Origin of the sequence: Pseudomonas sp. NFACC43, assembly GCF_900119645.1 — a bacterium.
Taxonomy (GTDB): Bacteria; Pseudomonadota; Gammaproteobacteria; order Pseudomonadales; family Pseudomonadaceae; genus Aquipseudomonas.
In genome coordinates, this window is record NZ_FPKK01000008.1 from 56,678 (window position 1) to 114,348 (window position 57,671).

At 63.5% G+C, this 57,671-nt stretch carries 41 protein-coding genes (2 of these 41 running past the window's edge); 25 read left to right on the forward strand and 16 right to left on the reverse strand.

Features of this window, described 5'->3' with window-relative positions; translation table 11 throughout:
* On the reverse strand, positions 1-30 hold the 5' end (the start) of the coding sequence (locus tag BT179_RS15420) for a GlxA family transcriptional regulator (RefSeq protein WP_092181767.1). Its footprint begins 975 nt before the window's first position; 30 of the gene's 1,005 nt are visible here — the first part of the coding sequence; the start codon lies at positions 28-30; the stop codon falls past the left edge of the window.
* Between the two features lie 259 nt (positions 31-289).
* Between BT179_RS15420 and BT179_RS15425 the strand changes: the two genes are divergently transcribed.
* Positions 290-2,758 carry a UvrD-helicase domain-containing protein gene (locus tag BT179_RS15425; protein ID WP_072431175.1) on the forward strand — a complete coding sequence of 823 codons (2,469 nt, stop codon included), beginning with the start codon at positions 290-292 and terminating at the stop codon, positions 2,756-2,758.
* A 61-nt stretch (positions 2,759-2,819) separates the two neighbouring features.
* Here the strand turns inward: BT179_RS15425 and BT179_RS15430 are convergent, their stop codons facing one another.
* Positions 2,820-3,098, reverse strand: coding sequence for a DUF1652 domain-containing protein (locus BT179_RS15430; RefSeq protein WP_072398453.1), 279 nt, complete (start codon positions 3,096-3,098; stop codon positions 2,820-2,822).
* A gap of 193 nt (positions 3,099-3,291) precedes the next feature.
* Entirely contained in the window at positions 3,292-4,755 is a 1,464-nt protein-coding gene (locus BT179_RS15435; protein WP_072398454.1) for an MFS transporter, read from the reverse strand.
* A gap of 134 nt (positions 4,756-4,889) precedes the next feature.
* On the opposite strand from BT179_RS15435, the gene BT179_RS15440 reads away from it, so the two are divergent.
* The 9 genes from BT179_RS15440 to BT179_RS15480 all read left to right on the forward strand — a co-directional run bounded on the left by BT179_RS15440 (position 4,890) and on the right by BT179_RS15480 (position 18,443).
* Positions 4,890-5,804, forward strand: a complete 915-nt coding sequence (locus BT179_RS15440) for a LysR family transcriptional regulator (protein WP_072398455.1) — start codon at positions 4,890-4,892, stop codon at positions 5,802-5,804.
* Between the two features lie 403 nt (positions 5,805-6,207).
* The gene (locus BT179_RS15445; RefSeq protein ID WP_072398456.1) at positions 6,208-7,665 is read left to right on the forward strand and encodes a serralysin family metalloprotease; all 1,458 of its coding nucleotides are present in this window, start codon (positions 6,208-6,210) and stop codon (positions 7,663-7,665) included.
* Between the two features lie 100 nt (positions 7,666-7,765).
* On the forward strand, positions 7,766-8,188 hold the full coding sequence (locus BT179_RS15450; RefSeq protein ID WP_083568891.1) for an AprI/Inh family metalloprotease inhibitor: 423 nt from the start codon (positions 7,766-7,768) through the stop codon (positions 8,186-8,188).
* Positions 8,189-8,382: 194 nt separating this feature from the next.
* Positions 8,383-10,158, forward strand: coding sequence for a type I secretion system permease/ATPase (locus tag BT179_RS15455; RefSeq protein ID WP_072431177.1), 1,776 nt, complete (start codon positions 8,383-8,385; stop codon positions 10,156-10,158).
* Positions 10,155-11,501 carry an HlyD family type I secretion periplasmic adaptor subunit gene (locus tag BT179_RS15460; protein WP_072431178.1) on the forward strand — a complete coding sequence of 449 codons (1,347 nt, stop codon included), beginning with the start codon at positions 10,155-10,157 and terminating at the stop codon, positions 11,499-11,501. The genes BT179_RS15455 and BT179_RS15460 overlap by 4 nt, the downstream gene beginning before the upstream one ends.
* Before the next feature lie 14 nt (positions 11,502-11,515).
* Positions 11,516-12,859, forward strand: a complete 1,344-nt coding sequence (locus BT179_RS15465; protein ID WP_072398460.1) for a TolC family outer membrane protein — start codon at positions 11,516-11,518, stop codon at positions 12,857-12,859.
* A gap of 121 nt (positions 12,860-12,980) precedes the next feature.
* Positions 12,981-16,001, forward strand: coding sequence for an autotransporter serine protease (locus BT179_RS15470; RefSeq protein WP_256343848.1), 3,021 nt, complete (start codon positions 12,981-12,983; stop codon positions 15,999-16,001).
* An 82-nt stretch (positions 16,002-16,083) separates the two neighbouring features.
* Positions 16,084-17,937 (forward strand): polyurethane esterase, encoded by a 1,854-nt coding sequence (locus BT179_RS15475; RefSeq protein ID WP_072431180.1) that lies wholly within the window; start codon positions 16,084-16,086, stop codon positions 17,935-17,937.
* 119 nt (positions 17,938-18,056) lie between these two features.
* The gene (locus BT179_RS15480) at positions 18,057-18,443 is read left to right on the forward strand and encodes a hypothetical protein (RefSeq protein ID WP_072431181.1); all 387 of its coding nucleotides are present in this window, start codon (positions 18,057-18,059) and stop codon (positions 18,441-18,443) included.
* A gap of 39 nt (positions 18,444-18,482) precedes the next feature.
* On the opposite strand, the gene BT179_RS15485 is transcribed toward BT179_RS15480, so the two are convergent.
* Positions 18,483-18,707 carry a YgdI/YgdR family lipoprotein gene (locus BT179_RS15485; RefSeq protein ID WP_053151286.1) on the reverse strand — a complete coding sequence of 75 codons (225 nt, stop codon included), beginning with the start codon at positions 18,705-18,707 and terminating at the stop codon, positions 18,483-18,485.
* A 213-nt stretch (positions 18,708-18,920) separates the two neighbouring features.
* On the opposite strand from BT179_RS15485, the gene BT179_RS15490 reads away from it, so the two are divergent.
* Genes BT179_RS15490 through BT179_RS15500 form a run of 3 tightly spaced genes read left to right on the forward strand, consistent with a single transcriptional unit; the run spans position 18,921 to position 24,496 of the window.
* The gene (locus tag BT179_RS15490) at positions 18,921-20,573 is read left to right on the forward strand and encodes a VRR-NUC domain-containing protein (RefSeq protein WP_072398464.1); all 1,653 of its coding nucleotides are present in this window, start codon (positions 18,921-18,923) and stop codon (positions 20,571-20,573) included.
* On the forward strand, positions 20,570-22,897 hold the full coding sequence (locus tag BT179_RS15495; protein WP_072431182.1) for an ATP-dependent DNA helicase: 2,328 nt from the start codon (positions 20,570-20,572) through the stop codon (positions 22,895-22,897). Before BT179_RS15490 ends, BT179_RS15495 begins: the two co-directional genes overlap by 4 nt.
* Before the next feature lie 54 nt (positions 22,898-22,951).
* Positions 22,952-24,496, forward strand: a complete 1,545-nt coding sequence (locus BT179_RS15500) for a response regulator (RefSeq protein WP_072398466.1) — start codon at positions 22,952-22,954, stop codon at positions 24,494-24,496.
* Between the two features lie 24 nt (positions 24,497-24,520).
* Here the strand turns inward: BT179_RS15500 and BT179_RS15505 are convergent, their stop codons facing one another.
* On the reverse strand, positions 24,521-24,751 hold the full coding sequence (locus BT179_RS15505; protein WP_072398467.1) for a hypothetical protein: 231 nt from the start codon (positions 24,749-24,751) through the stop codon (positions 24,521-24,523).
* A 144-nt stretch (positions 24,752-24,895) separates the two neighbouring features.
* Here BT179_RS15505 and BT179_RS15510 point away from each other — a divergent pair, with 144 nt between their 5' ends.
* The gene (locus BT179_RS15510) at positions 24,896-25,432 is read left to right on the forward strand and encodes a hypothetical protein (protein WP_072398468.1); all 537 of its coding nucleotides are present in this window, start codon (positions 24,896-24,898) and stop codon (positions 25,430-25,432) included.
* On the opposite strand, the gene BT179_RS15515 is transcribed toward BT179_RS15510, so the two are convergent.
* Positions 25,404-26,774: a cation:proton antiporter gene (locus BT179_RS15515; RefSeq protein WP_072398469.1), complete on the reverse strand. Its 1,371-nt coding sequence runs from the start codon at positions 26,772-26,774 to the stop codon at positions 25,404-25,406. The genes BT179_RS15510 and BT179_RS15515 overlap by 29 nt on opposite strands.
* A 249-nt stretch (positions 26,775-27,023) precedes the next feature.
* On the opposite strand from BT179_RS15515, the gene BT179_RS15520 reads away from it, so the two are divergent.
* From BT179_RS15520 to ligD, 4 genes are read left to right on the forward strand one after another with little or no spacing between them, the layout of a single operon-like run.
* Positions 27,024-28,421: an iron-containing redox enzyme family protein gene (locus BT179_RS15520; RefSeq protein WP_072431183.1), complete on the forward strand. Its 1,398-nt coding sequence runs from the start codon at positions 27,024-27,026 to the stop codon at positions 28,419-28,421.
* A 9-nt stretch (positions 28,422-28,430) separates the two neighbouring features.
* Complete coding sequence (locus BT179_RS15525) at positions 28,431-29,432, forward strand: methyltransferase (protein ID WP_072398471.1); 1,002 nt, start codon at positions 28,431-28,433, stop codon at positions 29,430-29,432.
* Positions 29,404-30,564, forward strand: a complete 1,161-nt coding sequence (locus BT179_RS15530) for a carboxylate-amine ligase (protein ID WP_072431184.1) — start codon at positions 29,404-29,406, stop codon at positions 30,562-30,564. Before BT179_RS15525 ends, BT179_RS15530 begins: the two co-directional genes overlap by 29 nt.
* Entirely contained in the window at positions 30,564-33,203 is a 2,640-nt protein-coding gene (ligD, locus tag BT179_RS15535; RefSeq protein WP_072431280.1) for a DNA ligase D, read from the forward strand. The genes BT179_RS15530 and ligD overlap by 1 nt, the downstream gene beginning before the upstream one ends.
* A gap of 3 nt (positions 33,204-33,206) precedes the next feature.
* On the opposite strand, the gene BT179_RS15540 is transcribed toward ligD, so the two are convergent.
* Positions 33,207-33,818, reverse strand: coding sequence for a Yip1 family protein (locus tag BT179_RS15540; RefSeq protein WP_072398474.1), 612 nt, complete (start codon positions 33,816-33,818; stop codon positions 33,207-33,209).
* Positions 33,819-33,986: 168 nt separating this feature from the next.
* Here BT179_RS15540 and BT179_RS15545 point away from each other — a divergent pair, with 168 nt between their 5' ends.
* Genes BT179_RS15545 through BT179_RS15555 form a run of 3 tightly spaced genes read left to right on the forward strand, consistent with a single transcriptional unit; the run spans position 33,987 to position 35,479 of the window.
* Entirely contained in the window at positions 33,987-34,487 is a 501-nt protein-coding gene (locus BT179_RS15545; protein ID WP_072398475.1) for a CinA family protein, read from the forward strand.
* A 16-nt stretch (positions 34,488-34,503) separates the two neighbouring features.
* Complete coding sequence (locus tag BT179_RS15550; protein WP_072431185.1) at positions 34,504-35,022, forward strand: hypothetical protein; 519 nt, start codon at positions 34,504-34,506, stop codon at positions 35,020-35,022.
* Between the two features lie 7 nt (positions 35,023-35,029).
* On the forward strand, positions 35,030-35,479 hold the full coding sequence (locus BT179_RS15555; RefSeq protein ID WP_053151126.1) for a DUF421 domain-containing protein: 450 nt from the start codon (positions 35,030-35,032) through the stop codon (positions 35,477-35,479).
* Between the two features lie 40 nt (positions 35,480-35,519).
* Here the strand turns inward: BT179_RS15555 and BT179_RS15560 are convergent, their stop codons facing one another.
* Positions 35,520-36,377 carry an SDR family oxidoreductase gene (locus tag BT179_RS15560; RefSeq protein ID WP_072431186.1) on the reverse strand — a complete coding sequence of 286 codons (858 nt, stop codon included), beginning with the start codon at positions 36,375-36,377 and terminating at the stop codon, positions 35,520-35,522.
* Between the two features lie 190 nt (positions 36,378-36,567).
* On the opposite strand from BT179_RS15560, the gene BT179_RS15565 reads away from it, so the two are divergent.
* On the forward strand, positions 36,568-36,972 hold the full coding sequence (locus tag BT179_RS15565) for a VOC family protein (RefSeq protein WP_083526383.1): 405 nt from the start codon (positions 36,568-36,570) through the stop codon (positions 36,970-36,972).
* A 91-nt stretch (positions 36,973-37,063) separates the two neighbouring features.
* Here the strand turns inward: BT179_RS15565 and BT179_RS15570 are convergent, their stop codons facing one another.
* Positions 37,064-38,212 (reverse strand): MalY/PatB family protein, encoded by a 1,149-nt coding sequence (locus BT179_RS15570; protein WP_072398480.1) that lies wholly within the window; start codon positions 38,210-38,212, stop codon positions 37,064-37,066.
* Between the two features lie 88 nt (positions 38,213-38,300).
* The gene (locus BT179_RS15575; RefSeq protein WP_072398481.1) at positions 38,301-39,947 is read right to left on the reverse strand and encodes a diguanylate cyclase domain-containing protein; all 1,647 of its coding nucleotides are present in this window, start codon (positions 39,945-39,947) and stop codon (positions 38,301-38,303) included.
* Positions 39,948-40,249: 302 nt separating this feature from the next.
* On the opposite strand from BT179_RS15575, the gene BT179_RS15580 reads away from it, so the two are divergent.
* Positions 40,250-41,410: a hypothetical protein gene (locus BT179_RS15580; RefSeq protein WP_072431187.1), complete on the forward strand. Its 1,161-nt coding sequence runs from the start codon at positions 40,250-40,252 to the stop codon at positions 41,408-41,410.
* A 40-nt stretch (positions 41,411-41,450) separates the two neighbouring features.
* On the opposite strand, the gene BT179_RS15585 is transcribed toward BT179_RS15580, so the two are convergent.
* Both BT179_RS15585 and BT179_RS15590 read right to left on the reverse strand, forming a co-directional pair.
* Positions 41,451-42,404 carry a sensor domain-containing diguanylate cyclase gene (locus tag BT179_RS15585; RefSeq protein ID WP_072431188.1) on the reverse strand — a complete coding sequence of 318 codons (954 nt, stop codon included), beginning with the start codon at positions 42,402-42,404 and terminating at the stop codon, positions 41,451-41,453.
* A 3-nt stretch (positions 42,405-42,407) separates the two neighbouring features.
* Positions 42,408-43,421, reverse strand: a complete 1,014-nt coding sequence (locus BT179_RS15590) for a response regulator (RefSeq protein WP_072398484.1) — start codon at positions 43,419-43,421, stop codon at positions 42,408-42,410.
* Positions 43,422-43,671: 250 nt separating this feature from the next.
* On the opposite strand from BT179_RS15590, the gene BT179_RS15595 reads away from it, so the two are divergent.
* Positions 43,672-44,454, forward strand: a complete 783-nt coding sequence (locus BT179_RS15595; protein ID WP_072398485.1) for a DeoR/GlpR family DNA-binding transcription regulator — start codon at positions 43,672-43,674, stop codon at positions 44,452-44,454.
* A 40-nt stretch (positions 44,455-44,494) separates the two neighbouring features.
* Here BT179_RS15595 and BT179_RS15600 read toward each other — a convergent pair whose 3' ends face one another.
* Positions 44,495-46,198, reverse strand: coding sequence for an ABC transporter ATP-binding protein/permease (locus BT179_RS15600; RefSeq protein ID WP_072431189.1), 1,704 nt, complete (start codon positions 46,196-46,198; stop codon positions 44,495-44,497).
* A gap of 200 nt (positions 46,199-46,398) precedes the next feature.
* Between BT179_RS15600 and fhuF the strand changes: the two genes are divergently transcribed.
* Entirely contained in the window at positions 46,399-47,088 is a 690-nt protein-coding gene (gene fhuF / locus BT179_RS15605) for a siderophore-iron reductase FhuF (RefSeq protein WP_083532851.1), read from the forward strand.
* A gap of 24 nt (positions 47,089-47,112) precedes the next feature.
* On the opposite strand, the gene BT179_RS15610 is transcribed toward fhuF, so the two are convergent.
* The 3 genes in view from BT179_RS15610 to BT179_RS15620 are tightly spaced (at most 1 nt apart) and all read right to left on the reverse strand, a layout consistent with a single transcriptional unit that may run on beyond the window.
* Positions 47,113-48,765 carry a cyclic peptide export ABC transporter gene (locus tag BT179_RS15610; RefSeq protein WP_072431190.1) on the reverse strand — a complete coding sequence of 551 codons (1,653 nt, stop codon included), beginning with the start codon at positions 48,763-48,765 and terminating at the stop codon, positions 47,113-47,115.
* A gap of 1 nt (position 48,766) precedes the next feature.
* Entirely contained in the window at positions 48,767-52,618 is a 3,852-nt protein-coding gene (locus tag BT179_RS15615; RefSeq protein WP_072431191.1) for a non-ribosomal peptide synthetase, read from the reverse strand.
* Positions 52,615-57,671, reverse strand: the 3' portion of a protein-coding gene (locus tag BT179_RS15620; protein ID WP_072431192.1) for a non-ribosomal peptide synthetase. Its footprint extends 5,149 nt past the window's final position; 5,057 of the gene's 10,206 nt are visible here — the last part of the coding sequence; the start codon falls outside the window, past its right edge — the gene reads right to left on this strand; it ends in the stop codon at positions 52,615-52,617. The genes BT179_RS15615 and BT179_RS15620 overlap by 4 nt, the downstream gene beginning before the upstream one ends.

A 57,671-nucleotide genomic window follows, 5' to 3' on the forward strand; every position in this document is an offset into this window, starting at 1 on the left:
CGAATCGCTGGCGACGACGTCATGGTTCATCTGGTTCATGCTGGCTTCGCAGTCCGTGATTGCCCAAGGGAAGGACAAGGTATCGAACGGCACGATACCGGATCGCCCCAATGCTCGTCGATTGCCCGTATCCGGCAGCCTTGCTTGAGGGACAGGCCCGCGGTGCTGGCGTTATCAAGGCACTTTCAGTTCATCGCCTAACCCTCTGACCTGCAAGCTTTTGAGTGGCACACAACGGCAAATCAAGACACCATAGCGCCCATGGTTCTGTACACCGGAGTTTTTCAGCGTGGCGCAACACTCTCCCGATCTTCCTTCCGAACTTCTACCCGTGGCCCAGATGCCGCTGCTCAAGCGCCTGGCCGCGCGCTTGTTCGGCCACGGCCTGACGCGGCTGCGAGCCCAGCACCGGGCATCGTGGTTGCACGGTCAGGCGGATGGTTTTCGTAGTGGTCATACCGCCGGTTTCGATTACGGATATCAGGAAGGCCGGGCCGAGGGGCTGGAAGAGGGGCGCCAGGTCCTGTTGATCCGTGACGCTCGCAGCACCGAGCACCCGGCGCCGAGAGTCGATGATCTGTTGTTCGATGACTGGCGCCTGCCCTTGACCGCTGAACTGAAGAAACGCATCAAGGCGGATGTGGCCCGATTACTGCCCGCCCACGCGCAGCCCAGTGCCGCGCAATGGAAGATGATTTTCAGCGACACACCGTCCACCTCGGTGGTGGCGGGGGCCGGTGCGGGCAAGTCCACGACCCTGGTACTGCGTATCGTGCTGCTGTCCCAATACCTGGGGTTCGAACTGGATTCGATGACCGTGGTGACCTTCACCCGCGAGTCACGCAAGGATTTCATCCAGAAACTGATCGAGGTTTTCGCCTTGTGGGGGCGTACGGTCAGTCTCAAGGAAGCGCGAGACCTGGTGCGGACCTTCCATTCGAGAATTCTGCCCATGGTGCGCAGCCTGCCGGGATTCGAACGGCTCCAGGCTTTCGAGACCCTGAGCCATCGCGCGGTGGCGGGCGATGACGATGAGGGCAATCCCTTTGACTTGCGCATCAATGATGCTCAACGCCAGCAGCTAAACGCCTGCTATCACCACCTTTACCAGCGCGATGAACGACTCCGTGAGCTGATCGGCTCGCTGTCCCGGCACGCCCTGCAACTCAAGGCCTTGGAGCGCGACCACCCCGATGTACAGAAACGCGTCGCCGTCACCGAACTTGCCGCCCAGCGTGACGAAGAGTTGTGCGATGCCATCGAGGACCTGTGGTTCCGCGCCGGGGCGTGGCCCATCAAGGGCATCGAGCCCAGGCGCCAGGCCTTCCAGATCAACGGCTCGACATTCCACTGCCATGGCTACATTGCCTCGCTGGATGCCTGGGTAATGCTGGGCTTCGACCCGCAGGAGGATGCCCGGCTCAGCCGACCGGGGGCACGCCTGGGCATCCGGGCGGAATGGGCTGTAAAGCGCACCCTGTTTCAAGCTTTCTGTCGTAAGCCATTGATATGGATAGAAAGTTATGAGTCTTCAAGGCGTGTTTTGAGTGCATTGGCTGGGGATGCCAGTGCCGGCCCTGGGTTCGACTATAAGGTCAAGGGCGAACTGGGGGCGGCACCGCTGCTGGATTGTTTCGTGGCCGCCGCCAGTTTCATCGAGAACCTTGGCATGGACGTTCCGGATGCGGTAGGACAGATGTGCTTCGCACAGGACGACCCCGACCGATACTTTTTCGAGGCACTGAGTCGTTTCTGGCGAGCCTTCGAAGACCATCTGCTCGACCAGTCGCCACCTGTGATGACCTACAACCGGATGTTCGCGCTGTTCAGCGAGCATTCACCGGAAAACTTCAGATTGCTGGGCGATGAGCACCTACGGCCCTTGTCGCACCTGATGATCGACGAGTTCCAGGACGTCTCGCCGCAGATCGTCTCCTGGCTTCGCGCCTGTCTTCGAGAAGTGCGCAGTCGTGGAGCGGCCATGCACGTGGGGCGCGCCGCGCAACGTTCGTCATTGCTGTGCGTGGGGGACGACTGGCAATCCATCTACGGCTGGCGCGGCAGCTCACCCAGTTACTTCATGGCGTTCACCAAGCAGTTTCCGTCGCCGGCGAACACCCGGGTCATGCTCACGGACAACTACCGCAGCCATCAATACATCATCGATGCGGCCGAGCACATCGTGCGGGCCGCCGCCGCCATCCCCGGCAAGAAAGCCAAGGCCAGCGGCAAGCCTTCGGTACCCAGCCCGGTTGCGGTGCTCGATCGCGACGACGAGGGCATGGCCCGCAAGCTGGAAGAACATTATCGCAAGGGCGATTCAATCTTGATGTTGTATCGAAAAACAAGCGATAAGCTTTTGATAGAAAAGCATATTCAGCCAATAGTTAATGTGGATTCTAGCTTGCCGCATCCGGCTCGCCGCTTGCGCCAGATGACCTATCACAGTGCTAAAGGGCTACAGGCGGATGCGGTATTCCTGCTTGGTGACTGCCAGCACCTGAGCAGCTCGCCCTACAAGAATCAGGTCTACCGAATGGCCGGGCTGGGACAGGACGGGGATGCCGAACCGTACGATACGGCGCAGAAAGACGAGATCCTGCGCCTGGCCTACGTGGGGATCACACGAGCAGTGCAGCACTGCTACTGGTACGTCGACGGGCAGGAAGGCCAGGCCGCCAACGCGCCCAGGGCCTCGGATCGCATCGGAACGGGCAAGGCCTTCTTTGCCGACCAGCGTCGCGCCCGGGGTGGGTGACGGTTCGCCAGGGTGTGAAACCGTCGCCCACAAAAAAGCCCACTGGCGTGGGCTTTTTTCGTCAGGATGCAAATCGCCTCAAGCCAACGGGAGGCACAAAGGCTTCCAGCTCCGCTTCCACCGCCTCGATGATTCGCTCCACATCGGGAGCGTTCATCACGGTCGCGCAGGGAATGCCCGCAATCGCGATCATGGTTTCGCCGCTGGCGCGGTCGAACAGACGGGCCACCATGCTGCCCGGGGCGTCCATACTGGCCTCGAAACCCATGGGATGGAAATGCCAACGCATCAACTGGCAGGCGTTGGGAAACGTAACCTTGCCGGACGATCCTCTATTCATCTGTTGCCCGCCCTCTTCATCAAGCGCTTCCTTTTGCTCATGTCAGGAAGGAAGAACCATCATGGCTCTACCAGTGAGACCTAAAAATAGCACCTGAAAATGAATGTCATGTGGCTTTTTTCAGTCCATTTTGCGATTGGTTCACTTTTTTTTGATCTGCATCATGACTTGGGCATTGGAAATCATATTGCCATCATTGGCGGGGTGGGGACGCTTCAACCTCCCGAAACGGCTCTGGGACGCGGCTTCGCAAGGCAATGCCCAAAGCCAGGACCAGCAATAATGAAGCGACGGCGAAGGTGAAATTCAGGCCGTTGGTGACCGCTTGGGCAGTGGCCGCGCCGATACCGTTCGTCGGCAGCGCGGCGGCGAAGACCGCGCCGAGCACCGAAGCGCCGGTGAAGAACCCCAGATTGCGCGACAGGTTGAGCAGCGCGGAGATGACGCCACGCCTGCTGGCGGGGATTTCGGCCATCACCGCTGTGTTGTTGGCGGTCTGACACAGTGCGTAGCCCACGGTGGTCACCATGATCGTCGCGATGTAGCCGGTCGTTCCCAAAGACGCTGACAACAGCGTCAGCCCGACGCAGCCGAGCAGCATGATCGCCAGCCCGATCAACCGTATCGTGCCCGCGCCGAACCGGTCCACCAGGCGCCCGGCAGGCACCCCGCTCAACGCGGTTGTGACGGGTCCGACGGCCAGGGCCAGCCCCACCTGGGTCGCCGGTAGGCCAAGGGCGATGGCCAGGTAGAACGGCCCCACCAGCAGGGTCGCCATCATCACCGTCGCCACCAGGGCGTTGGTGGCCAGGCCACCGACCATGGGGCGATCACGCAACAGCCCCAGGGGAATCAATGGCGATATGGCTTGCTTCTGGACCCGGATGAACAACCCCACGCACAGGGCGGCCAGCGCCAGCAAGGCGGCATGAGTCCCGTCGAAATGCCCGCGACCCTGGGTCATGGCCAGCGCGTAGGCGCCCAGGGCCATCGCCAGCAACACCGTGCCGGGGATATCGAAGCGGATGCTGTCGGTGCTGGTCGCGCTGGCGCGTGCAGGCAGGAAGCGCCAGGCGAGCAGCAGCGTCAGCAGCCCCAAGGGGACGTTCAGCAGGAAGATCGCCTGCCAGCCGAACCCCTCGATCAGCGTGCCCCCCAGGGAAGGGCCAAGGGCCGTACCCACCGCCGACAGGGTGCCCAGCAGCCCCATGGCGCTGCCGGTCCGGTCCTTGTCGACCAATTCGCCCACCAGGGCCAGGGTCAACGTCATCATGATGGCCGCCCCCAGGCCTTGAAAGGCTCGTCCCGCGACCAGCCACCCCAGGGACGGTGCGAGGCCGCACACGGCTGAGGCCAGGGTAAACAGCAGGATCCCGGCCAGCAGCAGTCTGCGTCGCCCCAGCAAGTCCCCCAGGCGCCCGACGCTGACGATCAAGGTGGTGATCGCCAGCAGATAAGCCAGCACCACCCATTGCACCGCCTGAAACGATGCATTCAGCCCGTGGGCCAGCGCCGGCAAGGCCACTGCAGCGACACTGGCGCCGAGAGAAGCCAGGAGCGTCGCCAGCGCAAGGCTGGACAGCGCCCAGCGTGGCCAGGCCGTGGTCCGAGGAGATGTGTCGAGTGGCGGGCACTGTTGCGTATTGACTGGCTTCATCGCGGTTCCTCTGTCTGCGGCTTTCCTGAAATGGAGCTGTCAGAACGGTACGCCCAGGCTTAACATGGCGGAAGACGCAGCATTTGCACTTTATAGCTGCATACGACGCCATCTCTTAGTACAGGGCCGTGCGAATGTCCGTTCCAGACCTCAACCTGCTGATCACCCTCGATGCATTGCTGTCGGAGGGCAGTGTGGCCCGTGCCGCCAAGCGGCTGCGGCTCAGCCCGTCGGCGATGAGCCGGGCACTGGCACGGTTGCGGGACACCTTGGCAGACCCGCTGCTGGTGCGGGCCGGGCGAGGGTTGGTCCCCACGCCACGGGCGCTGGCGTTGCGCGAGCAGGTCGCACAGTTGGTACAGGATGCCCAGGCTGTGCTGCGCCCCGTGCAGATTCCGGACCTGCGACGGTTGAGCCGGACCTTCACCTTGCGCACCCGTGAAGGGTTCGTGGAAAACTTCGCGGCGGACCTCATCGCCCGCATCGCCGAGCAGGCGCCTGGCGTGCGGTTGCGCTTCGTGGACAAGGCCAACAAGGACAGCACGGCCCTGCGCGAGGGCAGCGTGGACCTGGAAACCGCTGTCGTGGACCAGGACACCGGCCCCGAATTGAGAACCCAGGCGTTGTTCACAGACCGTTTCGTCGGGGTGGTGCGCGTGGGGCATCCGCTGAGCCTGGCCCAGGTCAGCGTCGCCGACTACGTGGCGGGCGGGCATATCGGGGTTTCCCTGCGCGACCTCGATCACGGCCCCATCGACCGCGCGCTGGCAGCGTCGAACCTGTCGCGAGACATCGCTATCACGGTCCCCGGGTTTTCCACGGCCCTGGGGCTTGCCGGTGCCAGCGACCTGATCGCCACCGTGCCCGAACGCTACACGGAGCGGCTTCGCGTCGGCTTGCACAGTTTTGCGCTGCCGTTTGCGGTGCCGTCCTTCACGATAGCCATGCTCTGGCACCCACGGATGGAGGCCGACCCCGGGCATCGTTGGCTTCGAGGTTGCCTGCGAGAAGTCTGCGCGGCGAAAGTCGGTGAACACGAAAAGCCTTGATGCTCCTTACATGCGTTGAAAACCGCCTCGCCTGACCTTCGTCCCAAGAGTTTTCGTAGAGTGCTTGGTAGATATTGATTAATAGCGTTTCGCTGGCACTTAGTTGTTGAAACTGCGACGGGTTTCGCCAAGTCGTGTTTATCGATATTTAATATTTAAATAGGATTTTGTCCGACAATCCTAAACGAAATTCGATAAGCGCCCGTATTAACGGGGACAGCGCCGCGTACCCGGCTTAGTTGCTTGAACGGGTGCTTTGCGGATTCGAAAAAAATTCGCTAGACGTTTGATTTCGAATTGTGTCAGTTTTCTTGCGTCCTCAATTGGGCGAGTGATTGGACGATCTCGCCAGAGATTGTCTGTCTGACAAAAACTGTTCCATTGCAAACAAGGAAGTGTGTTTATGTCGAAAATCAAAACCAGCGCCATTGATTCTGCCGATCAACTCCTGTGGGCTCCGCAGCCCTTGGCCGCCCCCAGTACCGCATTCAACCAGATCAATAATTTCAGCCATCAATATGACCGGGGTGGGGACCTGACCATCAACGGCAAGCCTTCGTATTCCGTGGATGAAGCCGCCACCCAGTTGCTGCGTGATGGCGCGGCCTACCAGGATCGGGACGGCAGCGGCAAGATCGAGCTGACCTATACCTTTCTGACCTCTGCCTCCTCGAGCACCATGAACAAGCACGGGATCAGCGGTTTCAGCCAGTTCAGCGCCCAGCAGAAAGGCCAGGCGGTCCTGGCCATGCAGTCCTGGGCGGATGTTGCCAACGTCACGTTTACCGAAAGGGCCAGCGGCGGCGACGGCCACATGACCTTCGGCAACTACAGCAGCGGCCAGGACGGTGCGGCGGCCTTCGCCTACCTCCCTGGTACCGGCGCGGGGTATGACGGGACGTCCTGGTACCTGATCAACAGCAGCTACACCCAGAACAAGAACCCGGACCTCAACAACTACGGTCGCCAGACCCTGACCCACGAGATCGGCCACACCCTTGGCCTGGCCCACCCCGGCGACTACAACGCCGGTGAAGGCAGCCCGTCCTACGATGATGCCACGTATGCCGAGGACACCCGCGGCTACAGCCTCATGAGCTACTGGAGTGAAAGCAATACCGACCAGAACTTCAGCAAGGGCGGGGTCGAGGCCTATGCTTCCGGACCGTTGATGGACGACATCGCCGCCATCCAGAAACTCTACGGGGCCAACACCAGCACCCGTACCGGCGATACGACCTACGGCTTCAATTCCAATACCGGTCGCGATTTCCTCAGCGCTTCGTCATCGTCGGACAAGGTGGTGTTTTCGGTATGGGACGCGGGCGGACGCGATACGCTGGACTTCTCCGGCTTCACCCAGAACCAGAAGATCAATCTCAACGATGCCTCGTTCTCTGACGTTGGCGGCATGGTCGGCAACGTGTCCATCGCCCAGGGCGCAACCATCGAAAACGCCATTGGCGGCTCGGGCAGCGACCTGCTGATCGGCAATGAAGTGGCCAACGAGCTCAAGGGTGGTGCCGGCAGCGACATCCTGTGGGGCGCGGGCGGCGCGGACAAGCTGTGGGGCGGTTCGGGCTCGGACACCTTCGTGTTCGCGGCCAGTTCCGACTCGCGTCCGGGCGCCACGGACCAGATCCTCGATTTCGTCAGTGGCCTGGACAAGATCGACCTGACGGGCATCACCAACGGCGCAGGCCTGCATTTCGTCAATGCCTTCACCGGTGCGGCGGGCGATGCGGTGCTCTCGACCTCGGGTGGCAATAGCGTACTGGCGGTGGACTTCTCCGGCCATGGCGTGGCTGACTTCCTGGTCAGCACCGTCGGCCAGGCAGCCGTCTCGGACATCGTGGCCTGATATCGCTACCCTGGGGCGCTGGCGCTGGTCGTGTTGAAGACGCACGGCTGGCGCCAGCCCCCAGGGGCAGCGTTGGAATCAAGAAATGAGTAGAAATTCCATGCACCGTAGCGCCCCGGCAATCGCCTGGCTACTCGCTACCTCGCTATCGCTTTTTGGAGAAGTCGCCATGGCACGCAGCCTGTTGCTAGCAGAACCCTCACAGTTGGCTGGTGTCTGGCGGGCCGTCTTGTCTGGCCCCCAGGAAAATGCGCCGGCCCAGGCATTGCAGGACAAACCGTCCAACACTTGCACGATCGAGCTCAACGCGGACCAGAGCCTGGGCGGCCAGACCGATTGCCTGGGTCACTGGCTCGGAGATGAACCGGTGCATTGGTTCCCCGAACCCGATGGGCTTTCGCTGATCGGCAAACACAATGCCCGGACACATCTGGGATTGCGCCAGACGGACCATTACCAGGTGACGCTGAAATCCGGATTGAAAATCCTGCTTGAACGCGATATCCCGCAAAGCGCGCGTTAAATCGTTCGTACAATATCGCCGATTTGCACTCGCTTGTTTAAACAGGTGCGAACAGGGGTGTGTGCCACTTGAATGAGTAGGGTTTGCACGAAAAATCGCCGAGGGACGATCAGGCACTTTTCGTACAAAGCCTGGAAGATTGGCAAGTTGCAGAGTTATCAACTCACTGGCAAAGCCAACAGCAAGGAAGATCGATGAACATGGCAAGGAGCGCTGCCGCGCTGCCGCTGATTAAAGCGCTGGGCGATTATAAGAATATTCTGTTGAGTGTCGGTTGTTTTACTGCGCTGATTAATGTCCTGATGCTGGCACCTTCGATATATATGCTTCAGGTGTACGATCGCGGGCTGTCTTCGCAAAACGAAACCACATTGGTGATGTTGTCGTTGATGGTGGTGGGGTTTTTCGTGTTCATCGGGCTGTTGGAAATGGTCCGCAGTTTCATCGTCATCCGCATTGGCAGCCAACTGGAGCGGCGCTTCAACCTCCAGGTCTACAAGGCCGCGTTCGAGCGCAACCTGTTCCAGGGCGAAGGCAACGCCGGCCAATCCCTGGGCGACCTGACCCATATTCGCCAGTTCGTCACCGGGCCGGCGCTGTTCGCCTTCTTCGATGCACCGTGGTTCCCGATCTATCTACTGGTGATCTACCTGTTCAATGTCTGGCTCGGCGTGTTCGCCACCGTCGGCACTTTGTTGCTTATCGGTCTGGCCTGCCTGAACGAAATCATGACCAGCAAGCCGTTGGGGCAGGCCAGCGGTTATTCGCAGCAGTCCAGCCAATTGGCCACCAGCCACCTGCACAACGCCGAATCCATCCAGGCCATGGGCATGCTCGACGCCTTGCGCAATCGTTGGTTTGCTGTGCACTCGCGTTTTCTCGGCCTGCAGAACCAGGCCAGCGATACTGGCGCGGTGATCAGCGCCTTCAGCAAGACCCTGCGCCTGTGCCTGCAATCCCTGGCACTGGGATTGGGCGCGGTGCTGGTGATCAAGGGCGACATGACCGCCGGCATGATGATCGCCGGCTCGATCCTGATGGGCCGGGTGCTGAGCCCCATCGATCAGTTGATTGCAGTATGGAAGCAGTGGAGCGGTGCCAAATTGGCTTATCGCCGTCTGGATGCGTTGTTGCGCGCCTATCCGCCTCAGGACGACACGATGCCATTGCCACCGCCCAAGGGCCAGGTGAGCTTCGAACAGGTCAGCGCCGGGCCTCCCGGACGACGCAAGGCGACCTTGCATCACGTCAGCTTCGGTCTCGCCGCCGGGGAAGTGCTCGGGGTGCTGGGCGCCTCGGGGTCCGGCAAGTCCACCCTGGCCCGGGCGCTGGTGGGGGTATGGCCGCTCCTGGGGGGCACGGTGCGGCTCGACGGGGCCGATATCCATCGCTGGAACCGCGACCAGCTGGGCCCGTACATCGGCTACCTGCCCCAGGACATCGAGCTGTTCAGCGGCACCATCGCCGAGAATATCGCCCGGTTTCGCGAGGCCGATCCGCAGAAGGTCGTTGCCGCCGCGCAGCAGGCCGGCGTGCATGAGCTGATCCTGCGCATGCCCCAAGGCTACGACACGCTGCTTGGAGAGGACGGCGGCGGCTTGTCGGGTGGCCAGAAACAACGGGTGGCCCTGGCCCGGGCGATGTACGACCGGCCGAGCCTGGTGGTGCTCGACGAGCCCAACTCCAACCTCGACACCGTCGGCGAGGCCGCCCTGGCCAGCGCCATTGCCCTGATGAAAGCCCAGGGCACCAGTGTCGTCCTGGTGACCCATCGCTCTTCGGCCCTGGCCCAGGCCGACAAGCTACTGGTGCTCAACGAAGGCCGGCTCCAGGCCTTCGGTCCGAGCCAGGACGTGCTGCGAGAGCTGTCCGGACAAACCCAGGCTCCACGGGATAAGCCCCCGGCAGCGCCCAGCGGAGTGAGCATGAGCCGCCAGTATCACGCCAACCGCCAGCCCGGCAGCGTATGAACAAGGATCGCGATATGAGCCTCGAACATTCTTCGCGCTCGGGACAACACCTCGAGCGTCCCGAACGCGACGCCCGTTTTTTTACCCGCATGGGCTGGGCATTGGCGCTCATCGGCGCGGGCAGTTTTTTCACCTGGGCCAGCCTGGCGCCCCTGGACCAGGGCATCGCCGTGCAAGGCACCGTGGTGGTCTCAGGCAAGCGCAAGGCCGTGCAGTCGATGAGCAGCGGCGTGGTGAGCCGGATCCTGGTGCGTGAAGGCGAGGCGGTCAGGCAGGGCCAGGCGCTGTTCCGGCTTGACCAGACCCAGGCCGCTGCCGATGTGCAATCGCTGCAGGCCCAGTACCGCATGGCCCGGGCCAGCCTGGCGCGCTGGCAAAGCGAGCGGGACAACCTGGGCCAGGTCAGCTTCCCGTCAGAGTTGGGCGATGACCTTGATCCCCGCCTGGCGTTGGTGCTCGAAGGCCAGCGCCAGCTGTTCAGCAGCCGCCGCGAGGCCTTTGCCCGGGAGCAGGCCGCGTTGCGCGCCAGCATCGATGGCGCCACGGCGCAACTGGCGGGCATGCGTCGGGCTCGCAGCGACTTGAGCGCCCAGGCCGATTCACTGCGTTCGCAACTGAGTAACCTGCAACCCCTGGCGGACAATGGTTACATCCCGCGCAATCGCTTGCTGGAGTACCAGCGGCAATTGTCGCAGGTACAGCAGGAGCTGGCCCAGAACGCCGGTGAAAGCGGCCGGGTGGAGCAGGGCATCGTCGAGTCGCGCCTGAAGCTGCAACAGCATGGCGAGGAATACCAGAAGGAAGTGCGCAGCCAGTTGGCCGATGCCCAGCTCAAGAGCGAAACCCTGCAACAGCAATTGAAATCCGCCGGCTTCGAGCTGCAACACAGCGAGATCCTTGCCACCGCCGACGGCATCGCCGTCAACCTCGGGGTGCACACCGAAGGGGCGGTGGTGCGCCAGGGCGATACCTTGCTGGAAATCGTGCCCCAGGGCACGCGGCTGGAGGTGGAAGGGCATCTGCCGGTCAACCTGGTCGACAAGGTGGGGCTTCATCTGCCGGTGGACATCCTCTTCACCGCCTTCAACCAGAACCGCACCCCCAGGGTCGCGGGCGAAGTCAGCCTGGTCTCGGCCGACCAGATGCTCGATGAGAAGACCGGCGAGCCGTATTACGTGCTGCGCAGCAATGTCGGCGAGCAGGCGCTGGAAAAGCTCAATGGCCTGGTGATCAAGCCTGGTATGCCGGCGCAGATGTTCGTGCGCACCGGCGAGCGCTCGCTGCTCAACTACCTGTTCAAACCGCTGCTCGACCGAGCCGGCTCTGCGTTGACCGAAGAATAAGGATGTCCGGTGGCATGAAGTATTTCCAGTGGTTGGCGGTGCTGGCTGTTTCCGCCTGCGGCAACGTCTGGGCCATGGGGCCATTCGAGATCTATGAGCAGGCCCTGCGCAACGACCCGGTCTACCTCGGGGCTATCAAGGAACGCGACGCGGGCCTGGAGAACCGCGCCATCGGCCGTGCGGGGCTGCTGCCTCACCTGGGTTACAGCTATAACAAGGGGCGTAACCGATCCAAGGTGACCTATCTCAATGACCACGGCGCCAGTCAGCATGACAATCGCAACTACAGCAGCTACGGCTCCAGCCTGACCTTGCAACAGCCGCTGCTGGACTACGAGGCCTACGCGGCCTATCGCAAGGGTGTGGCGCAGGCATTGTTCGCCGATGAAAATTTCCGCAGCAAGAGCCAGGAGCTCCTGGTGCGGGTGCTGAGCCATTACACCCAGGCGCTGTTCGCCCAGGATCAGATCGACATCGCCCAGGCCAAGAAACGGGCGTTCGAACAGCAGTTCCGGCAGAACGAACACATGTTTCGCCAGGGCGAAGGCACGCGCACCGACATCCTCGAGGCCGAGTCGCGATACGAGCTGGCCATTGCCGAAGAAATCGAAGCCCGCGACGAGCAGGATGCCGCCTTGCGTGAGCTTGGCGCGCTGATCGGTGTGCCGGCGCTGGACATCGGCGACCTGGCGCCACTGAACGAGACCTTCCAGGTGTTCACCCTGCAACCGGCCAGTTTCGACAGCTGGCATGGCCTGGCGGTGAGCAACAACCCGACCCTGGCTTCCCAGCGCCAGGCGGTAGATGTGGCCCGCTTTGAAGTGGAACGCAACCGCGCCGGACACCTGCCCACCATCAGCGCCTATGCAACGATGCGCCAGAACGAGTCCGAAAGCGGCAACACCTATAACCAGCGCTACGACACCAACACCATCGGCCTGGAAGTCAGCGTGCCGTTGTATGCCGGCGGCGGGGTCTCGGCGTCGACCCGCCAGGCCAGCCGCAACATGGAACAGGCCGAATACGAGCTGGATGCCAAGACCCGCGAAACCCTGATCGAGCTGCGCCGCCAGTTCAGCGCCTGTGTGTCGGGGGCGAACAAGCTGCGGGCCTACCAGAAAGCCCTGAGTTCCGCCGAAGCGCTGGTGGTGTCCACCCGGCAGAGCATCCTGGGCGGCGAACGGGTCAACCTCGATGCGCTCAATGCCGAACAGCAGCTCTACACCACACGCCGCGACCTGGCCGAGGCCCGCTATGACTACCTCATGGCCTGGACCAAGTTGCACTACTACGCCGGCACCCTGGGGGAACAGGACCTGGCGAAAGTGGACGAGGCCTTCGTGACACGGGGGCAATAGCCGACCAAGGCAACCCAAGGATTCTTGCAACAACTAAGGATGGTTCGTGATGAAGACCGATAACAAGAAATACCCCTCGCTACCGGGGCGCCTGTTCCTGCCCAGGACGCTCAACCGCGCCATGCTCTGCGCCCTGGCTACCCTGGCCACGGCCCAGGCGGCGCCCTACGTCGAGGGTGGCCGGCCCGGGGATCCGGCCAGTTGGCGCAGCGCCGAATTCGATGCGCAGTGGGGGCTTGGGGCGATCAATGCACAGCAGGCCTACGCCGCCGGCTACACTGGCAAGGGCGTCAAGCTGGGTATCTTCGATCAACCGGTCTATGCCGCCCACCCGGAATTCTCCGGCACCGACAAGGTGGTGACCCTGGTCACCAGCGGCATTCGCGAATACACCGACCCGTACATTCCGGTGAAGGCCGGCGACCCGTTCCGCTATGACGGCTCTCCCACGGTGGGCTCCGATGGCAAGCTCGGCTCCCATGGTACCCACGTCGGCGGGATCGCCGCCGGCAGCCGCGATGGCGGGTCGATGCACGGCGTGGCGTTCGATGCGCAGATCATCAGCGCCGATAACGGCGACCCGGGGCCTGAAGACGGCATTATCCGGGGCAACGATGGCGCGGTGTACAAGGCCGGTTGGGATGCGCTGATTGCCAGCGGGGCTCGGATCATCAACAACAGCTGGGGCATCGGCATCACTGACCGCTTCGACCAGGGCGGCCGTGACCCGGCATTTGCGCATTTCACCGTGCAGGATGCGCAGTTGCAGTTCGACCAGATCGAACCGCTGCTGGGTACCCGGGCCGGGGGCGCCTACGAAGGGGCCATCGCCGCGGCACGCAGCGGGATCGTCACCGTCTTCGCCGCCGGCAACGACTACAACCTCAACAACCCCGACGCCATCGCGGGCCTGGCGTACTTCGTGCCGGACATCGCCCCCAACTGGCTGACGGTGGCGGCCCTGCAGATCAACCCTGACACCAGCAGTGCCGACCCGTACACCATCAGCACCTTCTCTTCGCGCTGTGGCTATACCGCCAGTTTCTGCGTTTCGGCACCGGGCACCCGGGTCTACAGCGCCGTGATCGGCGGCACCAGCCTGGACGACCTGACCGTGGGCTACGCCAACAAGAGCGGTACGTCCATGGCCGCGCCCCATGTGGCCGGCAGCGTGGCGGTGCTGATGGAGCGTTTCCCCTACATGACCGGTGCCCAGGTGGCCAGCGTCTTGCGCACCACGGCCACGGACATGGGCGCGCCGGGTGTCGACGCGCTGTACGGCTGGGGCATGATCAACCTGGGCAAGGCCATCGACGGGCCGTCGATGCTGGTGACCGCGCAGGATATACCCCAAGCGTTTCGGGTCGATGGCGCCTATGGCTCCGGCCAGTTCGTCGCGAATCTGCCGGGGATCGGCGCGGTCATCGATGCAGGCCTGCCCACCCAGCGAGTGTGCAGTGGCATACAGTGCGGCCTGGATGTCTGGCGCAACGATATTTCCGGGCACGGCGGCCTGACCAAGGAAGGCATCGGCACCCTGGTGCTCACCGGTAACAACACTTACAGCGGACCGACCCTGGTCAACGAAGGGCGGCTGGCGGTCACCGGCTCCCTGGCCTCGGCCGTGACCGTGAACGAGGGCGGTATCCTCGGCGGCAACGGTCGCATCGCCAGCCTGACGGCGAACCGCGGCGCCAGCGTGGCACCGGGCAACTCCATCGGCACCTTGCAGGTGGCCGCAGACGTGACCTTCGAGCCCGGCTCGAATTACGCGGTAGAGGTGTCTCCTGTCTCCAGCGACCTGATCGTTGCCGGCGGCAAGGCCATCATCGACGGGGCGACGGTATCCCTGTCTCTGGAAAACAGCCCGACACTGCTCACCGCCGGTGAAGTGAAAAGCCTGCTGGGCCGGCAATTCAACATCCTGCAGGCGGCCGGCGGCATTGAAGGGCGCTTCGATCAGGTGTTGCCCGACTATGCGTTCCTGGGCGGCGACCTGGCGTATTCCGCCAGTGGCATCCAGTTGGCGGTGGCGCGCAACGCGACCTCCTTCAGCAGCCTTGGCCTGACGCCCAACCAGCGCGCCGTGGCGAGCGCAGCCGAGCAATTGGGGGCGGGCAACGCCTTGTATGAAGCGTTGTTGCTGTCCCCCAGCGCCGCGGTGGCGCAACAGGCATTCCAACAGCTGTCCGGCGAGATCCACCCGGCCATCGGCACGTTGCTGATCAATGACAGCCGTCATCTGCGCGACGCGGTGACCGACCGGTTGCGTCAGGACGCGCTGTACGACGCCGCCGCGCCGACCGATGCCGGCAGCAATGCCTGGGTCAAGGTCCTGGGAGCCTGGGGCAAAAGCGACGGCGGCAACGAAAACGCCAGTTCCACCAGCTCCATTGGCGGTCTGCTGGCCGGTGTGGATGGCCTGGTCGCCGACGGGACGCGGCTGGGCTTCGTCACCGGGTACAGCGACAGTTCGTTGAGCATGGGGGATGGCACCCACTCGTCAGCCAAGGCAGACAGCTATCACCTAGGGGCGTACCTGGGGCATGAGATCGATGCCCTGCGCCTGACGGTGGGTGGTGCCTACGCCTGGCATCGCATCGATGTCCAGCGCGACCTGCAATTCAACGAGGTGAACGGCCGGGAGAAAACCAAGCGTGATGCCCGCACCGCCCAGTTCTTCACCGAGGCGGCGTATCGCCTTGATCTTGAACCCGTGGCCCTGGAGCCGTTCGCCAACCTGGCCTATGTGCACCTGGACAGCGACAGCTTCCATGAGAAGGGCGACGCCGCGGCCTTGCGTGCCGGTGACGACCGTCGCGACGCGCTGCTGTCGACGCTGGGCGTGCGGGCCGGGCATACCCTGGCGTTGTCCAGGACGCAGCAGTTGCAGCTGTCCGGAACCCTCGGCTGGCAGCACAACCTGAGCGACACCCGTTCCGAGCAGGACCTGGCGTTCGTCGGCGGTGGCAGCACCTTCGCGGTGCAGAGCGTGTCCATGGACCGCAACGCGGCGGTGGTGGGGGCCCGTGCCGGGCTGGCGGTGGCCAAGGACGTCCAGCTCAACCTGGACTACAACGGCCTGCTCGGTTCCCGGGACAAGAACCACGGCGTCGGCCTGACGCTGGACTGGCGCTTCTGAAAACGTTGCCCGGCCGCTGCTGTGCGAGCGCGTCGGGCAAGGCATATCCACTCATTCCAACAACAAAAAGAGTGCAACAACCATGGGAATCTACGACTACAAGAACTTCGGCACCATCGAATCGAAGGCATTGGTCAGCGATGCGATGGCGATCATGCTGTATTCCTATCACAACCTCGACCACGGTTTTGCCGCCGGGTACCAGCAGAACGGCTTCGGCGCCGGCCTGCCCGCGACCTTGGTGACGGCCCTGCTGGGAGGCACCGACTCCCAAGGGGTGATTCCCGGCGTGCCATGGAATCCCGACTCGGAAAAGCTGGCCCTGGAAGCGCTGCAAAAGGCCGGCTGGACCCCCATCAGCGCCTCCCAGTTGGGCTATGCCGGCAAGGTGGACGGCCGGGGAACGTTCTTTGGCGAGAAGGCCGGCTATACCACCGCCCAGGTGGAAATCCTCGGCAAGTACGATGCCGACGGGCAGCTCAAGGAAATCGGGATTTCCTTTCGCGGCACCAGCGGTCCTCGTGAAAACCTGATCAGCGACTCCATCGGCGATGTAATCCATGATGTGATGGCCGCGCTGGGCCCCAAGGACTTCGCCAGAAACTATGTCGGCGAAGCCTTCGGCAACCTGCTCGGCGATGTCGCGGCATTTGCCCGGGCCCATGGCCTGACAGGCGAAGACGTACTGGTCAGCGGCCACAGCCTGGGCGGGCTGGCGGTCAACAGCCTGGCGGACCTGAGCGGCGACAAGTGGGGGGGCTTCTACAGCGGCGCGAACTACATCGCCTATGCATCACCCACCCAAAGCGCCAGTGACAAGGTCTTGAACATCGGTTACGAGAACGACCCGGTGTTCCGGGCGCTGGACGGCTCGACGTTCAACCTGTCGTCGGTGGGGGTACATGACGCGCACCAGGACTCGGCGACCAACAACATCGTCAGCTTCAACGACCATTACGCCTCGGCGGCATGGAACGTGCTGCCGTTTTCCATCCTCAACATCCCGACCTGGATTTCCCACCTGCCCACGGGCTACGGCGACGGCATGGGGCGGATAATGGACTCCGCGTTCTATGACCTCACCGGCAAAGACTCTACCATCGTGGTCGCCAACCTCTCGGACCCGGCACGCGGTAATACGTGGGTGCAGGACCTCAATCGCAACGCCGAGGCTCATACGGGCAGCACTTTGATCATCGGCAGCGACAAGGATGACCTGATCCAGGGCGGGCAGGGCAGCGATTACCTGGAGGGACGCGCCGGCAATGACACCTTTCGCGACAGTGGCGGCTACAACGTGATCCTGGGCGGTCAGGGCAACAACACCTTGCAGCTGCAACAGTCGGTGAAGGATTTCAGTTTCGCCCATGATGGGGCGGGAACGCTGTACGTGCGTGACGCCCATGGGGAGATCAGCATGACCCGCGACATCGGCACGCTGGTGAGCAAGGAGTCCGGCTCGTTCTGGGGGCTGCTCAAGGATCAGGTGAGCCACAGCGTCACCGCGAACGGCCTGGTCAGCGATGGCCATGTCACCGCGTATGCGTCAGCGGTCAAGGGCGGTGCGGCCAACGATACCCTGGCGGCCCGGGCGACAGGCGACTGGCTGTTCGGCCTGGACGGCGACGATGTGCTGGTGGGCGGCGCGGGGAACGACACCTTCGTGGGCGGTTCGGGCAACGACGTGATGCAGTCCGGTGGCGGACAGGACACGTTTATCTTCAATGGCGCGTTCGGCCAGGACCGCATCAGCGGGTATGATGCCGGCGACACACTGGTGTTCCTGGGCGTCCAAGGCGCCGGCGCGGGTTACGACTACCGCCAGCACCTGTCGCAGGTGGGCAACGACACCTTGCTCAAGGTAGGCGACAGCTCCGTGACCCTGGTGGGTGTCGGACTGGCCCAGGTAGGAGGCGACGGCCTTGTGTTCGCCTGATTGACTTGATTCGAGGAAGACGTGAGAGGGGGCATCGACCAGGAGGGAAACCGGGCCGTCAAGGCTTCGGCACCGCATGAGGTCATGTCCCCTCGTCACGTATGAGGAGAGGTACTGCAGTGAAGGGTAGACAAGGGTTGTTCATCGGTCTGATGGGGGCAATGGTTTCGGTTGGCGTGCTGGCGGATCTACCGGATCAGTCGATCCTGACCCGGTATGGCATCTCTGCCGACCAGTTGCCCATGGCCGAGGGCGACCACCGCGCAGATGCGCCTTCGCACCTGCCGCGTTTCGAGTTGCAGATGCCCAGGCCCTGGATCGGGGTGGACATCGAGGCGGCGAAGAGGCCGGGCATCACCGGAAACATCAGTATCGATCGTTCCAACCGGCAGGAATACGAGCATTGCCTGCGCATGCAGGAACAGTCCTTGCGAAGGACGGGGGCGACCATCAGTTGCGACGAGGGCGGCCTGGCCCTGGAAATGGATGTCGATCAGGTCCGCTGAGCGAGAGCGGCCCCCCGGGGGCAGAGGGCCTGTAGAGGATCAGTCTTCCTTGCGGATCGTCGCCACTTCGTCGGCGCGAACCCGGACTTTCTTGCCCGAGATGTCTTCGAATTCATAGAAGCCATCGGAGGTGCGGGTGTTGGGGGTGTCCTGGGTCAAATACTGGGTGCCGTTCTGCAGGGTCACCACGGTCGGCGTCGAGCAACCGGCCAGCGCCAGGAACGCGGCAGCGGCCAAAGGCAGGCCCAGAAATCTGATGTTCATATCCATAACCTCTCGATCAAAGGCGCGGTCAGGCTGATTCGACCGCGCCACTACTGTAGTCAACCGCCATTGGTCTCGCTTGTTGTAGGAAAGTTCATCGCTGGCCGCAGGATTTCACCTTTAAATATAGGAGACCGCTCATCTTTTGCAGTTGCCTGTGCCCTTCGTTGCTGATATCTGTACGCATAACCAGTATTTGTGACGCTTCTTTCCGTGACCGCCAACCCCCTCGACGATCCGTTCTACTATCTGAACAACTTCCAGCAGGTACTCGCCTGGTTGACGCAGCGTTATGCCGATGTGCTCAGCCCCGAGGAACAGCGCTTCATCGATGAGTTCGCAGCGGTCCCCCGAGCGTCCCAGGCCCTGCTGGTGCGAATGGTGATGCGCAAGGGCTTGCGCTTTCGGCACAGCAAGCTCAGTTATTGCGAAATCGGTGACATCGGCACCGCCGTCGAACCGTTGCTGGCCCTGGGTTGGGTCGTCGAACAGGTTCCCGTAAGCCTCGCCGAGTTGTTCGACGTACTGCTCAAACCGGAAATTCTCCTGTGCCTGGGGCACCTGATCGAGCGGCCCAAGGCGAAGAAGACCGAGTGGCTCCAGGCCCTGGGCGAGCAGTTCAACGAGCCGCAGCCGTTCCACGCCTGGTGTCCGCAACTTGAGGATCGGCTGTACAGCTTGACCATCATGGGCATCTGCGATCGTCTGCGGCTGATGTTCTTCGGCAACCTCTATCAGGACTGGTCGGAATTCGTACTGGCAGACCTGGGCATCTTTACCTATGAAACCGTGGCGTTCAGCGCCGAATCACGGGGCTTGCGCAGCCGTCGGGACGTGGATGCCTGCGTATTCCTGTACGAGTGCCAGCAACGCCTGGAAGCTGGTGAGGCCCCCCAGGACATCGTCGCCCAGGTCAATGCCCTGGAGCTGGGCAACCCGTGGCTGGAGCGCCGCCGGGGCAAGCTGTTGTTCCAGGTCGGCCAGTATGGCGAACGCATCGCCGACTTTGCCTTGGCCCTGGGCATCTACCGTGACTGCACCTACCCCGGGGCCCGTTTGCGGATGATCCGTGTGCTGGAGCGCATCGGCGAGTACGCCCTGGCCCTGGCATTGAGCGAAGAGGCTGCGGGGGCCCCCCAGGACGCCGCCGAGGCCCAGGCCCTGCTCAGGATCGTGCCCCGCCTGCGGCGCAAGCTCGGCGGCCCGCCGGTGCCGCGCATGCTGGCCCGGGAAGTGGAGCGCCTGGACTTGCAACTGCCGCGCATCGACCCGACCCTGTCGGTGGAATATCACGTCCAGGCCCACCTGCACGATGAAGCCGCTCCGGTGCATTACGTCGAGAACAGCCTGATCAACTCGCTGTTCGGGCTGCTGTGCTGGCCGGCGATATTCGCACCGTTGCCCGGGGCGTTTTTCCACCCGTTCCAGCGTGGTCCGGTAGACCTGCTCAACGAAGATTTCCACGCCCGTCGCGCCGACCTGTTCGCGGACTGCTTTGCCGAGCTGGACGACGGCCGCTATCGGCACACCATTATCCGGCGCTACGTGGAAAAGTGGGGCATCCAGTCGCCGTTCGTGTTCTGGGGCGCCTTGTCCGAAGAGCTGTTGAACCAGGCGCTGGACTGCCTGCCGGCCGAGCACCTCAAACACTGGTTCAACCGCCTGCTGCTGGATATCAAGGCCAACCGCGCCGGCATGCCGGACCTGATCCAGTTCTGGCCGCAGCACAAGACCTACCGGATGATCGAAGTCAAAGGCCCCGGCGATCGCCTGCAAGACAATCAGTTGCGCTGGCTGGAGTTCTGCCATGAGCATCGGATGCCGGTCGCCGTGTGCTACGTGCAATGGATGGAACAGGGCGCATGAGCCAGGAGCCGGTGTACAGCATCGCCGTGCGGGCACTCTGCGAGTTCACCGCCAAGACAGGCGACCTGGACCTGCGATTCACCCCGTCGCCCACGGCCCTGGAGGGTATCGTCGGTCATCGCACCGTGGCGTCGCGGCGCAGTGAGGGCTATCAGGCCGAAGTCAGCCTCGAAGGTAGCTACCGTGGGGTGAAGGTCAGGGGCCGGGCCGACGGTTATGACCCGCTGTGCAATTGCCTGGAGGAAGTGAAGACCTATCGGGGCGACCTGTCGCGGCAACCGGCCAATCATCGTCAGTTGCACTGGGCCCAGGCCAGGATCTACGGCTGGCTGATGTGCGACAGGTTGCAACTGCCGCGCATCGATGTGGCGCTGGTGTATTTCGATATCGTCAGCGAAAGGGAAACCCGCCTGGCGCAAAGCTTCGAGGCGACCCAGCTGCGGGAGTTCTTCGAGCAACAGTGCGCGCTGTTCCTCGCCTGGGCCGAGCAGGAGGTTGCCCATCGACAGGCCCGCAACGACGGTGCACTGGCCCTGGCCTTTCCCCACGCCGGCTTCAGGCCGGGACAGCGACACCTGGCCGAGTCGGTGTTCAAGGCCGTCAGCACCGGTCGATGCCTGATGGCCCAGGCGCCCACCGGCATTGGCAAGACCGTCGGTACCCTGTTTCCGATGCTCAAGGCCCTGGCGCCGCAGAAACTGGACAAGGTGTTCTTTCTCACGGCGAAGACCCCGGGTCGCAAACTGGCCCTGGATGCGGCACGGGTGCTGACCCGCAGCGCGCCGTCGATGCCGTTGCGGGTATTGGAGATGATCGCCCGGGACAAGGCTTGCGAGCATCCGGACAAAGCCTGCCACGGCGAGTCCTGCCCGCTGGCCCGTGGGTTCTATGATCGCCTGCCGGCTGCCCGCCAGGCCGCGAGCCAGGTCACGCTGCTGGATCAGGCCGCGTTGCGGGAGATCGCACTGGCCCACCAGGTGTGCCCGTACTACCTCAGCCAGGAAATGGCCCGTTGGGCCGATGTGGTGGTGGCCGACTATAACTATTACTTCGATTTCAGCGCCTTGCTGTTCGGCCTGGCCCAGGCCAATGGCTGGACCGTCGCGACCCTGGTGGACGAAGCCCATAACCTGGTGGAGCGGGGCCGGCAGATGTACAGCGCGACCCTCGACCAGTCGACCCTGGCCGCCGTGCGCAAGAGCGCTCCCGAACCGCTGAAGAAAGCCTTGCAGCGGGTCCACCGGCAATGGAACGCCCTGCACGCGCCACAACTGGCGATCTACCAGGCCTACGACAAACCGCCGGACAAGCTCCTGCAGGCCTTGATTCAATGCACGACGGCCATCGGTGATTATCTCAACGACCATCCCCAGGGCCTGGACAGCGCATTGCAGGCGTTCTACTTCGATGCCTTGCAGTTCGCCCGGGTGGCGGAGTCGTTCGATGAGCACTTTCTGTTCGATATAGACAAGCGCGAGCCGCACAGCCAGCGCAGCCGGTCCATCCTGTGCCTGCGCAACGTGGTGCCGGCCGGTTTCCTGCGGCCACGGTTCACGGCCGCCCGGGCCAGCGTGCTGTTTTCCGCGACCCTGAGCCCCCGGCATTATTATGCCGACCTGCTGGGCACGCCGGCGGACACGGTCTGGATCGATGTGGAGTCGCCATTCCAGGCCGAACAGCTGGACGTCCAGGTGGTCAGCCGGATTTCCACTCGGTTTGCCCACCGCCAGGCATCCCTGGAACCGATCGTGGCGTTGATGGCCCGCCAGTTCAGCGCGCGTCCCGGCAATTACCTCGCATTCTTCAGCAGTTTCGACTATTTGCAGCAGGTGGCCGGGCTGTTTGCCGAGCGTCACCCGAACATCGCCACCTGGACGCAATCGCGGGGCATGGGAGAAGCCCCCCGCCAAGCCTTCCTCGAACGCTTCGAGGAACATGGCCGGGGCATCGGTTTCGCGGTATTGGGTGGGGCGTTCGGGGAAGGTGTCGACTTGCCGGGCTCCCGCCTGATCGGCGCGTTCATCGCGACCCTGGGCCTGGCGCAATTCAACCCGGTCAACGAGCAGATCAAGCAGCGCATGGCCGCGATCTTCGGCGACGGTTATGACTACACCTACCTGTATCCGGGGTTGCAGAAAGTCGTCCAGGCCGCGGGAAGGGTCATTCGTACCCAGCAGGACCGTGGCGTGGTCATGCTGATCGACGACCGTTTCGGCGAGGCCAGGGTGCGGCACTTGTTGCCGCGCTGGTGGTCAGTGACGGAGGAACACCCCCAGATGGCCCACCCGAATGTTCCGTCGGGCTTGCCTGGTGCTTTTTCCTGAGAGCAGACTTGCCCCATACTTCGCAAAATCGCCTCCACGGATGCCTTGGCCAACATGCCCGATAACGACAACAAGCCCATCCTCATCAACGAAGAACAGCGTTTTCGCCTGCTCATCGATGCCGTGGTCGACTACGCCATCTACATGACCGATCCCACGGGCATCATCATCAGCTGGAACTCCGGTGCCCGACGCTTCAAGGGCTACGAGGAAGCGGAAATCATCGGCCAGCACTTTTCCCGTTTCTACACCGAAAAGGACCGTGCCGCCGGGCTGCCGCAACGGGCCCTCAGTACGGCGGCCCGGGAGGGGCGCTTCGAAGGCGAAGGCTGGCGGGTGCGCAAGGACGGCACGCAATTCATGGCCCATGTGGTCATCGATGCGATCCGCAGCGATACCGGCGTATTGCTGGGCTTTGCCAAGATCACCCGTGACATCACGGATGTCACCCAGGCGCAGTTGGCCCTGGAGCAAGCCCGCGAAGCGCTGTTCCAGTCCCAGAAGCTGCAAGCCATCGGTCAACTCACGGGTGGTATCGCCCATGATTTCAATAACCTGCTGACGGTGATCCTCGGCAACCTGGAGATCGTTCGCAAGCGCATGCCTGGCGACCCCAAGCTTGCCCAACTGCTGGACAACGCAACCCAGGGCGCGTTGCGCGGCGTTTCCCTGACCCAGCGGATGCTGGCGTTTGCCCGTCGGCAGAAACTGACGTCCGAATCGGTCCAGTTGCCGGCCCTGGTGCAGGGCATCAGTGGTTTGCTGCAAAGCTCCCTGGGCCCGTCGTTCCACATCCAGACTTCCTTTGCCCCTGACCTTTCCCCCGTACTGGCGGACGTCAACCAACTGGAACTGGCGATCCTCAACCTGGCGACCAACGCCCGTGATGCCATGCCCAACGGGGGGCGTATCCTGATCGCGGCCGATGAGCGACGGGATACCCCGGCCTCGCCACAGGCCGCCATGAAGCCCGGGCGCTATGTATGCCTGTCGATCATCGACGAGGGCGAGGGCATGGATGAAGCGACCCTGGCCTCGGCCGTCGAACCGTTTTTCACCACCAAGGGAGTGGGCAAGGGCACCGGCCTGGGGTTGTCCATGGTCCATGGCCTGGCGGAACAGCTGGGCGGCCGCCTGCTGCTGCTCAGCGAGAAGGGCGTGGGCACCACCGCTGAACTGTGGCTGCCGGTGGCGCAAGCCCAGGTATCGGAGAAGGCCCAGGTGCAGGACTCGGCTTCACTGATGACCCAGGAGTTGCTGGTGCTGGTGGTGGACGATGACAGCCTGGTGCTGACCAGTACCCGGCTGCTGATCGAAGACCTGGGACACCGGGTCCTTTGCGCGTCCTCCGGGGCCCAGGCCCTGGAGCTGTACGAATCCAACCAGGACATCGACCTGGTGATCACCGACATGGCCATGCCGCAGATGGACGGCGCGCAGTTGGCCAAACTGCTTCGTGACCGGCAGCCCACCTTGCCCATCGTCCTGGCCACCGGTTATGCCGAACGCCTGGAAGGCTTCGCCACGCAATTGCCGCGTCTGACCAAGCCGTTCAAGCAGATCGACCTGGTGAAGGCCATCGGGCAGACGATGAAATGAGCGCAGGGCCCCCGGTTCGCAGCGCTATGTGGTGTTCTTCCTGAACCCCCGCAGGTTCATGGCGCACAGGCAGAACTGCAACACGATAAGTGCATAGGCATTCGTATGCAGGCCCCAGATCACCCATAGGATGTTGCTCGCGATGAAACAACTGAACCCAGCCACCCGCCGGCGCGGCTGGCGCGAGCCGATCAGCCAGGCCGCCAGTACCGTCACCACCATCGCGGGCCATTGCACCCATCCAACATAATCCACCGTTTGCTCCTCGTGCTTTCGATGATCTACAGACCGCAGGCAGCGCCCCGACGTTTCGTTGGACCGGCGGTCCATCGACTTGAACTTGCCCGATGGCGCGTTCCTCCAACGAAGCTCAATCATCATCGAGGAATGACCTGCGCAATGCCCCGCATCCTGACCAGCCAGACCCAGGAAGAAGAACTGACGGAACACAACGCCAAGCTGTTCGGCTCTCCCAAGGAGCGGCTGGATTTCTATCGACGGGAGATCCAGTACGAAACCAGCATCCTGGCCAATCGAACCGATGCCTACCTGGCCGCCCAGTCCTTTCTGGTGATCGCCTTCGCCTCATGCATGGCCAACCTGAACCCGGAGTGGGGCAAGTTGTTCACCCTGGTGGTGCCACCGTTCCTGGCGCTACTGGGGTTCTTGAGCTCCCTCAATGCCTGGCCGGGCATACGCGCGGCCTACGAGATCATCGACCACTGGCATTTCAAGCAGAGCGAGCTGCTGCGCGCCGAACCGATGATGGGGCTGGTCTATGACGAGTCGCCGTTGTTCAGCGAGCGGGAATCGACCCACAAGGGCTATCGCAAGTCGCTGCTGTTTTCCCTGCGCACGCCCTGGATCTTCGCTACGTTCTGGGTACTGCTGGGAGGCTATTCGATCTTTATCCAGGTGACCGATCCGGGGGGCTAGGCCGACGGTCCGGTTGCTTGCGACTCTCATACCAGGTCAGCGTTGGCTGGGTGCTCAGGCCATGGACCAGGATACTCAGGGCGACCACCGACAAGGTCAGGTTGGTGCACAGTTGCGCCACGTCGGGTGGCAGCACATGGTTCAGGGCGAAGAACAGATAGAACAGGCTGCCGATGCCGCGTATGCCGAACCAGCCGATCAGCAGGCGTTGGGGCCGGTCCAGCAGGCGGCCCCAGGGCATTGCCAACACACTCAGTGGGCGGATGAGCAGAAACAGCAGTGCTCCGATGGCCAGGGCGCGCCAGTCCCAATGGCTGGCCAGCACGACCCCCAACAGGGTGACGAGGAACACCTCCATGGCGCGTTCCACCAGGCTGCCGAAGGCCAGCATGTCCCCCATCATGACGCCAGCGGCCACCTGTCCTTCATCCAGCGATTGTGTGTCGCCCACCAGCGCCTCGGGCGGCGCGACGGTCTCATGGCCCACCACCGGTTGTACCAGGTGCTCGGCGGGCGGCGCGTCCTTGTCGGTGGAGGCGACCTCGGCCTGACGCAGGCCCAGCCCGGCGGCGAACACCGAGAGAAAGCCATAGCCCTGGATCGACTCGGCGGCGACATAGGCCAGGGCGATCAGCGCCAGGGCCAGGTAATCGTTGGGGGAGAGGGTGCTATCGGCATTCCTGATGCGCATCGACAAGGTGAGCTTGCCGATCCCGCGTCCCATCCAATAGCCCACCAGCAAGCCGGCCGGAACAGCCCACAAGACATTGCGCAAAGTCCACTCCAGGAGGAAACCGCTGCCGTCCTCGCGCAGCATCAGCAAACCCAGGATCACGAACGGAAATGCGGTACCGTCGTTCAACCCCGCCTCGCCGGACAGGCCAAAGCGCACCCGGTCGTCGTCGCGGGCATCGTTGACCTGGACCAGCGCCGCCAGCACCGGATCGGTCGGGGCCAGCATCGCGCCGATCAGCAGCGACACGCCCCAGCCGAGACCGAACAGGTAGTGCAGCGCCAGGCAAAGGCCGGCGATGGTCAGGATCATCACCGGGCCGGCCAGGCCATAGGCCACGCGCCAGGTGTGGTCCTTGAATGGCAAGCGCAACTTGAGACCGCTGACGAACAACGAAAACACCACGGCGATTTCGGTGAGGTGTTCCATCCAGGCAGACGAGTCGGCGAGGTCCAGCCTCAGCAGATCCAGCCCCATCGGGCCGATGGCGGCGCCCAGTACCAGGCACACCGCCGAGGTGGTGACCGGCATCCAGCGCAGGTAGGAGGAGGTCAGGGCCAGGGTCAGCAGAACGGCACCGAGCACAGCGACCCAAGCGGTGAAAATCATTGTCGCTCCTTGGAGGGGGGCCGTGGTCATGCCAGCCATGGTTACCGGGTGCCCCATCGAATCGAGGCGCTAGAGCCCTTGGGCAAAGCGGTTCAAGGCGGCCTGTCATTCATTCGAGGCGTGGGGGGGCGATACGGTTCCGTTTATCCGGCGGCCGTTCAACCGGAGGGAATTTTTCGTCGTGCCAAGCGCTCTGCAATGAAAGAGACGTGCTGGTTCAGCGTCCTGCCGACCATACATGAGGCCCTTATGACTGCGCTGACATCCCTCCACCGGCCTGCCACCGGACACCCGCTTGCAGATGCACCGTTCCCCCAGGCCGGGAGCGTACGCCAATGCTACGAACGGTTGCTCCAAGACCCCGACGACGGCGACAAGCAAGCCGCCGCCCAGGCCTTCCTCCAGCCATGCCTGGAAAAAGCCGCGGCGTTGCCTCAGCAAATGCCCGACGACCCTACAGCCTTGCATGCCTGGGTCGAACAGCACAGCGCTGGCGTGGCCCGGCAATATGCCGATTACCTGGAACGTCGCAAAGGCGGCGGTGCGCGGGAGTTCTTCGGCAGCAAGGCCCATGCCTTGTACTTTCTGCAGGCTGTCGCGCCCACCAAGCTGGTGGACGGCGCCTGGCTCTACGCAGTGCTCAAGCATTGGCATGACCACCGCTTCGAAGGGCTGTTGTGTACCTACCTGGAAGAACTGGGAGATGGCAACCCGGCGCAGAACCACGTGGTGATCTATCGCAAGCTGCTGGCCGAACACGGGCTGGCGGATGCCCCGCAGATCGACGATGAACTCTACCTGCAGGGTGCGGTGCAACTGGCCTTGGGTCATGCCGGCGACGATTACCTGCCGGAAGTCATCGGCTACAACCTGGGTTACGAACAACTGCCCCTGCACCTGCTGATCAGCGCCTACGAGCTGAGCGAGCTGGAGATCGACCCGTATTATTTCACCCTGCACGTCACCATCGACAACGCCAGCACCGGCCACGCCTACAAGGCCGTGCAAGCGCTGCTGCAATTGATGCCGATGGAAGCCGACCGCGAGGCTTTCTGGCGACGGGTCACCCTGGGCTATCGCCTCAACGACCTGGGACAGGGCAGCCGGGCGATCATCGAGTCGTTCGACCTGGAGCGTGAAGTGCTGGACATGCTGGAACGCAAGCGCCCGTTCGGCCAGCACATGCATTCCGATTACTGCAAGTTCGAAGGCCAGACCGTCAACCAATGGCTCTCCAGGCCCGGGCAACTGCAAGGGTTCCTCCAGGCACTGCAGAACAAGGGCTGGATCAAGCGCCACGAAGACCCACGCAACAGCCGCTTCTGGACCCTGATCGAAGGGGCCGGCGCGGCCATGTTCGGGGTCTTCAGCCCCTACGAAAAACAGTTGCTGCACGATTGGATCGCCGGCGACTGGCAGCCCGAGGGCGGCCGCAGTACTCCACGCCGCAACCAGGGGGCTGCCTGCGAGCCGCCGATGCCGGTGGAAGATCCCGATGTCCAGAACCTGCAACAGGCCCTGCGGGGCAAGGCCGCCGATGAGCAGATGCAGATCCTGATGCCCTGGCTATCGGCCCATCGCCACAGTCATCCGGCGGGTCTGCTGGCCACCCGACGGTTCATCGAACTCAAATCCGTACTTCGCTAGGAGCCCTGCATGAATCAGGAAGAACGCCTGTCCGAGCCCGACCTGGCGCTACTGCAGCTTGGCCGCCGCCTGCAAGCGGACGGCTATCGTTTCATCACGCCGACGCCGTTGACCCACGAGCGGGTCAACCAGCGGCCCGGCAACGAACGCTCCAGGACGCTGCGGGATGTGTTCGGCTGGTCGCGGCCGTTTGCGCCGGGGCTGATTTCCGCCGACGAGCAGCGCCAGTTGCAGGATGCGCAGGTGCTGGAAGCGCGCGACGGTCTGCTGTACAGCCGGGTTCGCTGGTCGAGCCTGGACGGGATGCTTTTCGCCCACTCCCGGTTTCCGACCCAGGCCAACGATGCGGTGTTCTTCGGGCCAGACAGCTATCGTTTCGCCCAGTTGATCCATGCGCACCTGCAACAGAACTTCACTGCGGTGCATCGGGCGGTGGACATCGGCTGCGGCGCCGGGGTCGGCGCGATCGTGATCGCTCGGGCCCGGCGCGAGGCGCAGGTGTTGGCGCTGGACATCAATCCATTGGCCCTGCGCCTGAGCGCGGTCAATGCGGCACTGGCGGAGGTGGGTAATATCGAGATCGCCCACAGCGATCTGCTCAAGGACGTGGAGGGCGACTTCGACCTGATCGTCGCCAACCCGCCCTACATGGCCGATCCGGACGAGCGTGCCTATCGCCATGGTGGCGGGGCTCTGGGCGCCGGCCTGTCGCTGCGCATCGTCGAACAGGCCTTGCCGCGCCTGCGCCCCGGCGGTTCGCTGGTGCTCTATACCGGTGTGGCGATGGTCGACGGTCGCGATCCGTTCCTGGAGGCTCTGGGTGCGTGGCGCGACTCGGCGCAATTTGGCTGGACCTACAAGGAATTGGACCCGGATGTCTTTGGCGAGGAATTGCTGACACCGGGGTATCAGGACGTGGAAAGGATCGCCGTGGTGGCGTTGGTTGTAACCCGCATTGGCGCGGGAACCGGAGGGATCATCGATGAACAGGCGTCTGAAGTTCGGCATTGAAGAAGAATATTTCCTCACCGACCTGCAAACCCGCAGCATGCCCGGGCAACCGTCGGCGGCCGCCGTCGCGGCTTGCCGGACCGAGTTGGGCAAGCATTTCGCCCATGAGATGTTCCAGAGCCAGATCGAGATGGCGTCGCCCATCTTTCGCAGCCTGCCCGAGGCCGCCGATTTCCTGGCCCAGGTACGCGCCGGGTTGACCCAGCGCCTGGCGCCTTATGGGCTGGGGCTGCTCAGCGCCGGTTCGCACCCCATGGCGACCCAGGAGCTGCAGCCCACCGATGAACTGCATTTCCAGCAATTGTTCGACGACTACCAGCGGGTGGCGCGGCGCAGCGTGCTGTCGGGCTTGCATGTGCACGTGGAGGTGCCGGCCGATCGGGACCGGGTCAAGGTGATGAACGAGGTCCTGCCCTGGCTGCCGATGTTCCTGGCCTTGAGCGCATCGTCACCGTTCTGGAATGGGGCCTACAGTGGCTTCAGCAGCTATCGTCAGGTCGCCTGCGATGAGTGGCCACGGATGGGGGTGCCGGAATATTTCGAGAACGAATCGGCTTTCGCCAGCTACGTCGACCTGCTCATGCGCACCGGCTCGATTCGTCAGGCCAGCGATTGCTGGTGGGTGATACGGCCTTCGTCCCGCTATCCGACCCTGGAGCTGCGGATCTGCGACGCCTGTCCCCGGGTCGAGGATGTGCTCTGCCTGGTCTCGCTGTTTCGCCTGATGGTGGCCCATGCCGCCGCCCAACCCAAGCCAGGTGCCCGGTACAGCCAGATGTCCCAATGGATCCTCAAGGAAAACCGCTTGCGGGCCAAGCGCCACGGCATCCTGGCGGAGTTCATCATCGAAGGCCAGGAGCAACCGGTGCTCATCGGTGAATGGTTGACCATGGCCGAACAGACCTTCGGCGACACCGCCGCTGCACTCGGGGTCCAGGACGTATTCAAGCAGGCTCGACGCATCGTCCAGGAAGGCACCAGCTCCGACCGGCAGGTGGTGCTCTACGAACAGGGGCTGTTGCTGGGGGACTCCATCGAGCAGGCCTTGGGCCGGGTTGTCGATCAACTGCTCTCGGAAACCGCCGGGCTGCCTGTTGCCAGCCCGCAATTGCCCCAGGCCGCAGGTGCATGATGGCCAGCAAGACCCTCGACGACTACAACCGCATGCGCGATTTCGCCGCCACCCCGGAGCCGGCGGCGAAGCGCTCGCGTCGAGCGAAGAAGGCGGCCCACGCCCTGCAGTTCTGTATCCAGAAGCACGACGCCACGCGCCTGCATTACGACTTCCGGCTTGAACTGGACGGTGCGCTCAAGAGCTGGGCGGTGCCCAAGGGCCCGTCCCTGGACCCCAAGGCCAAGCGCCTGGCGGTGCATGTCGAAGACCACCCGCTGGACTATGCGACGTTCGAGGGCAGCATTCCGGAAGGGCACTACGGTGCTGGCGATGTCATTGTCTGGGATCGGGGCGTATGGATTCCCCAGGGCGATCCCCACGAGGCCTACGAAAAGGGCCGACTCAAGTTCGAGTTGCAAGGCGAGAAGCTCGCCGGCCTGTGGAACCTGGTGCGCACTCACATGCCCGGCAAGCAGGAGCAGTGGTTCTTGATCAAGCATCAGGACGAAGCGGCCCGCCCGCAAAGCGAATACGACGTGGTGCAGGCCGAGCCCGACAGCGTGCTCAGCGACCGTACCATCATACCCAAGCGCCGTGGCAAGGCCGCCGCTGCCAAGGCCGTGAAACAGCCGGAAAAAGCCTCCCCGCCAAAGTCGTCGAAAAAAGCTTCCGGTACCACTCTCAGTGGCGCGGTTCCGGGGCCGATCCCGGAGACTCTCAAGCCGGAACTGGCGACGTTGGTGCAAAGCGCTCCCGACGGCGAATGGCTCTACGAGATCAAGTTCGACGGCTACCGGGTCATGGCCCGTATCGAAGACGGCGACGTTCGCCTGATCACCCGCAACGGCCATGACTGGACCCATAAATTGCCACGCCAGGCCGAGGCCCTGGCCGGGCTGGGGCTGGAGTCGGCCTGGCTCGATGGGGAAATGGTGGTGGCCAACGAGGATGGAGTACCGGACTTCCAGGCCCTGCAGAACGCCTTCGATGCGGGCAGCAGCGGCAAGATCGCCTATTACCTGTTCGACCTGCCTTATCTCAATGGCATGGACCTGCGCAAAGTGCCGGTGCAGGAGCGGCGCGCGGCGCTGGCGGCGGTGCTCGAACGCAATCGAGACCCGCTGCTGCACTTTTCCGATGCCTTCGAGGAAACGCCCGAAGCCCTGCTCAACAGCGCCTGCCAGATGCGCATGGAAGGGTTGATCGGCAAGCGAATGGGCAGCGCCTACGTGTCCCGGCGCAGCAACGACTGGATCAAGCTCAAGTGCAAGAATCGCCAGGAGTTCGTAGTGGTGGGCTTCAGCGAGCCCAAGGGTGCACGCAGTGCCTTCGGTGCGCTGCTGCTGGGGCTGCATGACGCCGACAGCGGTGAGTTGCGCTACGCCGGCAAAGTGGGCACGGGCTTTAACGAAACCACCCTCAAGAGCATCTACCAGCAGCTGTTGCCCCTTGAGACGAAAAAAGCCGCGGTGGTGAATCCGCCCACCGGCTACGAGGCCAAGGGCGTGCATTGGCTCGAACCCAGCTTGCTGGCCGAAGTGGCGTTCGCCGAAATGACTAAGGAAGGTTCGGTGCGACACGCGGTGTTCCATGGTTTGCGCAACGACAAACCGGCCAAGGACATCACCCCGGAGAAGGCCAGACCGGTGAAGAAATCAGCCGACACGAAGAAGGCCAAGGCTGCCGAGGCCCAGAGCGCTCCCGCTCGTGCGCCAGACAAACCCAAGGCGAAAGGCAAGGCCAAGGCGTCGGCAGCCCAGGGCATGGAGGGCAAGGTCCGCATCACCCACCCGGACCGGATCATCGATGCCACCAGCGGCACCACCAAGCTACAGTTGGCCGAGTATTACGCCAGCGTCGCCGAATTCATCCTGCCGGAATTGGCCGAGCGTCCCGTGGCACTGGTGCGGGCGCCGGATGGCATCGCCGGCGAACTGTTTTTCCAGAAAAACGCCGAGCGCCTGGCCATTCCGGGCATCACGAGCCTGGACAAATCAGTCACCGGACACCCGGTGATGATCATCAACAACCCCGAGGCGTTGATCGGCGCGGTGCAGATGAGCACGGTGGAACTGCACACCTGGAACGCAACGACGGTGGACCTGGACAAGCCTGATCGCTTCGTCCTGGACCTTGACCCGGATCCGGCGCTGCCCTGGAAAAGCATGGTGGAGGCCACGCAGCTGACCCTGTCGGTGCTCGATGAGCTGGGCCTGAAGGCGTTTCTCAAGACCAGCGGCGGCAAAGGCATCCATGTGGTGGTGCCATTGACGCGCAAAGCGGGTTGGGACGAGGTGAAGGGCTTCAGCCACGCCATCGTCAGCCACATGGCGAAGTTGCTGCCGGACCGTTTCTCCGCGGTGTCCGGGCCGAAGAACCGGGTAGGGCGGATCTTCATCGATTACCTGCGCAACGGCCTGGGTGCCACCACCATCTGTGCCTACGCCGCCCGCACCCGGGAAGGGTTGCCGGTGTCCGTACCGATCTATCGCGAAGAAGTGGCCGAGCTCAAGGGGGCAAACCTGTGGAACATCCACAACGTTCACGAACGCCTCGCCGAGGTGGGTCATGAACCCTGGGCCGAACTCAGGAAAACCCGCCAGAGCATCACCGCCGACATGCGTCGGCGGATCGGCATGAAGAAGGCGGGCAAATGATCCTCAGCCCGCCGGGAAGCGCAGGTACTCAGGCTGCAGCACGTTGAACCAGAACAGGATCATTTCCACCAGGATGGTCACCAGGACCAGCAGCCCCACGCCCCATACACTGGCCGAATACAGCAAGCCTTGCTCCTTCTTCAGGTTCATGAACCTGGGCAGGCCAACGAACAAGAGGAAGGTCGCGTAGGCCGACGCCGCCAACAGTACAATGGCCGCCAGCCAACGGTTGGGGTAGAGGCCCATCAAACCGGCGAGAAAATAGGGCGTGGCGGTATAGGCCGCAAACCCGATGCACTGGTTGAGCGTGGGACGGGCCTCGAAAGTACGCGACATCCAGCGGATGAACGCGCCCATGAGCACCACGCCCGCCACGATGGTCAGGTACAGCAGCACGCACAGCTGCAAGGCGCTGGCACTGTTGAGGCGTACGGTTTCGTTCTCGGCCAGGCTCCAGCCGGTCCAGGTGGTGCCGATGAACAGGCACACCGTAGGGATCAGGGCCAACAGCAGCAGGTGGCCGAGGTAATGGCTCGGATGAGCCTGTTCCTGTTCGCGGATGTCTTTCCAGGCGAACTCGGGATGGGTGAACAGCTTGACGAGGGGTGCTGACATGACGACCTCCTATCGAGACAGCCTCTGCGTGAGGCCCATGTGGTTTTGAGGTGCGGGATTTCCCTGGGGTTTCATTTATTTGCTGCTCACAGGCGGCGATGCGATCAAAGGGAATGAATGACGGCGACGGCGGTCAACCCATCAGATCTCCTGAAGGACCCATGTGCCATGACTGTCGCTCATTCACTGGTTGCTTATCTGCGCGACCACAACCTGCGCCTGACCACTGCCGAATCCTGTACCGCCGGCCAGATCGTCACGCTGCTGGCCGAGGTGCCGGGCAGCGGTTCGTTGATCGAAAGCGGCTATGTGGTCTATTCCCCCGAGGCGAAACAACGGCTGCTGGGGGTCAACCCCCGCACCATCGATACCTTCAACCTCACCAGTCGCGAAGTAGCCGAGGAAATGGCTTTGGGCGCCTTGCATGACGCCAATGCCAATGTTTCGGTCGCCACCACAGGCATCCTCGGCCCCGACGACATGGACGGGATTCCCGCCGGCACCGTATGTTTTGCCTGGGCCTTCGATATCCAGGGCCAACGGGCGCTGTTCAGTCGCCAGGAGCGTTTTTTCGGTACGCGCAGCCAGGTCCAGCTATGGGCTGCCGAGCATGCGCTCCTGCAGTTGCGACACTTCCACCAGCGCGCCTTGGCGGGAGAGCGCAGGTAGCAGGCAGGAGGCATGCATGAACGAAAACACCGAGCCCGACGATTTCCACAATCGGGTATTTCCGGTACGCGAAGACATGGCCTACCAGCTCAAGGTCTGGCGCTTCGAGCGCGTGGGTTGGTACGTGCTGGTGCTATTGGTGATCCTGACGCTGGCGGGGCTGTTTTCCCGGGGCCCCCTGAGTAGCCGTGAGGCACAGAGCAGCGATGGCCGGCTGAGGGTCAGCTACGAGTTGTTTCATCGCAACGGCTCCACCCATCCCATGGTCCTGCAGCTCAAGGGCCAGCCGGATGCCTTGCTGGAGGTGGAGCTGGGCGGTGACTGGATGGATGGGTTCGACGTGCAGACGCTACAGCCCCAGCCTGTGCGTTCGGCAAGCGCGGGGCCGGGTATGAAACTCTGGGTCCGGGCCGATGCCCGGGGCGAGGCGAGTCTTCACCTGTCCTTGCTCAGCGAGGGACTGGGTACGTACCACAGTCGCATCGCCATGCCCGGTGGCGTGGCGGTGAGTTTCGATCAATTCATTTTTCCGTAGGTGACGTATGGATTCGGTGCTGCGGGCCGCTGTGATGTACCTGGCATTGATGGTGCTGTTCAAGATCGCCGGCCGTCGTTCCCTGGCGGACATCACCACTTTCGACTTCGTGCTGCTGATGATCATTGGCGAGGCGACCCAGCAGGCCCTGCTGGGGGATGACTTCTCGTTGACCAATGCGCTGATGGTGATCGTGACGCTGATCGCCATCGACGTGGGGCTGTCGCTGCTCAAGCAGCGTTCCAGTTGGGTGTCACGGCTGATCGATGGCGGGCCGACCGTGATCGTCGAGGATGGCCGGCTCCTGCGGGGGCGCATGCGGCATGCGCGGCTGATAGAGGAAGACATCATGGAAGCGGCGCGTTCGAGCCAGGGCATCGAGACCCTGGCGCAGATCAAGTTCGCGATCATCGAGCGCAACGGGAAAATATCGGTGATCCCCAAGGAGTCGTCCTGACGGGCGAGGGATAAGCTTCCTCGCCCGTACCTCCGCAGGTTCAGAGCATCGGTTTGCCGCCGGTAATGCCATAGCGGGACCCGGAAATATAGCTGGACTCATCCGATGCCAGCAGCACATAGATCGGCGCCACTTCCACCGGCTGGCCCGGACGGCCCAGGGGTGTCTGGGAGCCGAAATTCTGCACCTCTTGCTCGGGCATGGTCGCCACGATCAGCGGCGTCCAGATCGGCCCTGGCGCCACGCTGTTCACACGGATGCCCTTGGGGCCGAGCATCTGTGCCAGGCCACCGGTGAAGTTGGCGATGGCGCCCTTGGTCGTGGCGTAGGCCAGCAAGGTCGGCTTGGGCATGTCGGAGTTGACCGAACTGGTATTGATGATCGAGCCACCGGCCTTCATGTGCGGCACGGCTGCCTGGCAGATCCTGAACATCGCGGTGATGTTGATATCGAAGGTGCGAACCCATTCTTCATCTGGAATGTCTTCCAGGTTCTCGTGGGTCATCTGGAAGGCGGCGTTGTTGACCAGGATGTCGATATGCCCGAAGCGGGCCACGGTCTCGTCAACCGTCTTGCGACATTGCGCCTTGTCCGCGAGGTCCCCTGGCAGCAACAGGCATTGGCGGCCGGTCTGTTCGACCCAGCGGGCGGTCTCCCTGGCGTCTTCGTGCTCGTCCAGGTAGGCGATGGCCACGTCCGCGCCTTCCCGGGCAAAGGCAATCGCCACGGCGCGACCGATGCCGCTGTCGGCTCCGGTGATCAGGGCAACCTTGTTGGCCAGGCGCCCGGAGCCGGTGTAGCTCTGTTCGCCGCAGTCCGGGTACGGATCCATCTTGCGCTGTGTACCGGGTACCGGTTGGCTCTGTTTCGGAAAAGGTGGGAAAGGGTAGTCGGCCATTGTCGTTCTCCAAGGCAGGTTGAAGTTGCGTTGCAGGGTGGACTGCCTGCCTTCGGCCAGAGTTCGGTCGGATCATCGCGTCGGTCGATGAGCGTGGCGCGGGACGTTTCGGCGACCGCTCATCAACGACAATGAACGCCTTGGAACAGGCGTCATCCAACGGCCATGCGCATCCAACCGGGAGATGGAAGTGTTCAGCCACATACAGATCGGCGCGCGCGACCTGCCGAAAATGATCGCGTTCTACGATGCAGTCCTTGGCTGCCTGGGGTTGGTGCGCATGGAAAGCGAGGACGATTCGGGCCCGCCGGGAGAAGGCTGGCATCAACCCGGAAAACGCTGGCCCCAGGTGTTCGTGCAGTTGCCGTTCAATGGCCTGCCCGCGACCTGGGGCAACGGCATGCAAGTCAGCTTCGCCGCCGACTCACCGCAGACCGTGCGCGCCGCCTGGGAGCTGGCCATCGCCATGGGTGGGCACGACGAAGGCCCACCGGGGCTGCGTCCGCAGTATTCGCAAGGATATTTCGGCGCGTATTGCCGGGACCCGGAAGGTAACAAGCTGTGCTTCGTGCACACCCCGGACATGCACGAATAGTCGGCATCGGTGCGACGGGGCCCGCCAATGGCCAGGGCTGGGCAGCAGCCCTGGCCATTGGGTCTATTCCAGCGCAACGGCCCTCTAACGATCAGCCCCTGGCTTTCAGGCTGCGCTCCATCCGGGCGATACCTTCTTCCAGCAGTGCCCGCGGACAGCCGAAGTTCAGGCGCACGAATTGCCCGGCATCGTCGCCGAAATCCAGCCCGGCGCTGAGGCCTACCCTGGCCTCGTCGAGGAAGAACGCGTGGGGATTGTCCAATCCCAGCGCCGAACAATCCAGCCAGGCCAGGTAAGTGCCTTGGGGAACGGTCATGGTGATACCGGGCAGCCGGGTATTGACCGCATCCACCAGGTAATCGCGGTTGGCCTGCAGGTACGCCTTGAGGGCTTCGAGCCAGGGGCCCGCTTCGCTGTAGGCGGCGCGTGTGGCCTCCAGACCCATGGCGTTGACGCTGTCCACCATGCCTGCCCGGGCATTGTTGACCCGTTCGCGGACCTTGGCGTCCTGGATAATGGCGAACGAGGTTTTCAATCCGGCGATGTTGAAGGCCTTGCTGGCCGACATCAGGGTGATGGTGCGCTCGGCGATAGCCGGGCTCAGGGACGCGGTGGGAATGTGCACGCGGCCGTCGAAACACAGTTCGGCATGGATCTCGTCGGAGATGATCCAGGCGTTCTGCTCCAGGCAGGTGCGCGCCACGGCTTCGAGTTCTTCGCGGGCGAACACCTTGCCCAACGGGTTGTGGGGATTGCTCAGCAACAGTGCGCCGCCACCTTGCAGGGCATCGCGCAGTGCCGCCAGGGGCGTATGGAATTGGCCGTCGAGCGGCTCGAACGGCAGCTCCACCTTGTTCAGGTTCCAGTGGCCCGGGGCATTGCGCAGCGGCGGATAGTTGGGCACCTGCACCACCACGTTCTGGTCCGCCTCCACCAGGGCGTGCAGGGCCATGTTGAAGCCCGGCTCGACCCCCGGCAGGAACACGATCTGCTGGGGCTCCACGCGCCAGGCATATTTATTCCACAGATCCGTCACGATGGCCGCCCGCAGGTTGTCCTGGGCCACGCTGTAACCCAGCATCGGATGTTCCAGGCGTTTGCGCAGTGCATCGATGACCACCGGCGGGGCGGGGAAGTCCATATCGGCCACCCACATCGGCAGCACGTCGGCCGGATAGCGACTCCACTTGGTACTGCCGGTGCCGTGGCGGTCGAATACTGTGTCGAAATCGAAAGTCATGATCGTTCCATCGGGTCGCAAAGGAAATGGCGCACATGATAAAGCAATCGGCCGGGCACTTCGCGTCCGCGTCACGTGTGCGCTACGTTCAGGCCTCGGCTTGGGTCGTCGGCGCGAGCATGGTTCCATGGAACTTCGCCTGGGACTTGCCCGCCCGCTTGGCCTGGTAGAGGGCCTCGTCGGCCTGGGCCAAGGCCTCGGTGAACGCGCCGGTGGTCCATAATGCTCCGCCAATGCTGCAACCGATGCCGATGGCTTCCCCGGCCAGGACCACCGGTTCGGCCAGCTTCGCGATGATCCGTTCGGCGGCGCCTTGCATGCTGGCCAAGGGGTCTGCCGTGCGCACGCGCAGCAGGAGCACGAACTCATCCCCGCCATGGCGGACGGCGATATCGCCTTCGCGTACGGCCGTCATGAGGCGGATGCCGACTTCCCGCAACAGCGCATCGCCAACGGCATGGCCGAAGCGGTCATTGACCGGCTTGAATCCGTCCAGGTCCACGCACAGGACGCCGAAGTCAGGCGATGCCCCAGCCTCGCTGCGTACAGCCTGGACGTACTTGTCGAGGGCCGCCCGGTTCGGCAGCCCGGTAACCACATCGCGATAGGCAATGCCTTCGACGACGGCCAATTGGCCTCTTTTGCGCGTCAGGCTGTCGACCAGGTGACGGATCGCCGCGCTGAGGGTTTCGACTTCCCGGCTGCCCTTGAGCAATGGGATGCTCACATCGGCACCTTCGGACAGGCGAGCGGCGGCATCGGCGATTGCGTTCACCGGCCCCGTGACGATGCCGGCCACCACCCAGCCGATCACAGCGAACAGCAAGGACAGGATCACCCCCCATATGAAGATTTCCTTGCGCACTTCATGGGCTTGGGCAAAGGCGACCTCGGCGGGCTGCCGAGTCACCACCGTCCAGCCCAGGCCCGCGTATTCGTCGACTCCGACGCTCTGGGCAGAGCCTGCCACGTACAGGTTGCCGTCCGGCCAGCGTTCCACCGACCAACTGGACTTGGCGTCATCGAGTTTCAGGCCGATGGGCTTGCCGATCATGTCCCGAGGGCCCAGCAACACCGTGCCGTCCTTGCTCAGGACCAGGAACTCCAGGCCAGGGAGGCGCTTCTGCAGCGGCACAAAGAGCGAGCGCCCCACCTCGGCGGCCCACTCCCAGGAGAGATGCGTCGCGAGCACGCCCATGAAATGCCCGCTTTCGTCCCGGACCGGCATGCTGATATCGACAAACTTCATGGCTTCGCCGGAAGGGTTGGGAAGCAGCTTCGCCAGCATCACGGCTTCATGCACGTCGCCGACGAAGGTACTGTCCCGTCCATTGGTGAAGACCGGCCGATGGGAGATGTCGACGCCTTCGAGCAGGCTGTCGGTGGATGCCACGACCGTGCCTCGGGCATCGGTCAGCCCGATCCAGGAATAACTGGGAAACTGGTCGCTCAGGTGATTGAGCAGCGCCTGCGCTTGGGCGCGGTCTGCGGAGTCGCGCAACGCCTCCAGCTTGCTCAGGACGGTGAGGGCCTTCGAACGGCTATTCATATCGCGATCGAGGCGATCGATCATGGAATAGGCGTATTCGCTCAGCTGTAGACCGGTCTGTTCCTTGAGCCGGGATACGGATGAGTCGCCAATGACGGTGCCGAATATGCCGCTGAGCACCAGCACGACCAGGGCGACGACGACGGCGAATCGCGCGCGCAAGCTACGAAATGACAGGAAAGACATGTTATGCCCGTAGGGAAGGAGACGAGGGGCCTGCATTCCCTGGCCATTTTTTTGCCTATGGTCGCAGAATTCATGGATTTGAAACACTGCTTGTTTCAACAAGCGGCCTGCGGGGCGACAGAGTCTGGTCGGGCGCTGCGCCGTGAGCGAACGAGTCTGTAATGCCGGAGAGTCGCGGGTGACGGGGTGGCGCGGCGTCACCCAGGCTTGAGGGTTGATTGCCTCGATCCTCGGGCCTCCATTTGTTCGCAACCGTGCTAATTTCTAGCAAGTCGACGCACACATTTTTCAAGGATGACACGATGTCCAAAGGATCTGTTTATCTGGCTGGCTGGGTCATGGCGGTCTGCTCAGGCTTTTCCACCGCACCGTTGGCCGACCAGGAGGCCCGTGTCTACACCGGTACGCTGGGGGGCATGCCGATCGTACTGGAGCTCGATTCCAGTTCGGGCGAGGGCCGCTATTTCTATCGCAAGTACCGCAAGGACCTGCTGCTCAGCGGCAAGAAGCAAGGCCAGACGCTGGTGCTGGACGAAGGCCAACGCCGGCATGACAGCGATGCGCCGGGGCCGCAGCTTCATCTGGTGACCACGGCCGACGGTCTTGACGGCGAATGGCGCAGTGGCAAAGGCAAGGTCCTGAAGATTGAGCTCGAGCCGGCCAGGCTGGCCGATGTGCCGGGCGGAACGTTGCCCTATATCGCCGGGCTCCACGACAGCGCGCCCTACGAATACCTGCGTCTTCAGGGCATGACGCTCAAGCCGGGCAAGACCGGGACGTTCAATGGCTACTCGTTGCAATGGTGGATCGAGCCGCAGACGAAGTTGACCCTGTTCGAAGTGGTGTCGGGCTACAGCGTCGAAGAGCGGCAGCGGATCAACCAGCAATTGTTGGGGCGCCTGTGGCAGGAAGTGGTGGGGTACTACGGGTGCCTGGCCGGTGGTGAGGCAAGCTCCTACGACCAGACGATCAAACCGCTGCTGATGACGCCCTCGGTCATCAGCGTGAACATCGGCACCGCGTACAGTTGTGGCGGTCCTTATCCGGATCACAACAACGTTGCGCTCAATCTCGATGCGAAGACCGGCCAGCCCCTGGTGCTGGAGGACGTGCTCTGGGTCGGCGAAGGCAAGCCGTTGCACTACGACGAACTCGACAGTCAGAGCGACGCATCCGCCGACGGATTCGCGGCCTTCTCCGCCTACCGTTCCAACGAGTTCGCGCCCTGGCTGGTGGCGCAGTTGCTCAAGCTTTATCCGAACCCGATGAGCAGCGACGAAGAGTGCGCGTACAGCGAGGAGGACCCGTGGCGCTTCCCATCCTGGTACTTCACCGACAAAGGCCTGATGATCGAGCCTTCCTTCCCCCATGTCGCCGCGGCGTGTGGTGGAGTCGAGTGGAGCGTCCTGCCCTATAGCCTGGTCAGCAAGCATCCGGGTGCAGTAGCGCTGAAGTTGCCCTGAAGGGCGGGGGACACCCTGATCCGGGGTGTCCCAACATGCATCACTCGTACACTGTCACCCGGTTGCGCCCGGTCTTCTTGGAGGTATACAAGGCCTGGTCGGCCCGGGCGATCAGGTCGGCGTGGCTGTTCAGCGGCTGGTTGAGCTCGGCCACCCCGAGGCTGATGGTGAAACGGATGACCTGCTCACCGTAAGGCACGTCCATTTCCTCGACAGCCTTGCGCAGGCGTTCGGCGAACATCCCGGCGCCGACCTTGTCGGTGTCCGAGAGCACCACGCCGAATTCTTCACCACCATAGCGCCCGGCAATGTCCGAATCACGCACGTGCTCGCGAACCATTGTGGCGATCTGTTCGATCACCTTGTCGCCCGCCGGGTGCCCGTAGGTGTCGTTGATCCGCTTGAAATGATCGATGTCGAACATCACCAGGCTGGAAGTGTTGCCATAGCGCTGGTAGCGGGCAAAGGCGGCTTTCAGGCTTTCTTCCCAGTGGCCGCGGTTGTACAGCCCGGTCAGCCGGTCGGTGCTGGAGAGCTTCTGCAGTTGCGCGTTGGCGGCCTGGAGCTGATGACGGTTGGTGGCGACGTCCGTGACATCGTAGATCACCAGGCAGATGTGGTTGATCTTGCTGTCGGGCGAGCGCAGGGGCAGCAACGTGGTGTTCTGGAACATGTACTCTTCCTGGCCGGTGATCGGCTGGTAGCTCTTGAACCGCACCAGGTATGGACGTTGCTCCCAGACCGTGAACGCTGGCGTGCCCAGGGCGGCGACGCTTTCGACCTTGCGACTGAACCATTGACGGTCGACTTCAGGAAACAGGCTGAAGAAATGCTGGTTGTGGGCGTCCTTGGGTTGTATCCCGGAACGGTTCTCCATGAAGGTGTTCCACACTTGCACCCGGTAGTCGCGGTCGAGCACCACCACGCCGACATCGATGCTCTGGACAATCGCCAGCAACCAGTGGAATTCGTTCAGATCGACAGGATTGTTCATGGCTCAGCTCATCAAGTAGGCGAGTTTGTGGGTCAGCCGCTCGATGGAGTCTTCCGTGAACAGCAATAGCAGGTCGAAGCGAATGTCGTGGCCTTCCAGGCCGTAGCTGATTTCCACCGCCAGGGTCTTTTTCCAGTGGGTGCGGTTGACCCGGATGAGCTCCTCGATGGCGGCGTGCTGACCGAGCACTTGTGGGTGGCCTTGGGAAAACACCACATCGATCTGCTCGGCGATGCTGCTCAGGCATGCACCGATCAGCACGCTGGAAAGGTCCAGTAGCATTTCCAGGTCCGAGTAGTCGGCGCTCTGGCGCTGCATCAACTGGGCGATATCGGCGATTTCCGAATCGTGGAATATCAGCAATGCTTCGCCGGCGATGCCACTGCCGATGAACCCCTGGCAGATGGCGGTCAGTTGCTGGGAGCTGCCGGCGTCGGCCAGCGCCATGTGCAGCTCGCCCACTTCCAGGATATTCACGTTCGGCACCGGCAACTGCACGAAGACCCCCAGCACCCTGGCGATCAGCGCGGCGGCGCGACCAATGGCCACGTTGACCGTTTCGCGAAAGGCATCGTGAAAATTGATGGCGGTATTGGCGGCCGAACGATTCTGCGACGACACCAGGCCGGGGCCGTTCAGCAGGCCCAGGCGACTGAGGGTCTGGCGCAGCTCGTTTTCGTCGAAGGGTTTTTTCAGAAAGGCAAGGGCGCCCAGTTCATGTACGCGGCGCACCGCTTCTTCCTGGATGTCGCCGGAAATCACGATGACCTGGGCCTTCAGTCCCTCGGCGCGCAAGGCGCTCAGTACCTGATAACCGTCCATTTCCGGCATGGTCAGGTCAAGCAATACCACCTGGCCCAGCCCCTGGCGTATGGCGTCCATCGCCTGGCGTCCATGGCTGGCCTCGGTGATGGAGACGGGCCAGTCCGCCGGTAATGCCCGTAGAACCTGCTTACGGGCCATATTGGAGTCGTCGCATACCACTAGGGGAATCACTGACACAGACAAGGCTCTCATCGGGGAAAGTACTAGGGCATGATGCCATAGGCCCTTTAAACCACCTAATAAGAAGGGTTATTACCTGCAAATTGTTTCGGTGGTCTTCTGTTTTGAAGCACCGGCCGCCGCGGAAGTTCGATTTGAAGGCCGGCGCACCCAGGTGCCGAGAGCTAACGAGACGCCGCACATGCGCTTTGACGGCAAGACCAATAACCGGCATATTGCTCGCTTATGATTGTTTGTGCTTGTTTATGCGGGTTGTTGATCCATGAATACATCATCAGAAGCTTTTCCCGGCGAACGCCAGCAGTTGATCAGGGACCGCCTGGCCCTGTATGGCCGGGTGATCGCGGCCGATCTGGCCAGCGAGTTCAAGGTGTCCGAGCATTCCATACGGCGAGACCTGAGCGCATTGGCCGCGGCGGGGTTCTGCAAGCGTGTCTACGGCGGCGCCATCCTGTTGCCTGTCGCCGAAGGGCCGATGGATGTGCGGGTACGCCAGGATACGGCGCGCAAGGGGCGACTTGCCCAGGCGGCGGCTTCGTTACTGAGTGAAGGGCAGCACGTGTTCATGGATGCGGGTTCGACCAACCTGGCCATCGCCCGTGCCATCGACCCCAGGCTGCCATTGACCGTGGGCACCAATTCACCGCTGATCGCGGTGCAGTTGATGAAGCTGCCCTGCGCCAAGGTCATTTTGCTGGGCGGCCAACTGGATCCCGTCACGGGTGGGGTGATCGGCTTGACGGCTGTACGGCAGTTGCAGCAGTTCAGTTTCGACCTGTGTTTCCTCGGCGCCTGCGCCATCGATGCGGACAACGGCATCACCGCGTTCGGCCTGGATGACGCGGAATTCAAGCGTGCGGTGGTGGCCGCGAGCGGCCAGGTGGTGGTGGCGGTGACCAACCAGAAACTGTCCAGCATCGCTCACTATCAGGTGGCGTCCTGCGAGGAGGTCTCGGCCCTGGTGGTGGAGCACGATGCGCCACGTGAACGGTTGGAGCCGTTTCTGAGCAGGATTTCCAATGTCCTGACCGGGGCCCGCGAATGATGCGCGGAGATGGCAGATTCCGCGCTCGACGACTGCTGGCTCAGACGGCCTGCTTGACCTTTCGGCAGGCCCACTGCGCTTCGCTCTGCAGCTCCAGCACTTGCCAATGGAAGCGTTCCAGGGAGGCATTGTGGCCGACGCTGATCATGATGGTTTCCGGCAGTGCCTGCCTGAGCATCTGGTAGCAGCGCGCTTCGTTCTCCGCGTCCAGCGCTGAACTGCTTTCATCCAGGAACAGAACCGCCGGGCGAGCCATCAGCGCCCGCACGAAGGCGCAGCGTTGCTGCTCGCCGATGCTCAGGGTCTGCGCCCAGTCCCGATCCTCATCCAGTTGCTCGCCCAGGTGCTGCAGGCCGACTTGCTCCATGGCCAGGCGCAGGTTGGCCTCTTCTTCCGGGCGGGGCGGGTTGGGATACCACAGCGCCTCGCGCAGGCTGCCCAGGGGCAGGTAGGGTTTCTGCGAAAGGGTCAGGGCCCGTTCGCGATCATAGGAACTCGAGCCGCAGGCGTGATGCCAGAGCCCGGTGACGGTGCGAATCAACGTCGACTTGCCGTAGCCCGACGGGGCGCTGATCAGCAGGCTGTCGCCAGGTTCCAGGGAGAGGTTGAAGCCCTTGAGCAAGCGTCGGCCGTTCGGCAGCCAGACGTCCAGGTCCTTGATGTGGAGCCCCTTGGCTTGGCGTCCGAGGGTGACCTTGGACTTGACCTGGACGTTGTCCAGGCGCTCCTGGAAGCCCACCAGCCGGTCGATCACCGATTTCCATTCCGACAGCTCCGGGAAGACCCCCACCAGGTAGGCAATGGCCGCGTGGACTTCGCCGAAAGCCGCGCTGATCTGGGTCAGGCGGCCCAGGGGAAAGGCGCCGGAGAAGAACTGCGGCGCCATGATGAACATCGGGATGACCGTGGCGCTGCGCAGATAGAAGGTCGAATAGCCCATGATCAGCTTCTGTTTTTTCACCAGCGCCCAGAAGTTCTCCAGTGCTGCTTCCAGGCGTTGGTTGAAGCGCTGGTTTTCCACGGCTTCGCCCCGATACTGCGCGACCGAGTCGGCGTTTTCCCGCAGGCGGATGAGGGAGAAGCGGAAATCCGCCTCGCGGCGCTGTTGCATGAAATTGAGGCCGGGCAACGCGCGTCCCAACCAGAATGCCAGGCCGGTGCCCAGCAGCGCGTAGACCAGGGCGATCCACACCAGCAGGCCCGGGACCACCACGGCATCGCCGGCGAAGGGGATGCTGACCAGGCTGGAGGCTTGCCAGAGGATGTGCAGGAAGGAGAACAGCGACACCACCGAAGTCAGCAGGCCCAGGCTCAATTTCAGCGATTTTACGATGAACAGGTCGATGTCTTCGGCGATCCGCTGGTCCGGGTTGTCCACCTCGGTCTCGGTGAGTTTCAGCTTCTGATACCGTTGGGCGCCCAACCATTGATCGAGCATGTTGCGCGTGGCCCAGCGACGCCAGCGCAGGGTCAGTTTCTGCTGGAAGTGAAAGGCGCCGACGGTGAAGGCGGCGGTGCCGACCTGCAACAGGATGAATTGCACGCTGCCGACCAGAAAGCCAGGGTAGTCCAGGGCTTGCAAGGCGTTATAGAAATGCAGGTTCCAGAAATTGGTGAGGATGTTGACGCCCACCAGGCACAAGGTCATCAGCACGGTGGCCGCCAGCAACAGCAGGGCCGGATACTTCTCTTCGGATGCCCAGAAAGGCCGCGCTAGACGCCAGAAATTGCGGAGTGTGTGCATGTGGTTTTCGGTGAGCCCGGTCGCTGACGACGTTGAGTTTGCAAAGGAGGGAGGATAGGATCGGCCAATGCTAATCGTTTGCATTAATTTGGGAAAGCCACGGGAGCCCCGTCATCGAATTTCCAGAATGGCTTGAACAAGCGTGGCCGCCGATTAAACGGGTGGTCCGGCCGCTATCCGGCGAGCAATCGTCCGTCGCCCTGAGCCGGCTCGCCGACCCAGCCGTGCTGAATCCGTTGCTGGCCAGCTTCGCCTTGCAATACCCGGGGGTGAATCGTGCCGCCGTGGTTTCGCAGTGGTCGATGAACTACATGAGCATCGTACTGCCCGCCACGTTCGCCTGCGTGCTGACACGCCATGGCCGGATCGACTTCTGGGGCGAAGAGGCGGTGCTGTTCCATGAACAGGGCCAACCCCAGTCCCTCGGCTTGCCCGGCTCGCTACCGGCGCTGTCCGCCGGCGAGCGTGCCGAGTATTGGTCGCAGTTGATTCATCGGCACATGGCGCCGCTGTTCGCCACCTTGGCCGCTGCCGGTGGCCTGGCGCCGAAGATAATGTGGGGCAACCTGGTCGCCATCTGGGACGGTGCCTTCGCCAGGATGGACCCCGACCTGTGCCGGGACGGTTTCGCCGAGGCACACCGCTGGCTGGAACAGGCCTTGGTGAACGATGGACGGTTGAAACTGCGGGGTCTGCAACGCATGGTGGAATCCCCCGCGCCGCAGATCTGCCCCTGCTTGCCGTTGCGTCGGCATTGCTGCCTGCATTACCAACTGCACGAACCCGTCGAAGGGCAGACACCGGTGCTCTGCGAGTCCTGTCCCAAGCTGCATCGCCTGCCTCTGGCCGAGCAGGTGAGTTACCTGCACTCCATCTACGAGGACGCCTGAGGGGCGTCGCCGCTTCGTTGTTGCCTATGAATACGCCTTGGCCAGCGCCGTCGGGCCCTCTTCGCAACGGGGCTCGATTTCGCTGAGTTTGCCGTGCTCGATGCGAATCAGGCGGTCGGCCAGGCCGAAATAGGCATCGTCGTGGGAAATGACGATCAGCAGTTTGCCGCGTTCGCGAAGGTCCGGCAGGATCCGGGTGTAGAAGAAGTGCTTGAACACCGGATCCTGGTCGGCCGCCCACTCGTCGAAGAGGTAGCAAGGGCGGTCGTCCAGGTAGGCACTGAGCAGGGCCAGCCGCTTGCGTTGTCCGGTCGAGAGCGCCAGGGTGGTCAGCCGGCCTTCCTCGATCTGCACTTTATGGTCCAGCTGCAGTTGCACCAGATAGTCCTGGGCCTGCTGCATCAGGTGTGGATCGTCGCCGTCGAAGAGGTTTTCGAACAGGCAGAAGTCGGTGAAGATCGCCGAGAAGTGCTGCCGGTAGTGGTGGTTGTCGTTGCTCGACGACACCTGTTCGTCGAGTATGATGTCGCCGCTTTCCGGACGGTACAAACCTGTGAGCAACAACGCCAGGGTGGTCTTGCCGCTGCCGTTGCCGCCCGTGATGAACACCACCTCGCCGGCATTGAGGGTCAGGTCGATGGGGCCCAGGGTGAAATGCCCATCCTCACGTTCACGGTAGTAGGTGTGGGCAACCTGTCGGCAGACCAGGTGGCGGACCTGGGTCGGCGGGATCGTCTCGATGATTTCGCCACCGGCTTGCATCTCGCTCTCCAGGGCCCGGATCTTGTTCAGGGCGACGCTGGCTCGGCCCAGGGTGGGCAAGGCATGCATCAGTTCCGACAGCGGGGTGATCATGTAGAGGATGGCCAGGATGTAGCCGGTCACCAGGCTGGCGCTGAGTTCGATGATATGGGGCGCGGCGAACAGCACCACACCGATCAGCATGTAGAACACCGCATTGCCCCAGTTCATGACCAAGGCATAGATGCTCATGCCACGGACGAAGTCCCGGCGGTATTGCAGGCTCACCGGTAGCAACAGGCGTGAGAAGAAATGCTGCCGGCGCGGATGGTTGAGCTGCAGTTCCTTGCTGCCTTCGGTCAGCAGGCGGTACTGGTCGAACAACTGATCCTTGAGTTCCCGGGCTCGGGAGATCGACGTCAGGGCCCGCCGTTGCGGCCAGTTGAAACTGAGGCTGCCCAGGATGATCAGCGCCAGCGTCAGCCCCAGCAGGGGCAGGCTGAGCCAGCCCAGGTAACCCAGGCAGGCCGCAATGATCCCGGCGTTGACCAGCAGGATCGGGACCAGTTCCACCGCCTGGCTGATGGTTTGCGTATCGTCGGTCAGCATCGCCAGCAGGCGATGCTTGCCCAGGCGTTGCAATTGCGCATAAGGCGTATCGATCAACTTGGCGCTCAGGTGCAGCCGCATATCGTGCACCGCTCCCTGTCCCAGGCGCAGGAGGCTGACATCGGAAATTACCCGCGAGACCGCTACCAGCACCACCAGGGCGGCGAAATACAGGCCGTCCACGGGGCGCAACCGATCGAACACTTCCAGGCTGTGATTGATGTTGGCGATCAGGCCCGCCGCGGCCAGCCCGCAGACCAGGCCCGTCAGGGTCGCGATCGACAAGGCGCGCCAGGAACGTTTGGCCATGAGTAACAACAAATCCATTTCAAACAGCTCCGTCAGGTGTGATGGTCTCGAGGCAGGCGGCCAGTTGCTCATGCAAGGCGGGTTGCTCGAGAAGGGTCAGGTGTTGCGCAGCGATGACCTGGCGAGTGAACGGCCCACTGCTCAAACCTTCCCAGTGCGGGTCGGCGAAGGCAGCCTCGGCCAGGGTATCGCTGGCCCACCATACGTGTACCGGGCAGCTTAACCGCGGTGGCTCGAAAGTCGACAACAGATGCTGCGTATGCTGCTGGTAGCGCAGCCGGGTCTGCAGATGGTCCCAGCTGTCGCCATCGAGCTGCAGGCCTTGCTGACGCGCCCACTGGGCCAGCTCCGGCAGGCGCTGCACGGCGGGCAGGGCAGCCAGTTGCGTCATCAGGGCCGTCAGGGTCGATGGCGGCAGCTGGCGCAACACGGCCTGGCTGTCGGCCGTCAGGGAGGGAACCGCCGATTCCCAGAGCGCTTCGACGCTGTCGTCCGCTTCTCGATGCTGGTATTGCGAGTCGAGGATTGCGAGCAATGCCACGGTTTCGCCCTGGCTCTCCAGGCGGGCGGCCGCGGTAATCGCCAGCAGGCCGCCCAGGGAGAACCCCAGCAGGTGATACGGGCCGTGTGGCTGCTGCTGGCGCAGCTGTTCGACGTAGATCGTCGCCAGTTGCTCGATGTCTCCCCCCAGCGTCGTGCTGTCGTCGTTCAGGTAGGCCGCCTGCAGTCCCCACAATTGCCAGCCCGATAACGGTGCCAGCAGACAGCGATAGTCCTGCACATGGCCGGTGGAGGGGTGGAAGCAGAACAGCTTGGCGCTCTGCACCGAGGTAGCGTTGGGGGGCGATAGCCTGACCAGGGGCGAGAGCTTGAGTTCGGCCTGCACCAGTGCCGCGAATGCCGAGACGCTGGGAGCGTTGAACACCGCATTGACCGTCACCGGGGCCGACAACGCGCTCTGCAAACGGCTGGCAAGCGTCACCGCCGCCAGGGAATGCCCGCCCAGTTCAAAGAAGTCATCGTCGATGCCCACCCTTTCCAGGCCCAGCACCTGCGCCCAGATATCGGCGAGCAGCGCTTCCAGCGGGGTGCGCGGCAAGGCGCTGCCTACGGTGTCCAGGACCTTGTCGGCCCACTGCTGCAAGGTCTTGCGGTCCAGCTTGCCGTTACCCATCAGGGGCAAGGCTTCGACGATCCGCAAGGTGGGCAGCATGTAGTCCGGCAGGCAGTCCTGGGCCTGGCCATGGAGGCGCGCGACCGTGGTCGAATGCCCGGGCACGAGGGTCAGGAAGGCGAACAGTTGCTGGCCGAGCTCACCTCGGGACAGGCATTGCACCGCCGCCTGGGCGACGCCTGGAAGGCGAACCAGCTGCGCCTGTATCTCATCGAGTTCCACCCGGAAGCCACGGATCTTGACCTGGCGGTCCGCGCGTCCGGTGATTTCCACGCTGCCATCATGGAGATAACGCGCCATGTCACCGGTGCGATACAGGCGTTCGCCGAAAGTGGTGGCCGGTTCGATAAAGCGATCAGCGTTCTGCTGGTCATCCAGGTAACCGCGGGCCAGTTGCGGACCGGCGATGTACAGTTCCGCGCTCTGGCCGGGGCCCACCAGTTGGCCTTGTTCGTCGAGCAGGTACAGGCGCATGCCGTCGAGACGGTCGTCCAGGGGCAGGCAGCGATAGTCCACGGCTGGCTCGGTCTTGTGCATCGCCACCCCGACGGTGGTTTCGGTCGGGCCGTAATGGTTGAAGATGGCCAGGGCCGGTGCGAGCTCGCGAATGCCTTGCAGCAGGCGGCGCGAACAGCTTTCGCCGCCGAGCACCAGTTGCTTGCGGGGCAGTACCGCGGCACTTTGGGCGTGCATCAACCAGGCGTCGAGCAGCGAGGGCACGACTTTCAGGTGGTCGATGGGGTACTCGGCCTGCCAGGCGGCCCAGGCCTGGGCGTCCATGGCGGTGTCCTTGTGCAGCAGGTGCAATTCACCTGCGCTGAGCAATGCCGGGAACAGCAAGGTGTAGCCCAGGTCCGCCGCCAGGGAAGTGACCACCGCGCTGCGTTCGCCAGGGGCCAGTCGCAGGCGCCGGGACACGCTGTCGACATAACTGGCCAACTGGGCGTGTTCGACGATGACGCCCTTGGGCGTGCCGGTGCTGCCGGAAGTGAACAGCACGTAGGCGGCATCCTCGGGTTGGATCCGGGCGTCCACCACGGCCGTGGATGCCTGCTGCCAGATCGCCTCATCCCTCAGGTCGAGGCTGCCGGCCGAGGGCAACGCGGGCGCGCTGCCGGCCGAGCCGCTGAGCACGAAAGCGGGCCGGGCCTGCTGCAGGATCGCCAGGGAGCGTTGCGCGGGCTGGTGCACGTCCAGGGGAACGAATGCGGCGCCACTCTTGAGCACGGCGAGCATGGCCAGGATCATCTGCGAGGAGCGATCCAGGTACAACGCCACGCGGTCTTCGCGGCCGACGCCCTGGGCGCGCAGGTAATGCGCCAACTGATTGCTGCGGGCCTGCAATTGAGCGTAGCTCTGGTGCCCGTTGGGGTCGCGCAGCGCCAGGTGGCCGGGGAAGCGCGCGGCGCACGCCTCGAAACGCGCCGGCACGCTGGCAAACGAGGGGGCCGTGACCTGGCCATGCAGGGCCGCCAGGGTCGCCTTGAAGCTCGGCGCTTGTAACGACAGTCCGGCCAGGGGTTTTTCCGGATTGGCCAGGGCATCGAGCAGCAGCGACTGGAACTGCTCCAGCAGCGTGCGTGCGGCTTGTTCGCTGTAGCGGCTCGGCAGGTGGCACAGGTTCAGGCGGTAGCCGTGGCCGACGGTCTCGTTGCGGGTCGTCTCGACAACCAGCAGCAGCTCCATGCCCGCCGGGACCGCCTGTGCATCCAGTACTGAGAGGGTCGAGGCAGGACTGCCCAATGCAGGGAGTCGCTCCGGCAGTTGCCCGCCCCATTGGAAACCGTAGTGCAGCGTTTCGGCCGGCAGCGGGGTACTGACCCCGCAGTACTCCTGCCATTCGGTGGCTTGCTCGCACAGGGCCTGCAAGTTCGTCAGCGCCTGGGCAAAGCCCCGGTCCGTGGCCGGTTGCCAGCGCAAGGGCAACGGCTTGGCGAACAGGCCCCAGCAGTCTTCGAGTTCCTCGTAGTCGTCACGGCAGTCGTGCACCCAGTTCAAGGTCAGTGGCGGACTGTCCACCGTGCCCAGGCGCTGCAACAGGGCGCCCCAGGCAGCCATCAGGACATGCTCGGGGGATGCCCCGTGACGCTGGCAGAAACTGTCCAGGGCCGCATACACCAGGGGGCCGGCTTGCTCACGGGTGGTCAGCGGGGTGTCCGGTCGATCGGTGCGCACCTGGCGATACAGCAGCTCGCTGGCGGTCGGTTCGTCGAGGGCCTGGCTGGCCCAGAAGCGCCGGCCCGGCACAGCGTCTTCATCGGACTGCAGCTCGTAGAGCCAGGCGCTGTACTGGGTGTAGGTCATGGCTTCATCGTCGGGCAACGGCGCATCCGCCGTGCCCAGGGCCCGAGCCAGGCGCAGCAGGGTGCCGCGATCCGCGCTCAGGCCGGGCAGCTGCAAGGTGACCCGATGCCTGTCGGCTCCGAGCGCTTGCACATCGACGCCGATCACGTCCGTGGCCGTGACGGCCGCCTCTATCACCTGCAACGGCAGCAGCAGGCCCGGCTCAGGCCGCACCCGCAGGCGCAGGGCCTCGTGGCAGGCGCTGAGCGCGGCCAGACGCTGCTGCAAGCGTTCCAGCGCCAGCGCCCCGGTGATCTCCAGTTCCAGGCGCACGGGCGGCAAGCCCGCCAGCCATTGGCTGCGTTGCTGCGGCGAGAGGGCGAAGGCTTCTTCACGCTGTTCGTAGATCGTCATGCCTGCACCTCCGCATCCGACGCCGATCGGGCTTCAGGCACAGGCCCCGTCAGCTCTTCACGACGCATCATCTGGCCCATGGCGACGCAGATCTTGCGTTCGCCCTCGAAGGGGTCCCGGGCATGGGCCACCAGCATATTGTCCAGCATGACCATGTCGCCCTTTTGCCAGGTAAAACGTACGGCGCAGGCTTCGTACGCTTCCCCGATCACTTGCATGACAGCGTCTTCGATCACGCTGCCATCGCCGTAATAGACATTGCGGGGCAGGTGGCCGGGGCCGAACAGGTTGATCAGGTTGGCGCGCACTTCAGGCTCCAGGCATGCGGTGTGGTGCAGTTGCACCTGGTTGAAGAACGACAGTTCGCCGGTCTGCGGATGAGCCACGATGGCCGGGCAATGCTGGGCGATGCGCAGGTTATCGGTACCGAGCCATTCCCAACGCATGCCCGAGGCGAGGCATTGGCGCTCCACTTCCTCGCGCTGCTCGGTCTTGAAGAAGTCCTGCCAGCGCACATCCAGCTTGTCGGTGAAATGCCGCACGTACAGCAACCCCAGCGCCTTGAAGCGCTCGACAATGTCTTCGGGCAACCGCGCCAGGACCTGGCGGCAATCGACGATGGGTGTACAGCCGCCACGCGGAGCGGGAGTCTCGCAATAGAACCACTGCTTGCGCGGCCATTGGGGCAGGTGTGAGCTTTCGTTGTGGAAGAGAATCATGTGTTGTTCCGGGTACGGCGTGGAATGGTAGATGTTCTTGCCGGAGGTGTTCTTCGGCAGGTCACCGTAGGTGCCGTAGAGATCAGGCTCGATGGCCTGGGCGAATTGCTCGAAGGCTGCGGCATCCGGCAGGTTGAAGCCGCGGAACAGCAGGCCGCCGTGGGTACGCAATTGAGCATTGATCCACTCCCGGGCCTGCAGCGCCCAATGCACCGGGTCCAGGTCGCCGAGCAGCGGTTCGATCACCAGGGGCAAGGGATTGCCGGCGTCGAGATGACGGGTGCGCACCTGTTCGTGGGCCACTTGGCTCACGGCCGTGGCCCGGGTCTGCTTGAGCTTGCTCAACTTGGACTGCTTGCGTGCGCTGCGCGCGGTGGCATCGTCCGGCGCCCCTTCGGCCTCGGCCGATGGCGCGTTGTTCCTGGCGGCCTCGACGCCCCAGCTCCAGTGATCCAGGGCCTGGCCGGGGGCCGAGGCCAGCGCTGCCAGCAGGCTTTCGAAGCCTTGTTCGAAGCGCTGGACCGTCGCTTGCTGCAATACACTGGTGCGATAGACCCAACGCACGTTCAGGCCTTGCTCCTCGTCTTCCTCGACGAATACGGCCAGGTCGAACTTGCTGCTCTCCTGGCGAGCCACCAGGTGTTCCACGTCCAGGTCCGGCAGGCTGGCGTTGCCGCTGGGGGTGTTCTGCATCACGAACAGCACCTGCACCAGCGGGTTGACCCCAGGCGTGCGCGGCGGCTGCAGTTCCTCCACCAGCTTGTCGAACGGCACCTGCTGGTGCTGGAACGCCGACAGGCAATCCTCGCGCAAGCGTTGCAAGCGCGCATCGAAGCTTTCGCCCTCGTTGAGACGGGCCCGGATCGGCAGCACGTTGACGAAGAAGCCGATGAGGTTTTCCAGGGCCGGGTGCTCGCGGTTGGCCAGGTCGGTACCGACGATGAAGTCATTGGCGCCGGTAGCACGCTGCAAGAGGCTGTTGAACGCATTGAGCAAGACCATGAACAGGGTCGCCCGCTGCTGTTGCGCATAGGCCTTGAGCACCTGGGCCTGGGCCGGCGTGAAGCGTTGTTCCAGGGCTGCGCCCTGGTAGTCGGGCCGCGCCGGGCGCGGGCGGTCGAGGGGCAGCGGGATCAGCGTCGGCGCACCGTCCAGCTGGCGGCGCCAATAGTCGACTGCCCGCGCCAGCAGCCGTTGCTGGGCTTCGCTGCGCTGCCAGTAGGCATAGTCGGCGAACTGCACCGGCAATGTCGGCAAGACCGGTGTCGAGCCGTGGCTGAACGCCTGGTAGCCGGTGATCAGTTCCTGCACCAGGATACCCATGGACCATGCATCGGTGGCGATGTGGTGCAGCACCAACTGCAGCACGTGATCGTCCGTGCCCAGGCGCAGCAGGTGGGCCCGCAACATCGGCGCCTGTTGCAGATCGAACGCCCGCCCGGCCTGTTCGTCGATCAGGCGTTGCAGGGTTTGTGCCTGCTGTTCGCCGTCCAGGTGAGCGAGTTCGGTGGGCGTCAGGTCAAGCACGGGGGCCGGGCTGATCACCTGGCACGGCTGGTCGCCGTCGAGCTGGAAAGCGGTGCGCAAGGATTCATGGCGCTCCAGCACACACTGCAGCGCCGCTTGCAGCGCGGCGATGTCCAGGGCTCCACGCAGCCTGACCGTGGTGGTCATGTTGTAGGCGGCGCTCGGGCCTTCGAAGCGATCCAGGAACCACAGCCGTTGTTGGCTGTAGGACAGCGGTAGCGGCTGGTTGCGCGGTGCCAGGGCCATGTCGGCTTCGCCATCGGGCTCGGCCTGTACGGCGAGCTGCTGGTCCACCGCAGCGGCCAGTTGCTCCAGGGTCCCACGTTCGAACAGCGTGCGCAGTGGCAGGTTGACGTTCAACCGCCGACGGATGCGCGACAGCACCTGGGTCGCCAGCAACGAGTGCCCGCCGATGGCGAAGAAGTCGTCGTGTACGCCAACCTCGTCCAGGCCGAGGATCTCCTGCCACAGTGCGGCCAGGACTTTTTCGGTCGGCGTGCGTGGCGCCACGCACTGCTGCTGTGCGTTTTCGTCCTGAGGCACGCCCAGGGCGGCGAGGGCACGGCGATCGACCTTGCCATTGGCATTCAACGGCAGTTGCACAAGCGCCAGCCAACGGGCCGGCACCATGTAGCTTGCCAGTTGCTTGGCCAGGTAAGCGCTCAAGACCTGCTGCGCGGGTTCGTCGCCCAGGTCCACGGTGTCGTCGAGCACGTACCAGGCCACCAGTTGCAAGGAACCCCGGGCATCGGGCAGGGCCAATACCGCCGCGCTGTCCACCGCCGGATGCTGCATCAGGCGGTTTTCGATTTCACCCAGCTCGATGCGGTGGCCGCGGATCTTGACCTGCTGGTCGCGGCGACCGAGGTATTCGATCACGCCATCCTCACGCATGCGGCCGATGTCGCCACTGCGGTACAGGCGTGCGCCTGCCTGGAATGGATGCGCAACGAAAGCTTCACGGGTGCGTTGCGGGTCGCGCAGGTAGCCGCGGCCCACGCCGACGCCGCCGATGCACAATTCACCGGGTACGCCGACGGGAACCATGCGCAGCGCCGAGTCGAGGACGAACACCTGGTTATTGGCGGTCGGCTTGCCGATGGGCATGTGCAGGCAGTCGTGGGCCGGCGCCTCGGTGATGGGGTGGAACGCCACGTCATCGGAGCATTCGGCCGGACCGTAGGCGTTCATCAAGGCGACGGCCGGGAAACGTGCGAACCAGTCCCGGGCCAGGGCCGGGGGCAAGGCTTCGCCAGTGGGCAGCAGCCAGCGCAGGCTCGCCAGGGTGTGATGGGCCTGGCTTTCCTGGAGCATGCCGCGAATCAGCGCCGGCACGGTCTCCAGCAGCGTCAACCGGTGTGCCTGGACCGCATCGAGCAGAGCCACCGGGTCGTGGGCCTGGGCATCGGGAAGAATGTGGACCGTGGCACCGAACAGTGGCGCGGCGAGGAACTGCCAGACGCTGATGTCGAAGGCCGCCGAAGCCGTCTGGGCGATGCGATCATGCTCATCCAGGCCCAGGCTCGGCACCTTGCCGAACATGTTGTTGAGCATGCCGCGCTGTTCCACCATGACCCCTTTGGGGGTGCCGGTGGAGCCCGAGGTGAAGATCACGTACGCCAGTTGGTCAGGGGAGTGGGCGTAGCCGACCGGTTCTTGGGCGGCGCCGTTCCAGAGGGCCTGGGCAACCAGGCAGGTCGGTTGCTGGCGCATCTGTGGCAGGACGTTGTCCAGGGTCGATGCGGCATTTTCGCAGACCAGCAGCAGCGGGGCCTCGCCCAGGTCCAGCAGTTCGGCCAGGCGAGTGCCAGGCTGTTGGATGTCCAGGGACTGGAACGCCGCACCGGCCTTGAGCGTGGCGACCATCATCGTCAGCAAGGCCAGGCCACGTTCGGCAAACAGCGCCACCAGGGTTTCCGGACCGGCACCGGCCGCTTGAAGAGCATGGGCGATGGCATTGGCGCGACGGTCCAGTTCGGCGTAGGTCAGCGACTCCCCCTGGCAGACGGCGGCGATGTGCTGCGGGCGACTGCGCACCTGATCGGCGAACAGCGACGCATAGCCACGCTCCAGCGGGAACTCGACGGCGCTGCGGTTGCATTCGATCTGCAGCTGCTGGCGCTCCGCTTCCGGCAGCATGTGCAGGCTGCCCAGTGGGGCCTGGGGTGCCTCCAGCATGCCCGACAGCAGTTGCACCAGATGCCCGAGCATCCGCTGCACGGTGGCGGTGGTGAAGCGCTGGCTGTCGTAGGACAGGCGGATGCCCAGGCGATCGCCCGGATACAGCACCACGGTCATCGGGAAGTTGGTGTGCACCCGGTCTTCGTAGATGTCGATGCTGAAGACGTCGAGCTGCACGCTGCTGATGTCCAGCGGGGCGTTTTCGAACACCACCAGGCTGTCGAACAATTGCTGTCCGCGCGGCACCTGGCTGCAACGCTGGATGTCCACCAGGGATGCGCTTTCATGTTCGCGCAACCGGGCGTTGTGGGACAGCAGGGCCTGCAGCCAGTCGGCCACCGGTGCCTGCGGGTCCACGTCGATGCGCAGCGGCAGGCTGTTGATGAACAGCCCGACCATTTCTTCCACCCCGGCCAGGTCGGTCGGACGACCGGCGACGGTCACCCCGAACAGCACGTCGCGGTTGCCGCTGTAGCGCGACAGCAACAATGCCCAGGCGCCCTGGATCCAGGTGTTGGGAGTCAGCTGGTATTGCTGGCAGAGCTGCTGCAGGCGCTGGGTCTGGGCAATGCTCAGGGTATGGTCGAAGTCTCCCACCTGTTCCGGCGCCTGCTCGGGACGCGCCA

Excerpts from the sequence above, each read along its gene's own strand:
- BT179_RS15485 (WP_053151286.1), bottom strand. The coding sequence starts at position 18,707 with ATGAACATCAGATTTCTGGGCCTGCCTTTGGCCGCTGCCGCGTTCCTG.
- ligD (WP_072431280.1), top strand. The coding sequence starts at position 30,564 with ATGGCCAGCAAGACCCTCGACGACTACAACCGCATGCGCGATTTCGCC.
- BT179_RS15610 (WP_072431190.1), bottom strand. The coding sequence starts at position 48,765 with ATGGATTTGTTGTTACTCATGGCCAAACGTTCCTGGCGCGCCTTGTCG.
- BT179_RS15470 (WP_256343848.1), top strand. The coding sequence starts at position 12,981 with ATGCTCTGCGCCCTGGCTACCCTGGCCACGGCCCAGGCGGCGCCCTAC.
- BT179_RS15500 (WP_072398466.1), top strand. The coding sequence starts at position 22,952 with ATGCCCGATAACGACAACAAGCCCATCCTCATCAACGAAGAACAGCGT.
- BT179_RS15450 (WP_083568891.1), top strand. The coding sequence starts at position 7,766 with ATGCACCGTAGCGCCCCGGCAATCGCCTGGCTACTCGCTACCTCGCTA.
- BT179_RS15580 (WP_072431187.1), top strand. The coding sequence starts at position 40,250 with ATGTCCAAAGGATCTGTTTATCTGGCTGGCTGGGTCATGGCGGTCTGC.
- BT179_RS15510 (WP_072398468.1), top strand. The coding sequence starts at position 24,896 with ATGCCCCGCATCCTGACCAGCCAGACCCAGGAAGAAGAACTGACGGAA.
- BT179_RS15615 (WP_072431191.1), bottom strand. The coding sequence starts at position 52,618 with ATGACGATCTACGAACAGCGTGAAGAAGCCTTCGCCCTCTCGCCGCAG.
- BT179_RS15430 (WP_072398453.1), bottom strand. The coding sequence starts at position 3,098 with ATGAATAGAGGATCGTCCGGCAAGGTTACGTTTCCCAACGCCTGCCAG.
- BT179_RS15515 (WP_072398469.1), bottom strand. The coding sequence starts at position 26,774 with ATGATTTTCACCGCTTGGGTCGCTGTGCTCGGTGCCGTTCTGCTGACC.
- BT179_RS15590 (WP_072398484.1), bottom strand. The coding sequence starts at position 43,421 with ATGAGAGCCTTGTCTGTGTCAGTGATTCCCCTAGTGGTATGCGACGAC.
- BT179_RS15530 (WP_072431184.1), top strand. The coding sequence starts at position 29,404 with ATGAACAGGCGTCTGAAGTTCGGCATTGAAGAAGAATATTTCCTCACC.
- BT179_RS15545 (WP_072398475.1), top strand. The coding sequence starts at position 33,987 with ATGACTGTCGCTCATTCACTGGTTGCTTATCTGCGCGACCACAACCTG.
- BT179_RS15445 (WP_072398456.1), top strand. The coding sequence starts at position 6,208 with ATGTCGAAAATCAAAACCAGCGCCATTGATTCTGCCGATCAACTCCTG.
- BT179_RS15525 (WP_072398471.1), top strand. The coding sequence starts at position 28,431 with ATGAATCAGGAAGAACGCCTGTCCGAGCCCGACCTGGCGCTACTGCAG.
- BT179_RS15520 (WP_072431183.1), top strand. The coding sequence starts at position 27,024 with ATGACTGCGCTGACATCCCTCCACCGGCCTGCCACCGGACACCCGCTT.
- BT179_RS15465 (WP_072398460.1), top strand. The coding sequence starts at position 11,516 with ATGAAGTATTTCCAGTGGTTGGCGGTGCTGGCTGTTTCCGCCTGCGGC.
- BT179_RS15455 (WP_072431177.1), top strand. The coding sequence starts at position 8,383 with ATGAACATGGCAAGGAGCGCTGCCGCGCTGCCGCTGATTAAAGCGCTG.
- BT179_RS15570 (WP_072398480.1), bottom strand. The coding sequence starts at position 38,212 with ATGACTTTCGATTTCGACACAGTATTCGACCGCCACGGCACCGGCAGT.
- BT179_RS15560 (WP_072431186.1), bottom strand. The coding sequence starts at position 36,377 with ATGGCCGACTACCCTTTCCCACCTTTTCCGAAACAGAGCCAACCGGTA.
- BT179_RS15600 (WP_072431189.1), bottom strand. The coding sequence starts at position 46,198 with ATGCACACACTCCGCAATTTCTGGCGTCTAGCGCGGCCTTTCTGGGCA.
- BT179_RS15460 (WP_072431178.1), top strand. The coding sequence starts at position 10,155 with ATGAACAAGGATCGCGATATGAGCCTCGAACATTCTTCGCGCTCGGGA.
- BT179_RS15440 (WP_072398455.1), top strand. The coding sequence starts at position 4,890 with ATGTCCGTTCCAGACCTCAACCTGCTGATCACCCTCGATGCATTGCTG.
- BT179_RS15575 (WP_072398481.1), bottom strand. The coding sequence starts at position 39,947 with ATGTCTTTCCTGTCATTTCGTAGCTTGCGCGCGCGATTCGCCGTCGTC.
- BT179_RS15540 (WP_072398474.1), bottom strand. The coding sequence starts at position 33,818 with ATGTCAGCACCCCTCGTCAAGCTGTTCACCCATCCCGAGTTCGCCTGG.
- BT179_RS15435 (WP_072398454.1), bottom strand. The coding sequence starts at position 4,755 with ATGAAGCCAGTCAATACGCAACAGTGCCCGCCACTCGACACATCTCCT.
- BT179_RS15585 (WP_072431188.1), bottom strand. The coding sequence starts at position 42,404 with ATGAACAATCCTGTCGATCTGAACGAATTCCACTGGTTGCTGGCGATT.
- BT179_RS15475 (WP_072431180.1), top strand. The coding sequence starts at position 16,084 with ATGGGAATCTACGACTACAAGAACTTCGGCACCATCGAATCGAAGGCA.
- BT179_RS15595 (WP_072398485.1), top strand. The coding sequence starts at position 43,672 with ATGAATACATCATCAGAAGCTTTTCCCGGCGAACGCCAGCAGTTGATC.
- BT179_RS15555 (WP_053151126.1), top strand. The coding sequence starts at position 35,030 with ATGGATTCGGTGCTGCGGGCCGCTGTGATGTACCTGGCATTGATGGTG.
- BT179_RS15495 (WP_072431182.1), top strand. The coding sequence starts at position 20,570 with ATGAGCCAGGAGCCGGTGTACAGCATCGCCGTGCGGGCACTCTGCGAG.
- BT179_RS15550 (WP_072431185.1), top strand. The coding sequence starts at position 34,504 with ATGAACGAAAACACCGAGCCCGACGATTTCCACAATCGGGTATTTCCG.